The 57,671-nt window shown below is 36.4% G+C and carries 62 protein-coding genes (2 of these 62 only partly in view); 52 read left to right on the top strand and 10 right to left on the bottom strand.

Annotation, left to right across the window (positions count from 1 at the left end; genetic code table 11):
* The 10 genes from lepA to deoC form a co-directional block, all read left to right on the top strand.
* Window positions 1-278 carry the end of a translation elongation factor 4 gene (lepA, locus tag KHA97_RS06590; RefSeq protein WP_213123900.1) on the top strand. 1,558 nt of this gene lie to the left of the window's left edge, so the window shows 278 of its 1,836 coding nt (coding positions 1,559-1,836); the start codon falls outside the window, past its left edge; the stop codon is at window positions 276-278.
* 354 nt (window positions 279-632) lie between these two features.
* Window positions 633-1,760 carry a radical SAM family heme chaperone HemW gene (gene hemW, locus KHA97_RS06585; RefSeq protein WP_213123899.1) on the top strand — a complete coding sequence of 376 codons (1,128 nt, stop codon included), beginning with the start codon at window positions 633-635 and terminating at the stop codon, window positions 1,758-1,760.
* 100 nt (window positions 1,761-1,860) lie between these two features.
* The gene (gene hrcA, locus KHA97_RS06580) at window positions 1,861-2,889 is read left to right on the top strand and encodes a heat-inducible transcriptional repressor HrcA (protein WP_213124335.1); all 1,029 of its coding nucleotides are present in this window, start codon (window positions 1,861-1,863) and stop codon (window positions 2,887-2,889) included.
* A gap of 29 nt (window positions 2,890-2,918) precedes the next feature.
* Complete coding sequence (gene grpE, locus KHA97_RS06575) at window positions 2,919-3,557, top strand: nucleotide exchange factor GrpE (RefSeq protein ID WP_213123898.1); 639 nt, start codon at window positions 2,919-2,921, stop codon at window positions 3,555-3,557.
* Window positions 3,558-3,583: 26 nt separating this feature from the next.
* On the top strand, window positions 3,584-5,422 hold the full coding sequence (gene dnaK / locus KHA97_RS06570; RefSeq protein ID WP_213123897.1) for a molecular chaperone DnaK: 1,839 nt from the start codon (window positions 3,584-3,586) through the stop codon (window positions 5,420-5,422).
* A gap of 145 nt (window positions 5,423-5,567) precedes the next feature.
* Entirely contained in the window at window positions 5,568-6,689 is a 1,122-nt protein-coding gene (dnaJ, locus tag KHA97_RS06565) for a molecular chaperone DnaJ (RefSeq protein ID WP_213123896.1), read from the top strand.
* Between the two features lie 29 nt (window positions 6,690-6,718).
* Window positions 6,719-7,657, top strand: a complete 939-nt coding sequence (gene prmA, locus KHA97_RS06560) for a 50S ribosomal protein L11 methyltransferase (protein WP_213123895.1) — start codon at window positions 6,719-6,721, stop codon at window positions 7,655-7,657.
* A 12-nt stretch (window positions 7,658-7,669) separates the two neighbouring features.
* Complete coding sequence (locus tag KHA97_RS06555; protein ID WP_213123894.1) at window positions 7,670-8,422, top strand: 16S rRNA (uracil(1498)-N(3))-methyltransferase; 753 nt, start codon at window positions 7,670-7,672, stop codon at window positions 8,420-8,422.
* Between the two features lie 5 nt (window positions 8,423-8,427).
* Window positions 8,428-9,780: a tRNA (N(6)-L-threonylcarbamoyladenosine(37)-C(2))-methylthiotransferase MtaB gene (gene mtaB, locus KHA97_RS06550; RefSeq protein ID WP_213123893.1), complete on the top strand. Its 1,353-nt coding sequence runs from the start codon at window positions 8,428-8,430 to the stop codon at window positions 9,778-9,780.
* A gap of 134 nt (window positions 9,781-9,914) precedes the next feature.
* The gene (gene deoC / locus KHA97_RS06545; RefSeq protein WP_213123892.1) at window positions 9,915-10,586 is read left to right on the top strand and encodes a deoxyribose-phosphate aldolase; all 672 of its coding nucleotides are present in this window, start codon (window positions 9,915-9,917) and stop codon (window positions 10,584-10,586) included.
* A gap of 2 nt (window positions 10,587-10,588) precedes the next feature.
* Here deoC and KHA97_RS06540 read toward each other — a convergent pair whose 3' ends face one another.
* Complete coding sequence (locus KHA97_RS06540; protein ID WP_213123891.1) at window positions 10,589-11,515, bottom strand: Na/Pi symporter; 927 nt, start codon at window positions 11,513-11,515, stop codon at window positions 10,589-10,591.
* Between the two features lie 177 nt (window positions 11,516-11,692).
* On the opposite strand from KHA97_RS06540, the gene rpsU reads away from it, so the two are divergent.
* The 27 genes from rpsU (at window position 11,693) to KHA97_RS06405 (ending at window position 37,019) form a co-directional block, all read left to right on the top strand.
* A complete protein-coding gene (rpsU, locus tag KHA97_RS06535) occupies window positions 11,693-11,866 on the top strand; it encodes a 30S ribosomal protein S21 (RefSeq protein WP_057983047.1) in 174 nt (57 codons plus the stop codon).
* 13 nt (window positions 11,867-11,879) lie between these two features.
* Entirely contained in the window at window positions 11,880-12,326 is a 447-nt protein-coding gene (locus KHA97_RS06530) for a GatB/YqeY domain-containing protein (protein ID WP_213123890.1), read from the top strand.
* Window positions 12,327-12,474: 148 nt separating this feature from the next.
* Window positions 12,475-13,779 carry an NfeD family protein gene (locus KHA97_RS06525; protein ID WP_213123889.1) on the top strand — a complete coding sequence of 435 codons (1,305 nt, stop codon included), beginning with the start codon at window positions 12,475-12,477 and terminating at the stop codon, window positions 13,777-13,779.
* Between the two features lie 27 nt (window positions 13,780-13,806).
* Window positions 13,807-14,805, top strand: coding sequence for a flotillin-like protein FloA (gene floA, locus KHA97_RS06520; protein WP_213123888.1), 999 nt, complete (start codon window positions 13,807-13,809; stop codon window positions 14,803-14,805).
* A gap of 30 nt (window positions 14,806-14,835) precedes the next feature.
* Window positions 14,836-15,312, top strand: a complete 477-nt coding sequence (locus KHA97_RS06515; protein ID WP_213123887.1) for a hypothetical protein — start codon at window positions 14,836-14,838, stop codon at window positions 15,310-15,312.
* A 58-nt stretch (window positions 15,313-15,370) separates the two neighbouring features.
* Entirely contained in the window at window positions 15,371-15,655 is a 285-nt protein-coding gene (gene yqfC, locus KHA97_RS06510; protein WP_213123886.1) for a sporulation protein YqfC, read from the top strand.
* Between the two features lie 2 nt (window positions 15,656-15,657).
* Complete coding sequence (gene yqfD / locus KHA97_RS06505; protein ID WP_325167416.1) at window positions 15,658-16,854, top strand: sporulation protein YqfD; 1,197 nt, start codon at window positions 15,658-15,660, stop codon at window positions 16,852-16,854.
* 3 nt (window positions 16,855-16,857) lie between these two features.
* Window positions 16,858-17,829: a PhoH family protein gene (locus tag KHA97_RS06500; RefSeq protein WP_213123884.1), complete on the top strand. Its 972-nt coding sequence runs from the start codon at window positions 16,858-16,860 to the stop codon at window positions 17,827-17,829.
* A gap of 263 nt (window positions 17,830-18,092) precedes the next feature.
* A complete protein-coding gene (locus tag KHA97_RS06495) occupies window positions 18,093-20,282 on the top strand; it encodes an HD family phosphohydrolase (protein ID WP_213123883.1) in 2,190 nt (729 codons plus the stop codon).
* Window positions 20,266-20,736 carry an rRNA maturation RNase YbeY gene (gene ybeY / locus KHA97_RS06490; protein ID WP_213123882.1) on the top strand — a complete coding sequence of 157 codons (471 nt, stop codon included), beginning with the start codon at window positions 20,266-20,268 and terminating at the stop codon, window positions 20,734-20,736. Before KHA97_RS06495 ends, ybeY begins: the two co-directional genes overlap by 17 nt.
* On the top strand, window positions 20,726-21,109 hold the full coding sequence (locus KHA97_RS06485; RefSeq protein ID WP_233713317.1) for a diacylglycerol kinase: 384 nt from the start codon (window positions 20,726-20,728) through the stop codon (window positions 21,107-21,109). Before ybeY ends, KHA97_RS06485 begins: the two co-directional genes overlap by 11 nt.
* A 251-nt stretch (window positions 21,110-21,360) precedes the next feature.
* Window positions 21,361-21,759: a cytidine deaminase gene (locus tag KHA97_RS06480; RefSeq protein WP_213123880.1), complete on the top strand. Its 399-nt coding sequence runs from the start codon at window positions 21,361-21,363 to the stop codon at window positions 21,757-21,759.
* Window positions 21,752-22,675 (top strand): GTPase Era, encoded by a 924-nt coding sequence (gene era, locus KHA97_RS06475; protein ID WP_213123879.1) that lies wholly within the window; start codon window positions 21,752-21,754, stop codon window positions 22,673-22,675. The genes KHA97_RS06480 and era overlap by 8 nt, the downstream gene beginning before the upstream one ends.
* 100 nt (window positions 22,676-22,775) lie before the next feature.
* Window positions 22,776-22,919: a YqzL family protein gene (locus tag KHA97_RS06470; protein WP_213123878.1), complete on the top strand. Its 144-nt coding sequence runs from the start codon at window positions 22,776-22,778 to the stop codon at window positions 22,917-22,919.
* Window positions 22,920-22,962: 43 nt separating this feature from the next.
* Window positions 22,963-23,715: a DNA repair protein RecO gene (gene recO / locus KHA97_RS06465; RefSeq protein ID WP_213123877.1), complete on the top strand. Its 753-nt coding sequence runs from the start codon at window positions 22,963-22,965 to the stop codon at window positions 23,713-23,715.
* 292 nt (window positions 23,716-24,007) lie between these two features.
* Window positions 24,008-24,907, top strand: a complete 900-nt coding sequence (gene glyQ, locus KHA97_RS06460; protein ID WP_213123876.1) for a glycine--tRNA ligase subunit alpha — start codon at window positions 24,008-24,010, stop codon at window positions 24,905-24,907.
* Window positions 24,900-26,957, top strand: a complete 2,058-nt coding sequence (gene glyS / locus KHA97_RS06455; protein WP_213123875.1) for a glycine--tRNA ligase subunit beta — start codon at window positions 24,900-24,902, stop codon at window positions 26,955-26,957. The genes glyQ and glyS overlap by 8 nt, the downstream gene beginning before the upstream one ends.
* 139 nt (window positions 26,958-27,096) lie before the next feature.
* Window positions 27,097-27,741 (top strand): helix-turn-helix transcriptional regulator, encoded by a 645-nt coding sequence (locus tag KHA97_RS06450; protein ID WP_325167432.1) that lies wholly within the window; start codon window positions 27,097-27,099, stop codon window positions 27,739-27,741.
* A 21-nt stretch (window positions 27,742-27,762) separates the two neighbouring features.
* Entirely contained in the window at window positions 27,763-28,569 is an 807-nt protein-coding gene (locus tag KHA97_RS06445; RefSeq protein WP_213123873.1) for a pyruvate, water dikinase regulatory protein, read from the top strand.
* 218 nt (window positions 28,570-28,787) lie between these two features.
* Entirely contained in the window at window positions 28,788-29,264 is a 477-nt protein-coding gene (locus KHA97_RS06440; RefSeq protein ID WP_325167431.1) for a YaiI/YqxD family protein, read from the top strand.
* A 53-nt stretch (window positions 29,265-29,317) separates the two neighbouring features.
* Window positions 29,318-31,123 carry a DNA primase gene (gene dnaG, locus KHA97_RS06435; RefSeq protein ID WP_213123872.1) on the top strand — a complete coding sequence of 602 codons (1,806 nt, stop codon included), beginning with the start codon at window positions 29,318-29,320 and terminating at the stop codon, window positions 31,121-31,123.
* A 62-nt stretch (window positions 31,124-31,185) separates the two neighbouring features.
* Window positions 31,186-32,319 carry an RNA polymerase sigma factor RpoD gene (gene rpoD, locus KHA97_RS06430; RefSeq protein ID WP_213123871.1) on the top strand — a complete coding sequence of 378 codons (1,134 nt, stop codon included), beginning with the start codon at window positions 31,186-31,188 and terminating at the stop codon, window positions 32,317-32,319.
* 202 nt (window positions 32,320-32,521) lie between these two features.
* Window positions 32,522-33,058: a hypothetical protein gene (locus KHA97_RS06425; RefSeq protein ID WP_213123870.1), complete on the top strand. Its 537-nt coding sequence runs from the start codon at window positions 32,522-32,524 to the stop codon at window positions 33,056-33,058.
* A 426-nt stretch (window positions 33,059-33,484) separates the two neighbouring features.
* Window positions 33,485-34,627 (top strand): acyl-CoA dehydrogenase family protein, encoded by a 1,143-nt coding sequence (locus KHA97_RS06420; protein ID WP_213123869.1) that lies wholly within the window; start codon window positions 33,485-33,487, stop codon window positions 34,625-34,627.
* 138 nt (window positions 34,628-34,765) lie between these two features.
* Window positions 34,766-35,116 (top strand): cytochrome c550, encoded by a 351-nt coding sequence (gene cccA, locus KHA97_RS06415; protein WP_213123868.1) that lies wholly within the window; start codon window positions 34,766-34,768, stop codon window positions 35,114-35,116.
* An 83-nt stretch (window positions 35,117-35,199) separates the two neighbouring features.
* Window positions 35,200-35,904, top strand: coding sequence for a tRNA (adenine(22)-N(1))-methyltransferase (locus KHA97_RS06410; protein WP_213123867.1), 705 nt, complete (start codon window positions 35,200-35,202; stop codon window positions 35,902-35,904).
* Window positions 35,901-37,019, top strand: coding sequence for a Nif3-like dinuclear metal center hexameric protein (locus tag KHA97_RS06405; RefSeq protein WP_213123866.1), 1,119 nt, complete (start codon window positions 35,901-35,903; stop codon window positions 37,017-37,019). The genes KHA97_RS06410 and KHA97_RS06405 overlap by 4 nt, the downstream gene beginning before the upstream one ends.
* A gap of 97 nt (window positions 37,020-37,116) precedes the next feature.
* Here the strand turns inward: KHA97_RS06405 and KHA97_RS06400 are convergent, their stop codons facing one another.
* Together KHA97_RS06400 and vrrA are read right to left on the bottom strand one after the other, a co-directional pair.
* Window positions 37,117-38,073 (bottom strand): 4-hydroxy-3-methylbut-2-enyl diphosphate reductase, encoded by a 957-nt coding sequence (locus KHA97_RS06400; protein ID WP_213123865.1) that lies wholly within the window; start codon window positions 38,071-38,073, stop codon window positions 37,117-37,119.
* A gap of 103 nt (window positions 38,074-38,176) precedes the next feature.
* Window positions 38,177-38,773 (bottom strand): VrrA/YqfQ family protein, encoded by a 597-nt coding sequence (gene vrrA, locus KHA97_RS06395; RefSeq protein ID WP_213123864.1) that lies wholly within the window; start codon window positions 38,771-38,773, stop codon window positions 38,177-38,179.
* 187 nt (window positions 38,774-38,960) lie between these two features.
* Between vrrA and KHA97_RS06390 the strand changes: the two genes are divergently transcribed.
* Together KHA97_RS06390 and KHA97_RS06385 are read left to right on the top strand one after the other, a co-directional pair.
* Complete coding sequence (locus KHA97_RS06390) at window positions 38,961-40,274, top strand: DEAD/DEAH box helicase (protein WP_213123863.1); 1,314 nt, start codon at window positions 38,961-38,963, stop codon at window positions 40,272-40,274.
* Window positions 40,275-40,292: 18 nt separating this feature from the next.
* Complete coding sequence (locus tag KHA97_RS06385; RefSeq protein ID WP_213123862.1) at window positions 40,293-41,195, top strand: deoxyribonuclease IV; 903 nt, start codon at window positions 40,293-40,295, stop codon at window positions 41,193-41,195.
* Window positions 41,196-41,279: 84 nt separating this feature from the next.
* Here the strand turns inward: KHA97_RS06385 and KHA97_RS06380 are convergent, their stop codons facing one another.
* Entirely contained in the window at window positions 41,280-41,534 is a 255-nt protein-coding gene (locus KHA97_RS06380) for a DUF2624 domain-containing protein (RefSeq protein ID WP_213123861.1), read from the bottom strand.
* Window positions 41,535-41,667: 133 nt separating this feature from the next.
* On the opposite strand from KHA97_RS06380, the gene KHA97_RS06375 reads away from it, so the two are divergent.
* Genes KHA97_RS06375 through KHA97_RS06365 form a run of 3 tightly spaced genes read left to right on the top strand, consistent with a single transcriptional unit; the run spans window position 41,668 to window position 43,740 of the window.
* Window positions 41,668-42,462 (top strand): metal ABC transporter ATP-binding protein, encoded by a 795-nt coding sequence (locus KHA97_RS06375; RefSeq protein ID WP_213123860.1) that lies wholly within the window; start codon window positions 41,668-41,670, stop codon window positions 42,460-42,462.
* Window positions 42,459-43,310, top strand: coding sequence for a metal ABC transporter permease (locus tag KHA97_RS06370; protein ID WP_213123859.1), 852 nt, complete (start codon window positions 42,459-42,461; stop codon window positions 43,308-43,310). Before KHA97_RS06375 ends, KHA97_RS06370 begins: the two co-directional genes overlap by 4 nt.
* 4 nt (window positions 43,311-43,314) lie before the next feature.
* Window positions 43,315-43,740 (top strand): Fur family transcriptional regulator, encoded by a 426-nt coding sequence (locus KHA97_RS06365; RefSeq protein ID WP_213123858.1) that lies wholly within the window; start codon window positions 43,315-43,317, stop codon window positions 43,738-43,740.
* A gap of 110 nt (window positions 43,741-43,850) precedes the next feature.
* Here the strand turns inward: KHA97_RS06365 and KHA97_RS06360 are convergent, their stop codons facing one another.
* The 4 genes from KHA97_RS06360 to KHA97_RS24400 form a co-directional block, all read right to left on the bottom strand.
* Entirely contained in the window at window positions 43,851-44,441 is a 591-nt protein-coding gene (locus tag KHA97_RS06360) for a hypothetical protein (protein WP_213123857.1), read from the bottom strand.
* A 65-nt stretch (window positions 44,442-44,506) separates the two neighbouring features.
* The gene (gene ispG, locus KHA97_RS06355) at window positions 44,507-45,610 is read right to left on the bottom strand and encodes a flavodoxin-dependent (E)-4-hydroxy-3-methylbut-2-enyl-diphosphate synthase (RefSeq protein ID WP_213124333.1); all 1,104 of its coding nucleotides are present in this window, start codon (window positions 45,608-45,610) and stop codon (window positions 44,507-44,509) included.
* Window positions 45,611-45,727: 117 nt separating this feature from the next.
* Complete coding sequence (locus tag KHA97_RS06350; protein WP_213123856.1) at window positions 45,728-46,063, bottom strand: hypothetical protein; 336 nt, start codon at window positions 46,061-46,063, stop codon at window positions 45,728-45,730.
* Window positions 46,064-46,116: 53 nt separating this feature from the next.
* Window positions 46,117-46,626: a DUF1189 family protein gene (locus tag KHA97_RS24400; RefSeq protein ID WP_213123855.1), complete on the bottom strand. Its 510-nt coding sequence runs from the start codon at window positions 46,624-46,626 to the stop codon at window positions 46,117-46,119.
* 199 nt (window positions 46,627-46,825) lie between these two features.
* Between KHA97_RS24400 and sodA the strand changes: the two genes are divergently transcribed.
* The 3 genes from sodA to KHA97_RS06330 all read left to right on the top strand — a co-directional run bounded on the left by sodA (window position 46,826) and on the right by KHA97_RS06330 (window position 50,949).
* A complete protein-coding gene (gene sodA, locus KHA97_RS06340; protein WP_213123854.1) occupies window positions 46,826-47,434 on the top strand; it encodes a superoxide dismutase SodA in 609 nt (202 codons plus the stop codon).
* 110 nt (window positions 47,435-47,544) lie between these two features.
* Entirely contained in the window at window positions 47,545-48,756 is a 1,212-nt protein-coding gene (locus KHA97_RS06335) for an MFS transporter (RefSeq protein WP_213123853.1), read from the top strand.
* A gap of 54 nt (window positions 48,757-48,810) precedes the next feature.
* A complete protein-coding gene (locus KHA97_RS06330; RefSeq protein ID WP_213123852.1) occupies window positions 48,811-50,949 on the top strand; it encodes a peptidoglycan D,D-transpeptidase FtsI family protein in 2,139 nt (712 codons plus the stop codon).
* Window positions 50,950-50,983: 34 nt separating this feature from the next.
* Here KHA97_RS06330 and KHA97_RS06325 read toward each other — a convergent pair whose 3' ends face one another.
* A complete protein-coding gene (locus KHA97_RS06325) occupies window positions 50,984-51,442 on the bottom strand; it encodes an endolytic transglycosylase MltG (protein WP_213123851.1) in 459 nt (152 codons plus the stop codon).
* 3 nt (window positions 51,443-51,445) lie between these two features.
* Window positions 51,446-51,817: a hypothetical protein gene (locus KHA97_RS06320; RefSeq protein ID WP_213123850.1), complete on the bottom strand. Its 372-nt coding sequence runs from the start codon at window positions 51,815-51,817 to the stop codon at window positions 51,446-51,448.
* A gap of 169 nt (window positions 51,818-51,986) precedes the next feature.
* On the opposite strand from KHA97_RS06320, the gene rpmG reads away from it, so the two are divergent.
* The 7 genes from rpmG to KHA97_RS06285 all read left to right on the top strand — a co-directional run.
* Window positions 51,987-52,136 carry a 50S ribosomal protein L33 gene (rpmG, locus tag KHA97_RS06315; protein ID WP_082881210.1) on the top strand — a complete coding sequence of 50 codons (150 nt, stop codon included), beginning with the start codon at window positions 51,987-51,989 and terminating at the stop codon, window positions 52,134-52,136.
* Window positions 52,137-52,501: 365 nt separating this feature from the next.
* Window positions 52,502-53,068 (top strand): 5-formyltetrahydrofolate cyclo-ligase, encoded by a 567-nt coding sequence (locus KHA97_RS06310; protein WP_213123849.1) that lies wholly within the window; start codon window positions 52,502-52,504, stop codon window positions 53,066-53,068.
* A 42-nt stretch (window positions 53,069-53,110) separates the two neighbouring features.
* Entirely contained in the window at window positions 53,111-53,293 is a 183-nt protein-coding gene (locus KHA97_RS06305; protein ID WP_213124363.1) for a hypothetical protein, read from the top strand.
* Window positions 53,294-53,427: 134 nt separating this feature from the next.
* The gene (locus KHA97_RS24395; RefSeq protein WP_213123848.1) at window positions 53,428-54,600 is read left to right on the top strand and encodes a rhomboid family intramembrane serine protease; all 1,173 of its coding nucleotides are present in this window, start codon (window positions 53,428-53,430) and stop codon (window positions 54,598-54,600) included.
* 81 nt (window positions 54,601-54,681) lie between these two features.
* Complete coding sequence (locus tag KHA97_RS06295; RefSeq protein ID WP_213123847.1) at window positions 54,682-54,906, top strand: YqgQ family protein; 225 nt, start codon at window positions 54,682-54,684, stop codon at window positions 54,904-54,906.
* A complete protein-coding gene (locus tag KHA97_RS06290; RefSeq protein WP_213123846.1) occupies window positions 54,896-55,867 on the top strand; it encodes an ROK family glucokinase in 972 nt (323 codons plus the stop codon). The genes KHA97_RS06295 and KHA97_RS06290 overlap by 11 nt, the downstream gene beginning before the upstream one ends.
* 450 nt (window positions 55,868-56,317) lie before the next feature.
* Window positions 56,318-57,671, top strand: partial view of an LTA synthase family protein gene (locus tag KHA97_RS06285; RefSeq protein WP_213123845.1) — the 5' portion only. Its footprint extends 527 nt past the window's final position; 1,354 of the gene's 1,881 nt are visible here — the first part of the coding sequence; it begins with the start codon at window positions 56,318-56,320; its stop codon lies beyond the right edge, outside the window.

The following is a 57,671-nucleotide window of genomic DNA, read 5'->3' as shown; positions in this document are numbered from 1 at the left end:
TGATTGTAGAAAAGTTAAAAGAACTTATCCCAAGACAGCAATTTGAAGTTCCAGTCCAGGCAGCCATCGGGCAAAAAATAGTCGCCCGCTCCACAATTAAATCAATGGGTAAAAACGTTTTGGCTAAATGTTACGGCGGCGATATTTCCAGGAAGCGAAAATTATTAGAAAAACAAAAAGAAGGAAAGAAACGGATGAAGCAAGTTGGCTCCGTTGAAGTTCCACAAGAAGCGTTTATGGCCGTGTTAAAAAGAGATGACCAAGGAAAGTCAAAATAATAACGTTAGTTTAGGGAAGGTAAAGTATGAGATTACTCATACCACACTTCCCTTTCGTTTTCGCTTAGGAAAATAAAGATTAGAACTTTGTGGATAACTTTTAAGAAAGTAGTTCCCGTCTAGCTCCAGCGCCTAGCGACTAGCAAACTTACGGTTTCTTCCTACGATAAGTCAACATCAGCTCGCCTTTAGGCTCACTGTGTTTCCTTTATCTCGTCAGAACCCTAAGGAGGAACGTCGACTAAAATCGCCACGTCCTGTGGCAATGTCGACGGACCCGCATCATGCGGGCCTGTACGTCGCTAAACAGGCGCTTGCGCTTTTGTTCTTGACCATAGTTAAGGTGTGATAAAAATGAAGTCAGCATATATCCATATTCCATTTTGTGAGCATATTTGCCATTATTGTGATTTTAATAAAGTGTTTTTAAAGGGACAGCCAGTAGATGAATACGTACAGTCACTTATAAAAGAATTCGAAATCGTCCTTAATGAAACTCCCACTCAAAACTTAGATACTATTTTTGTAGGCGGCGGAACTCCTACTTCTCTTAACGAACAACAACTAGAAACTCTTTGTAAAGGTATTAGGAAATATTTGCCGTTTACTGAAGGGGAGTTTACATTTGAAGCCAATCCAGGGGATTTATCTATAGATAAATTAAAAATATTAGCTGAATATGGAGTTAATAGAATTAGCTTTGGCGTCCAATCCTTCAATAATGAACTTCTTGCTAAAATTGGTCGAACTCATAGGGTGGAGGATGTATATTCCTCATTGGAGAAAGCCATGCAATGTGGTTTTACCAATTTAAGCATCGATTTGATTTACGCATTGCCAGGACAAACGATCGATGATTTTGAAGCCACATTAAAAGAAGCGCTCGATCTCCAATTACCACATTATTCAAGTTATTCATTAATTGTTGAGCCGAAAACGGTTTTCTATAATTTAATGAGAAAAGGTAAATTAATTCTTCCGAGCGAAGATGTAGAAGCCGAAATGTATAAAATGTTAATGTCACAAATGGAGACAAGTGGGTTGAACCAATATGAAATCAGCAACTTTTCGAAGCCTGGATATGAAAGTAAACATAATTTGGTCTATTGGAATAACGAGGAGTATTTTGGGTTTGGTGCAGGAGCACACGGTTATATAAATGACATTAGGTATTCCAACGCTGGCCCCTTAAAAAAATATATGCAGCCGATCAGCGAAGGAAAGAGACCTATTTTTGATCAAAATAAAATTACAAAAAAAGAAAAAATGGAAGAGGAAATGTTCCTTGGGTTGAGGAAGATTAAAGGAGTACAATTAAGTCATTTTCACCAAAAATATAATGAAAATATGATGGATGTTTTTAAAGAACCTATTCATGAAATGATGAATCGTGGGCTATTAACAATGAATAATGATTTTTTATATTTGACTAATAGGGGTAAGTTATTGGGAAACGAGGTTTTTCAAGCATTTCTTCTCTGATTGTGTATGTGTAAAATCGTTGACATCACCAGAGCATTTTGATACTTTTATTATAGATTTAGCACTCATCAGAACAGAGTGCTAACAGAGGTGATAAATGTTGCTAACAGATCGTCAGCTTCTCATACTTCAAGTGATCATTGATGATTTTATTCGATCTGCACAACCTGTCGGCTCTCGCAGTCTTTCCAAAAAAATAAATATTCCTCTTAGTTCTGCCACCATTCGAAATGAGATGGCCGATTTGGAAGAATGGGGATTTATAGAAAAAACTCATACTTCTTCCGGAAGAGTTCCTTCTGAGAAAGGGTATCGTTATTATGTAGATCATTTGCTTGCTCCTCAGGTTCTACATGCAAATGATATTCAAAAACTCCATTCTATTTTTGCAGAACGAATATTTGAATTGGAGAATATCGCACAAAAATCTGCTAAAATCCTATCGGAATTAACAAATTATACAGCGATATTACTTGGACCTGCAGTTAAAGAAAATAAATTGAAAAAGTTGCAAATCGTTCCGTTAAATAAGGAAACGGCAGTCGCAATCATCATCACTGACACTGGGCATGTAGAAAATCGTATTTTCACGCTTCCGGAAAATATGGCTCCTGAAGAGATTGAAAAGCTTGTGAACATATTAAATGATAAATTAATGGGTGTTTCTATTGCCGATCTTAGGGAAACAATCTATAAAGAAGTGGCAGCACTCTTGCAAAGAAATATCCAACAATATGATATATTGCTTAATTCAATAATATCTACTGTTGACTTGCCTCAATCAGATCGATTATTTTTTGGCGGAAAAACCAATATGCTCAATCAGCCTGAGTTTAAAGACATTGAAAAAATCCGCTCTATTATGGATATGATTGAACAAGAACAGGGAATTTACGAATTGTTCAAACATACACCACGTGGAATTCATGTTAAGATCGGTAAGGAAAATGAGAATACGAAAATGGAAGATTGCAGCCTCATTACTGCTACCTATTCTATAGGCGAGGAAGATGTTGGAACGATCGCTATATTGGGTCCAACTAGAATGGAATATTCACGTGTCATTAGTTTATTAGATTTTTTGAGTAAGGATTTGAGTATCGCATTAACAAAACTGTACCATCAATAAAGAAATAATTTTAAGGAGGTGAAGTTGTTATGGAAAATCAAACAAAAGAAACTGAACAATTAAAAGAGCAAACAAATGGCGCGGTAGAGGAAACTGAAACGAACACTTCTTTTAAAGAAGAAACAGTAGTTGGAAATGATACTGCAGATGTTGGACAAGCGGAATCAAATGAAGATAAAGAGGATTCTTTTAAAGAAGAGAACGTTGTGGATGAATCTGCTATAAAGATTTCAGAGCTTGAGAAAAAATTGGATGAATCTGAAAATCGATACTTGCGTTTGTATGCTGATTTTGAAAATTTCCGCAGACGCTCCCAGCTTGAAAAGGAGTCGAGCGAAAAATATAGATCTCAAAGTTTAATTACAAACCTGCTTCCAGCAATCGATAATTTCGAAAGAGCTTTGCAAATTGAACCGAATGATGAACAATCGAAAGCCTTGCTTGAAGGTGTACGAATGGTTTATCGAAGCATTATCGATGTTTTAAAAGATGAAGGTGCTGAACAAATTGAAGCGGTAGGTCAGGAATTTGATCCGAATTATCATCAAGCAGTTATGCAAACAGATGATCCAGAATTTGGCTCAAATATTGTAGTAGAAGAATTTCAAAAAGGCTATAAGCTTAAAGACCGCGTCATTAGACCTTCAATGGTAAAAGTTAATCAATAGTCTACATATTTTGGGAGGTAAGAAATATGAGTAAAATCATAGGTATAGACTTAGGTACGACAAACTCATGTGTTGCGGTACTAGAAGGTGGAGAACCAAAGGTAATCCCAAATCCCGAGGGAAATCGTACAACACCATCCGTTATCGCATTTAAAAATGGTGAACGACAAGTTGGTGAAGTAGCGAAGCGTCAGGCTATCACGAATCCAAATACAGTTATGTCGATTAAACGTCATATGGGAACACAATATAAACAAGAAATCGAAGGAAAAGAATATACTCCTCAAGAGCTTTCTGCTGCTATTCTCCAATATTTAAAGTCATATGCGGAAGATTATCTTGGAGAAAAAGTGGAAAAAGCCGTTATTACAGTACCAGCTTATTTTAACGATGCTGAACGTCAAGCAACAAAAGACGCTGGGACAATTGCTGGTTTGGAAGTAGAAAGAATCATTAACGAACCGACTGCTGCTGCACTTGCCTATGGTCTTGATAAAACGGACGAAGACCAAACAATCTTAGTTTATGACCTTGGTGGTGGAACATTCGATGTTTCCATTATGGAACTAGGAGACGGCGTTTTTGAAGTGTTGGCTACAGCAGGTGATAACCGTCTTGGCGGTGATGATTTTGACGAAGTTATCATTGATTATCTTGTTCAAGAATTCCGCAAAGAAAACGGAATCGATCTTTCAAAAGATAAGATGGCATTGCAACGTTTGAAAGATGCAGCTGAAAAAGCGAAAAAGGATCTTTCTGGAGTATCGTCAACTCAAATTTCACTTCCATTTATTACAGCTGGTGAAGCTGGTCCGCTCCATTTGGAAATCAATTTAACACGTGCGAAATTTGACGAATTAACTGCTAATTTAGTTGAAAGAACAATGGGCCCAACTCGACAAGCATTAAAAGATGCTGGTAAGTCTGCTGCAGATATCGATAAAGTTATTCTTGTCGGTGGATCTACAAGAATTCCTGCCGTTCAAGAAGCAATCCGTAAAGAAACGGGCAAAGACCCTCATCGTGGAGTTAACCCTGATGAAGTGGTAGCAATGGGTGCAGCTATTCAAGGTGGAGTGCTGACTGGAGATGTTAAAGATGTCGTTCTTCTAGACGTAACTCCACTTTCACTTGGAATTGAAACAATGGGTGGAGTATTTACGAAATTGATTGATAGAAATACTACTATTCCAACATCTAAAGCACAAGTGTTCTCAACAGCTGCTGACAATCAAACAGCAGTAGATATTCACGTGCTTCAAGGAGAACGCCCGATGGCTGCAGATAATAAAACGCTAGGTCGTTTCCAATTATCTGATATTCCACCTGCTCCACGTGGAATTCCACAAATCGAGGTTAAATTCGATATCGATAAAAACGGAATTGTGAATGTTAGTGCAAAAGATTTAGGAACAGGAAAAGAGCAAAATATTACAATTAAATCTTCTTCCGGTCTTTCTGAGGATGAAGTAGATCGTATGGTTCGCGAAGCAGAAGAAAATGCTGAAGCTGATAAACAGCGTAAAGAAGAAGTAGAACTTCGAAATGACGCTGACCAACTGATTTTTACAACTGAAAAGACTTTGAAAGATCTCGAAGGTAAAGTAGATGCTGGTGAAGTGAAAAAAGCAGAAGAAGCAAAAGATGCTTTAAAAGCTGCTGTTGATAAAAACGACTTAGACGAAATCCGTCAAAAGAAAGACGCTCTACAAGAAATCGTTCAAAATCTTTCAATGAAACTATATGAAGAAGCGGCAAAACAAGCTCAGGCACAACAAGGAGCCGATGGTGACCCAAATGCTAGCGGTGACGACAATATTGTTGATGCTGAATTTGAAGAAGTAAAAGATGACGATAATAAATAATCGTGGTAGGAAAAGCCAAAGCCAATCTAAACGGCTTTGGCTTTTCCTTTCCGTATAAGCTGTCATTATTATTCTTCACTTTTAATCACTATACGATTTGTGATAAAATATACTTTATGTGAAAAGGACGCGGGAGTGTGTTTTTATGAGTAAAAGAGATTATTATGAGGTGCTCGGAGTATCGAAAAGCGCCACAAAAGACGAAATCAAAAAAGCGTATAGACGATTATCGAAACAATATCATCCGGATATTAATAAAGAAGCGGGAGCGGATGAGAAGTTTAAAGAAATAACAGAAGCGTATGAAGTATTAAATGATGACCAAAAACGTGCACAATATGATCAATTTGGCCACGAAGGTCCACAAGGCTTTGGCGGTGGTGGATTCGGTGGTGCCGATTTTGGGGGATTTGGCGGATTTGAAGACATTTTCAATACTTTCTTTGGCGGCGGCGGACGTAGGGATCCTAATGCGCCAAGACAAGGTTCAGATCTTCAATATACGATGACGTTAACCTTTGAAGAGGCTGTGTTTGGGAAAGAGACAATTATCGAAATACCAAGAGAAGAAACATGTGATACATGTAATGGAAGTGGAGCAAAACCAGGTACGACACCAGAATCATGTCCTCATTGTCATGGAAGTGGTCAGCTTAATGTAGAACAAAATACTCCATTCGGTCGAATCGTTAATCGTAGAGTATGTAATCATTGTAATGGAACGGGTAAATTGATTAAAGAGAAATGCCGTACTTGCGGAGGTGACGGCAAGGTCAAAAAACGTAGGAAAATTAACGTTAAAATCCCTCAAGGCATTGATGACGGTCAGCAAATGCGGGTTTCGGGTGAAGGAGAACCTGGAATTAATGGAGGACCTCCTGGGGATTTATATGTAGTATTCCATGTTATGCCTCATGAATTTTTTGAGCGTGAAGGCGATGATATTTATTGTGAAATGCCAATTACGTTTGCACAAGCAGCACTTGGTGATGAAATAGAGGTTCCGACTTTATATGGAAAAGTAAAACTGAAGATTCCAGCTGGAACACAAACAGGTACAAGATTCCGACTTCGTGGAAAAGGTGTCCATAATGTGAGAGGATATGGAACAGGGGACCAGCATATCCAAGTAAAAGTTATAACTCCTACGAAGCTTACTGAGCAGCAAAAGCAATTGCTTCGTGATTTTGCAGATACGAGTGGAGATACTCTTGACGAGCAGCATGAGAGTTTCTTTGATAAGGTAAAACGCGCTTTTAAAAGTTGATGAATTGAATTGGATTGGAGCGGTTTTTAATGAAGTGGAGCGAAATTAGTATCCATACGACCAATGAAGCAATCGAGCCTATTTCCAACATCCTCCATGAAGCTGGAGCTAGCGGTGTCGTGATTGAAGATCCAGCTGAATTAACGAAGGAGAGAGAAGATTGGTTTGGAGAAATTTATGATTTAAATCCTGAAGACTACCCAGAGGAAGGAGTCATCATCAAAGCTTATTTACCAGTTAATAGCTTTATTAGTGAAACCGTCGATTCAATCAAACAAGAAATCAATGATCTTATAAAATTTGATATTGATATTGGCATGAATCAAGTGACGACAACAGAAGTAAAGGAAGAGGACTGGGCATCCGCCTGGAAAAAATATTACCATCCAGTGAAAATATCTGAAACATTTACTATTGTACCAACATGGGAAGAATATAATCGAGTAAAAAGTGATGAGCTAATTATTGAGCTTGATCCTGGAATGGCTTTTGGCACGGGAACCCACCCTACTACTGTCATGTGTATTCAAGCATTGGAGAAGACTGTCCAAAATGGTCAAAATGTCATTGATGTAGGAACAGGATCGGGAGTTCTCAGTATTGCTGCGGCATTATTAGGAGCAAAGCATGTTTTAGCTTTGGACTTAGATGAAGTAGCAGTAGAATCCGCAAGGCAAAATATAGAAATAAATCATGTTTCCGATCGTATTGAAGTTCGAAAAGGAAACTTGCTTGAAGGCATAGAGAGTAAAACTGACATTGTTGTAGCAAATATATTAGCTGATATCATTATTCGTCTTACAAACGATGCTGCATCCATTGTTAAACAGGGTGGCTATTTCATTACATCTGGTATCATTCATCCAAAAAAACAAGAAGTAAAAGAGGCGATCCTTTCCGCTGGTTTTGATATTGAGGAAACATTAGTAATGGAAGATTGGGTTGCTTTCATCGCAAAGCGTCTATGATGAGGTGTCAAGGTGCAACGCTATTTTTTAAATGAAACTTATAACGATCAAAAATCAATAAGCATATCCGGTGATGATTTTCATCATATCTCCAGAGTAATGAGGATGAAAGAAGATGATATGTTTTGGGTTGTTTTCAAAGATGGAAAAGCTGCAACAGTAAAAATCAGCCAAATATTGGATTCGTTTTTAGAGGCGGATATCATCGATTTTGAAAACGTAGATAAGGAACTCCCTATTTTTATAGCAATAGCGAGCGGTCTGCCAAAAGGGGATAAATTAGAATGGATCATCCAAAAGGGGACAGAATTAGGAGCATCAGAATTTATCCCTTTTATTGCAACTCGCTCAGTAGTAAAATGGGAGAGTAAAAAAGAGTCAAAAAAGCTGGAAAGATGGAATAAGATTGCAAAGGAAGCGGCCGAACAAGCGCATCGTCAGCTATTGCCTGTTGTCCATAGACCACATACATTAAACGAGATGATCCAATACAGTCATCAGTTTGATTGGAAAATCGTGGCATATGAGGAGGCGGCAAAAGAAGGCGAGAATAGCAATTTAGTAAGAATCCTTCAGTCTGTTAAGCCTAAAGATAAAATATTAATTGTCTTTGGTCCAGAAGGTGGTATTACAGTTCCAGAAAAAGATCAACTTACATCACATGGTTTTGAAATATGCGGTCTTGGACCTAGAATCTTACGAACAGAAACCGCGCCACTTTATGCATTAACCGCTATTTCCTATCAATTTGAATTAATGAGGTGATAATTATGTCTCTTGTTGCATTTCATACACTGGGCTGTAAAGTAAACCATTATGAAACCGAAGCAATATGGCAATTATTTAAGAAACAAGGTTATGAACGCGTTGATTTTGAGAGCAATGCCGACGTTTATGTTATCAATACTTGTACGGTAACAAATACAGGTGATAAAAAAAGCCGTCAAGTAATTCGCCGTGCTATTAGGCAAAACCCTGATGCTGTTATATGTGTAACTGGCTGTTATGCTCAAACTTCTCCAGCAGAAATTATGGCGATACCTGGAGTTGACGTCGTAGTAGGAACTCAAGACCGTGTTAAAATGCTTGATTATATAGAACAGTACAAAGAAGAACGTCAGCCGATTAACGGCGTCGGTAATATTATGAAAAATCGTGTTTATGAAGAACTGGATGTTCCAGCTTTTACTGATCGCACACGTGCTTCATTAAAAATACAAGAAGGCTGCAATAATTTTTGTACTTTCTGTATTATTCCTTGGGCTCGCGGTTTAATGCGCTCGCGTGATCCGAAAGAGGTCATTCGCCAAGCTCAGCAGCTCGTTGACGCGGGATATAAAGAGATTGTTTTAACTGGAATCCATACGGGTGGTTATGGGGAAGATATGAAAGATTATAATCTTGCTGCATTACTACGCGATTTGGAGTCTCAAGTTAGAGGGTTAAAACGAATTCGAATTTCTTCAATTGAAGCAAGTCAATTAACAGATGAAGTAATTGATGTAATTGATAAATCAAAATTAGTCGTTAGACATTTGCATATCCCGCTTCAGTCTGGTTCAAATACCGTTTTGAAAAGAATGCGCAGGAAATACACAATGGAATTTTTTGCAGAGAGGTTGGAATTGTTGAAAAAAGCACTTCCAGGACTCGCGATCACATCAGATGTTATCGTAGGGTTCCCAGGAGAAACAGAAGAAGAATTTATGGAAACATATAATTTCATCAAAGAACATAAATTCTCGGAATTACATGTTTTCCCTTATTCAAAACGTACAGGTACTCCTGCAGCTAGAATGCCAGATCAAATTGATGAAAACATTAAAAACGATCGAGTACATCGATTAATTACATTGTCTGACCAGCTAGCAAAAGAATACGCCTCACAATTTGAAAATGAAGTATTAGAAGTCATTCCTGAAGAACCGTATAAAGAAAACCCAGAGAGTGGGCTGTACGAAGGATATACAGACAACTATTTGAAAGTAGTTTTCCCAGCTTCAGAAGATATGGTTGGAAAGCTCGTAAAAGTTAAAATTACAAAAGCTGGCTACCCTTATAATGAGGGTCAGTTCGTACGTGTAATGGACGATATATCCGAAGAAAATTCAATGGCGATTTAGTAGGAAAATAGACTATACATTAAGCGTAAATTAACTTTTTTATTGAAGGTTATCCCGTATCATTTTGGGATAGCCTTTATTAATGTTAATATAAATAAAAATATCAACTTCCAAGTAAAGGAGCCTGTTAAAACATGTTAGATAATATTGCAAGATATATTGATCATACGTTATTAAAGGCCGATGCAACAAAAGAAAGTATTACTACATTATGTGAAGAAGCAAAAAATTACCATTTTGCCTCTGTTTGTGTAAATCCGACATGGGTGCAATACGTTTCAAGCTTACTAAAAGCAACGGATGTTAAAGTATGTACGGTAATTGGATTCCCTTTAGGTGCCACTACTCCTGAGACAAAAGCATTTGAAACGAAAAATGCAATCGAAAATGGAGCAACTGAGATCGATATGGTTATTAATATAGGTGCTCTAAAAGATGAAAATTATGAGCTAGTAGAAAGGGATATTGCAGCAGTTTGTGCAGCCGCGAAAGGAAAAGCATTAGTTAAAGTAATAATTGAAACCTCCCTATTAACAGATCAGGAAAAGGAAAAAGCATGTAAAATTGCTAAAGAGGCAGGAGCTGATTTTGTTAAAACTTCTACCGGCTTTTCAACAGGAGGTGCCTCGATAAAAGATATAGAACTTATGAGAAAGGCTGTAGGCCCCGACCTTGGCGTAAAAGCATCGGGCGGTGTCCGTTCAATCGAGGATGTTAAAGGCATGATTCAGGCTGGTGCCACTAGAATTGGAGCAAGCTCAGGAGTTGCCATTGTAAAAGGGTTATCTGGAGATGCAAGTTATTAATTCTACTTTTTTCCACCATGAAGTTTAATAATAAAAAGTCCAAATTCCTTAGCAAAAGGCAGTACAATAAGTGAGCAGACAACATTATAAATAACGCTAGCATGTGCAAGTTGAGTATTAGGATCGATAGCAAGAAGACGGCTCAAATCCGCTAATAATGAAATGAAGGGGAAAAATAGAATGGCGCCTCCAACATTTAGCCATATATGGGCAAACGCTGTCTGTCTTGCTTCTCGACCTGCTCCGATAGATGCAAATAAGGCAGTTGCACAAGTACCGATATTTGCCCCTATCATTATAGCAATGCCCGTTTCGAGCGGAAATGTTCCAACCGATAAGAAGCTCATGGCTATCCCAGTTATGACGGTACTCGATTGTATAATTGCAGTAAGTAATGTTCCTGTAAGAAAAGAAATAACAGAATGATCCTTCATAACATATATTAAGTTATCTATGTATTCGATGTCTGCAAGTGGGCCAGATAGCCATTCAAATCCATTCATTGATGTAAAAATAATGCCAATTCCAAGTAAAATAAAGCTGCTGCTTTTTATTTTTACATTTTTAAAAAATTGTAAAACAGATCCGATCAATAGGAGAGGCACAATGACTTTGGATAAATCAAAAGTGAAAAATTCCAAAGTTACCGTAGTGCCAATATTAGTACCTAATATAATTCCGATTGTTTGTGGAAAAGTGAGGATACGAGCAGATACAAGTCCAACAGCGATGACCGTGACTGCCGAGCTGCTTTGAAGGACTGCTGTCATTCCAATACCTGCAAGAAACCCCAAAAAAGGCGTTCTTGTCATTTTTTGAAGCCATTTTTCCATGGTACTTCCGGATAAATTGAAAAGACCAATCCTCAACATCGTCATTCCGAGTAAAAAGCAACCAGCTAGAATAATAAATAAAAGAATATAAAGCATGTCCTTCACCTCTCAAATAAATATATGACGCAGTTTTTTAGACATGCTTAAAGGCTTGTAACTACCTTTTAGTAATAAGATTGTTGACCTGTCAAAAGCCTTATATTATAATTGCAAAGTACATGGATTTCCGTGTATGAACATGTTATTGCTATGTTCGGAGGGAGGGAAAGAGAGATGTCAAAAACAGTAGTTCGTAAAAACGAATCGCTTGAAGATGCTCTTCGCCGCTTCAAACGTACAGTTTCTAAAACAGGGACTTTACAAGAATACAGAAAGCGCGAATTTTATGAAAAGCCAAGCGTAAGACGTAAGAAAAAATCAGAAGCTGCCAGAAAGCGCAAGTTCTAAAGAGGGTGTAAATATGGGTCTTCTTGAGCGTTTAAACGAAGATATGAAACAAGCGATGAAGAATAAAGAAAAAGAAAAACTCTCCGTCATCCGAATGCTTAAAGCAGCCTTGCAAAATGAATCCATTAAGCTTGGCAAACAACAATTATCGGAAGAAGAAGAATTGACAGTCCTTTCTCGCGAAGTAAAGCAACGCAAAGACTCCCTCCATGAATTTCAAAAAGCGGATCGTGACGATCTTGCTGATAAAGTTCAAAACGAACTTGGTTTTGTGGAAAAATATATGCCACCGCAACTATCAGAAGAGGAAGTGGAAGTACTTGTGAAAGAGGCAATTTCTGAAACAGGTGCAGCTTCGAAAGCTGATATGGGCAAAGTAATGGGTATTTTGATGCCGAAAGTAAAAGGAAAGGCAGACGGATCACTCGTTAGCAAGCTAGTTGGGCGGTATTTATCGTAATAAACAATGAAAGAAAGTCGATAAGCATAATGCTTGTCGGCTTTTTTACTTTTTTCAGGTATAATAATAAGAGGAACCCAAATATTTGTGAATCTTTATCTGATTTTATTCGTATTACTGTTATGAGCGCTTCGGAAGGGGGGATTTGATGAGGAGAGTGTTGATTGCTATCTGTATGCTGGCAGGACTAGTATTATCTGTATTACCGGCACAAGCAGATGGCAAAGGAGCGAACGTATACGTCATACCAATTAATGAAACAGTAGAGCAAGGATTATATGCGTATTTGAACAGAGCAATTAATACAGCAGAAGAAAATAATGCAGAATTGATTATTTTTGATATGGATACTCTTGGAGGAAGTGTGGACGCTGCTCTTAAAATAGGAAATTTAATTTCCAATACGAAAACTAATACTGTAGCATTTGTGAATCCTTTAGCAATTTCTGCAGGTGCATATATTGCGTTTCACTCAGATGAAATTTACATGACACCAACTGCTACTATGGGAGCATCTGCTCCTATTGACGGGTCTGGTAATACCGCGGGAGAAAAAGCGGAGAGTATGTGGCTAGCTGCAATGGCTGGTGTGGCCGAAGATCATGGACGTGATCCTGAAATTGCAAAAGCGATGGTGACTAAAAGTATAGACCTACCGAAATTAAAAGAAAATGGAAAGCTATTAACACTTACTGCTGAACAAGCTATACAAGTCCGTTACTCAGAAGGAACCGTAAAAAATTTAGATGCACTTCTCTCAGAACTAGGTTTTAAAGATGCTAATGTTCACACAGTGAAATTGACTTTTGCGGAAAAAATCGCTAGATTTATTACGCACCCTGTTGTTGTTCCCATCCTTCTATCAATAGCTAGTTTGGGACTTGTGCTTGAATTATATTCACCTGGCTTTGGATTGCCGGGGGGAATGGGTTTAAGTGCATTGCTGCTATTTTTCTTTGGACATTATGTTGCAGGACTTGCTGGTTATGAATCCATCATTTTATTTGTCCTTGGTATTATCTTGATAGCAGCTGAGTTTTTCCTGGCGGGTGGAATCGCCGGGCTGCTAGGAACAGTGGCTGTAATCGGCAGTATCATCTTGGCTGGTGGAAATCTCTTGCACATGGCCATTTCCATCGTAATTGCTTTATTTTTATCTATTTTAGCTATTATCATAATGTTAAAGGTGTTTGGTAAACGGATGAATATATTTAAGAAGCTTATCCTAACTGATTCGACAAACACGGAAAGTGGCTACGTATCAAACGTAAATCGTCTTGAATTGATTGGGCGTGAAGGAGTTACGGTTACACCTTTAAGACCTTCAGGCACAGTTAAAGTGGATGATGAACGTCTTGATGTAGTTGCTGAAGGCAGTTTTATTGAAAATAATACAAAAGTGAAAGTCGTGAAAGTAGAAGGCTCACGCATCGTAGTAAGAGAAATTCAGTAGACTTTATTTTATATAGGGGGTAATACTATGCCATTAGGTCCAGAATTAATTTTTGTAATCGTAGCAATCATTATTGGAATCATTGTCCTATCGGTATTATTTACATTTGTACCAATCGGACTGTGGATTTCCGCCCTTGCGGCAGGAGTAAAAATTGGGATTTTTACATTAATCGGGATGAGATTAAGAAGGGTTATACCTGGAAGAGTCGTAAACCCATTAATTAAAGCCCATAAAGCAGGAATTAATGTAGGTACAAACCAGCTTGAAAGCCATTATCTTGCAGGAGGAAATGTTGACAGGGTTGTCAATGCGTTAATTGCCGCACAACGTGCCAATATCGAATTGACTTTCGAACGTGCTGCAGCGATAGATCTTGCTGGTCGTAACGTGTTAGAGGCTGTACAAATGAGTGTTAATCCAAAAGTTATTGAAACGCCATTTATTGCTGGTGTAGCGATGGATGGTATTGAAGTGAAGGCAAAAGCTCGTATAACAGTACGTGCCAACATCGAACGCCTCGTTGGGGGTGCAGGTGAGGATACTGTCATCGCACGTGTAGGTGAAGGTGTCGTCTCTACAATTGGTTCCAGTGATAATCATAAAAAGGTCCTTGAAAATCCTGATATGATTTCACGCACAGTTTTATCAAAAGGGTTAGATTCTGGTACTGCCTTTGAGATTCTATCGATTGACATTGCTGACGTTGATATCGGTAAAAATATTGGAGCTCAGCTACAAACTGACCAAGCGGAAGCTGATAAGAAAATTGCACAAGCGAAAGCGGAAGAAAGAAGAGCAATGGCGGTAGCAAATGAGCAAGAGATGAAGGCTCGCGTTGAAGAAATGAGAGCGAAGGTTGTTGAGGCTGAAGCTGAAGTGCCACAAGCAATGGCTGAGGCATTAAAATCAGGGAACCTAGGAGTTATGGATTATTTTTCAATGAAAAATATCGGTGCTGATACAGATATGCGCGATTCCATTGGAAAAATGACAAAACCTGTTGATCGAAATAAACCAGAATAATGTATCGCGAATTGAAAGGGGGTAACTCCTTTGGAACAAATTTTATTATTTCTATTAATTGCAGCACTCAGTTTTATTTTTAAGCGCAAAGGCCGCGCCAACGAACAGCAACAGCGTGAACATCGAATGCCGCCTCCAATTGCAAGGCCAATACAAACCTACAATGAGGATGCTGAAGATACAGTTAAGCCAATACAAGAAGTTTTTCCTGAACTTACGAAAGCTCGAAACTTGCAAGAGGCTGCGGATATTTTTATAAACAAGGCTCAACCAAGTGTTAATAAGAAACAAGAAGAACTAATGAAAAAAATGGAAGAGTTAAAAGCAGAAGAGGAAAAACACCGTGCAAGAGTAAAAGTAATTAAACAGTCTGACCAAGAAATAAAACATGAACAGATCCCTGAATTCCAATTTCAAGCCAATGATATTCTTAAAGGGATAGTCATGTCAGAGGTGCTGGGTTCTCCACGCGCCTTAAGGCCTTACGACAGGGCAAAACGTTCATAACAGAAGAATGAAACCCCCTTTTCTCTCATACATATGAGAGGAAAGGGGGTTCTTTTTTATGGCCAAGAAATGGACTAACAGCTTACGAAAATGGATGGCATTCAAAATGGAACTTCCTCCAGACGTTGTCATGGACTTGCCAAGAGTAACGATTGTAGGTCAATTACACATTTATATTGAAAATCATAAAGGACTTCTTGTTTTTACAGATAAGGAATTGCGGCTATTGCTAAAACAAGGGCAACTGCTTATAAAAGGACATTCATTCGTCATCAAGACTATTTTGCCTGATGAACTATTGCTCGAAGGAAAAATAGAAGAGGTTCATTATCTAGATGAATAGGAGTGGCGTTGTTGAAGAATCAGTGGCTAACGTTTATTACTGGAAGAGTATTAGTTAAAGCGGAAGGGAAAGGGATTGAGCGTTTGATAAATCGACTCGCTCAATCCGGCCTTATTATGTGGAAAGTGAAAAAACAGAAATCTGGAGATGTTCTATTTTTTATCGCTCTTCCAGATTTGCCTAAATTTCGAAATGCTGCTCGCAAAGCGGACTGTTCTATATCTTTTATTCGCGGTGAAGGTTTGCCGTTTATATTGAAAAGGACGCAGAGGAATAGTGGTTTCCTTGTAGGAATTGTATTATTTTTCCTCATTGCTTTTATGTTATCTAATGTTACTTGGGGAATAGAAATTAAAGGTGCTGATCCTGAAACGGAGCATAAAATTAGAAAAGAATTGACACAGCTTGGTATTAGAGTTGGTACCTTTCATATGTTAAACGATAAGCCTGATGTTATTCAGCAAAAGTTAACCGATCGAATCGATAATATTACTTGGGTTGGTGTAGAGTTAAAAGGGACAACCTTCCATTTCAATGTTGTACAAAAAAATGAACCTAAAAAACCTGAACTAAAAAGTCCCAGCAATATAGTGGCTAAGAAAAAAGCAGTAATTGCCGATTTGTTTGTTGAAAAAGGTAAACCTTTAGTGAAAATTAATCAATATGTAGAAAAAGGACAAGTTCTCGTATCAGGTGTGATTGGAAGTGATGATAAACCAAAGCTTGTATCAGCGACTGGGGAAGTTTGGGGAATTACTTGGTATAATACGAAAGTTGAATTTCCTTTAAAATCCCATTTTCAAGTTTATAGTGGTGAAGAGATTAGAAGACACTATATAGGAGCAGGTAAGATTTCTATACCTTTTTGGGGTTTTAAACGTATAAATTTTAAACAATATGAGATAGAAACAATCGATCACGATTTGTTTTTTTTAGGATGGAAGCTTCCGATAAAATATTCCGAAAGAACAATAAGGGAAAATGAAAAAATGCCACGTTCCTTGACAAAAGATGAAGCGATGGCAGCCGCTATCGAATTAGCCAGAAGGGATGTAGAGAATAATATACCTGCTGATGCAAGAGTGGATAGGGAATATATTTTGCAACAGGAAGTTGACAATGGTAAAGTTAAATTATCGATTAATTTTCAAGTGATTGAAAATATAGCAGAGGAAAGACCAATCATTCAAGGAGACTAGCGAATGTCAGCAGAAATAACTACAGTGAAAATTGAAATAAAAAACCCAGATGAAGCTGTTGTTTTATTTGGAAATGCAGATATTAATTTAAAAATACTCGAGGATCAATTTAATGTAACAATCGTGACAAGAGGAGAAACATTAAATTTATCAGGAGAAACTGCAGCAGCTGAAATGGCAGCCGAAACAATTAAGCAGCTTCTTACTGTTATTCGAAGAGGCATTCATATTGGAGAGAGAGATGTATCCTATGCCTCAAAAATGGCTAAACAAAACAGAATAGAATATTTCTCGGAACTATTTGAAGAGGAAATAGCCCGCAATACTAAGGGAAAAGCAATACGTGTAAAAACATTGGGACAGCGCCAGTATATTGATGCTATCCGTAAGCAGGATCTCGTATTTGGTATTGGCCCTGCTGGAACAGGAAAAACGTATTTAGCTGTTGTAATGGCTGTGAATGCATTAAAAAATAATAAAGTAAACAAAATAATACTTACACGTCCTGCCATTGAAGCGGGAGAAAGCCTAGGATTTTTACCTGGTGATTTAAAAGAAAAAGTAGACCCATACTTGCGACCTCTTTATGATTCACTGCATGATGTTTTAGGTGCAGAACATACTCAAAGGTTAATTGATCGGGAAACAATTGAGATTGCACCACTTGCCTATATGAGAGGCAGAACATTAGACGATGCTTTCGTTATATTGGATGAAGCTCAAAATACAACTCAAGCACAAATGAAAATGTTTTTAACGAGACTTGGCTTTGGATCTAAAATGGTCATCACGGGGGACTCTACCCAAGTGGACTTGCCTAAAGGCTCCAAGTCTGGACTAATGGCAGCAGAAATCATCTTAAATGGAGTTCAGGGAATTTCTTTTATTCACCTTAGTCAAAGTGATGTGGTTAGACATCCACTCGTCGGACGCATTATTGAAGCTTTTGAGGGACATGATTCCTTGCCTAGTTAATACTTTTTTAAACCCCGTCGCTTAAAAACGGGGTTTTTTCCTTTTCAGATAATGTTGATATATATTTTTGAACAAAGTTTTTTACCGTCCAACTTTTAGCGCTCTTGTTCTTAGGAACTTTTTTTAATTTATTTCGTCTTATGTATAAAGGAATGATGATTTCTTATAGCATTTACAAAATTCGAGTGTTTTCGCACTATAAAACTGTTATTATTTTAATATAATGCTGAAATTAGTCAGCAATTACGGGTATGGGGGATTTTATGGACTTTCAAGCATATATTAGAAAAATCCGAACGTTCCTAAGCTATAAAGTATTTACAACTCTAATTTACTGCATCCTTGGATTATTACTTTTTACGATTCTATATCACAATGTGAAGCCGGAAACGTATGATATTGAACTTTTTTCTGTAGCGGATAAAACAATCCGATCTCCAAAGACAGTTGAGGATGAAATTAAAACGGCTGAAGCACGGGAAAACGCTGCTGAACAAGTCGATAAGGTTTATGTTTTTAAAAAAGAAATAGCACAAAATCGAGTATCTTTGATTTCTTCCATTTTTGATTTTGTGAAGGATACTAATAATGAATCTAATAAAGTAGTGGAAGAGAACTCTTCAGAAATAAAAAAAGAGGAAGCAGCTGCCATATCGTTGGAAACAAGGTTAAAGCAGCTTAAAACACGGCTTACTGAAAATGTTTCAGAAGACATTACCAATACAATATCAGATCCAATTTTTATTACATTGTTGCAAGCAGATATCGCAGAATTGCAAAGAAGCCGCGATATTGTTATTCGAAATGTTGAATCTATCATGAATGAAAAAATTCGTGAGGATGGAACTGAAGCAGCTAAGAAAGCAGTAGCTGACCACATTAAAGCATCGGCGCTCCCGGATGAAATGAAATTAGCTGCTACTGAGTTAGGCAAGTATGCGATTGTTCCAAATGATTTGTACGACCCTTTGCTAACAGAAGAAAGAAAAAAACAAGCAAAGGATGACGTTGAACCAGTAAAAATTTTGCAAGGTCAGATCATTGTCCAGGAAGGGCATTTAATTGATAGAGAGACATACAGACAGTTGGAAATGCTCGGATTGTTGAAAAGCAACCCAACAAGGAAGCCAATCATTGGGTTAGGGATTTTTGTTTTGATGACAATTGGCTCAATCTATATTTATTTTTCAAGTTTGACCACTTCCGAAGAGAAAAAACAAAATTATTTATTACTATCCAGTTTGATTTTTATTTGTTCCGTTATCATAATGAAAATAATCGGTTTAATGGAAAATGATAATTTAAATAAAATCGCCTATATTTTCCCTGCAGCTATGGCGCCAATGCTAATTAAGACCATGATTAATGAAAGATTGGCTCTTATCATGACAATCATTTTGGCTGCATGTGGCAGCATTGTTTTTCATGACGGTATATCGGATACAATAGATATTGAAGTAGCTGTATATATATTATTTAGTGGCATGGCTGGAGTTTTATTTGTATCTGCCAGAAATGAAAGAAGCCATATTTTACAAGCTGGGTTACTAGTGTCGTGTGTTAATCTTCTACTCATCTCTTTCCTATTATTAATCGGAGGTGGACAGTTCACTATTACAGAATATGTTTATTTTGGACTGTTTTCAGTTGTATCTGGTATTTTATCGTCCGTGCTTACTATTGGACTACTGCCTTTTTTTGAAGCAGGATTTGGAATATTATCGACGATGAGGCTAATCGAGTTGTCCAATCCAAATCATCCATTGTTGAAAAAGCTTTTAACGGAAACACCTGGAACTTATCATCATAGTGTAATGGTTGCTAACTTGGCGGAATCTGCTTGTGAAGCAATTGGTGCAAATGGTTTATTAGCTAGAGTGGGCTGTTATTATCACGATGTAGGGAAGACAAAACGACCGCCTTTTTTTATTGAGAATCAAATCAATATAGAGAATCCGCACGATCGTCTGCCAGCTGAAACTAGCAAAGATATTATAATTGCTCATGCGGTAGATGGTGCAAAAGAATTACGAAAGCATAAATTACCAAAAGAAATTGTTGATATTGCCGAGCAGCACCATGGAACAAGTTTGCTTAAATATTTTTATTTTAAAGCAAAAAAATTGAATGAAGATACACCTGAGAGTGACTATCGTTATCCGGGACCTAGACCACAAACGCGGGAAGCAGCTGTAATTAGTCTAGCAGATAGTGTAGAAGCCGCTGTTCGCTCAATGGCTAACCCCACTCCAGGAGAAATTCGCTCACTTGTTCATCATATAGCACAAGATAAAATCCTAGATGGTCAGTTTAATGAATGTGATCTAACTTTAAAAGAAATTGAACTAGTAAAAGAAAGATTTTGCGAAACTTTAAATGGAATATTTCACTCGCGAATAGAGTACCCTGATTTAAAACAACAGAAGGTGATTGGCAATGGCACTACAAATTGATTTAATAGACGAAACGAAACAATTGTCCGAAACTGATATTGAACTGATTGAAAAGTTATTGAACTATGCAGCAGAAGAAGAGCATATTGAGAATGGTACTGAGCTATCAGTAATGATTGTGTCAAATGACGAAATACAAAAAATAAATAAAGAATACCGTGGAAAGGATTATGCTACAGACGTCATTTCCTTTGCAATGGAAGAACTAGGGGAAGATGAACCGGAAATTAAAGGAGCCGAGATGCCTCGAATGCTTGGTGACATTATCATTTCTTTTGAAAAAGCACAAGAACAAGCAAATGATTATGGGCATTCCTTTTCACGAGAGCTTGGTTTTTTAACGATCCATGGGTTTCTACACTTACTCGGATATGATCATATCGAGGAAGAAGATGAAAAAAAGATGTTTAAGAGACAAAATGAACTTCTTGAAGGTTACGGCCTTGAAAGATAAAGAGAGATTTTCACTTGTACGGATTTTCTGTGCCTTTAAATATGCAATCCAAGGGATTATACATGCATTAAAAGTAGAAAAAAACTTCCAGATTCATATCGTCTGTGCCATTATTGTATGTCTACTTTCGATTATCTTAAATATCGATAAAACCGAATGGCTGTTTATTATCATCTCTATATTTGGAGTGTTATCACTTGAGCTCGTAAACTCAGCTCTTGAACGTGCGGTGGATATTGCTACCCAAGAAATTGAACCACTAGCGAAGCAGGCAAAGGATCTCGCTGCTGCTGCGGTGCTTGTATATGCAACCATGTCCGTAATTATTGGTGTTGTCATATTAGGGCCCAAATTAATTAATCTCTTGTTTTGAATAAAGCTGCCTTTAAAGAGGTAGCTTTTTCTTTTTTGATTATGGAAAGTTTGGCCGTTTCGTCGAAAAACAGGCGTTTTCGATTTTGTACTGTTCTGCAATTTGAACTTGTTCGAAGGGTAAGTTAAAATGATTTCACAGTCAATATTACAAAACGATTAAAAATTCTAATTTTGAAAAAACTTAGGATGAACTTCACTTTTTTAAAGGAAAATGTAGTAAAATAAATGTATGAAAGACGGGAGAACAAGATGAATCAAGAACAATTAATACAAGAGGCAAGAAAAGCACAAGAAAAAGCTTATGTCCCTTATTCTCACTTTCCTGTAGGCGCTGCATTATTGACAACAGATGGAAAAGTATATCATGGATGCAACATAGAAAACGCTGCATACAGTGTTGTGAATTGCGCCGAAAGGACCGCTATTTTTAAGGCTGTATCTGAAGCAGATCGAGATTTTGCGATGCTTGCTGTAATTGCAGATACCGATAGGCCCGTTCCACCATGCGGTGCATGTCGTCAAGTAATTGCAGAATTGTGCCCAAAAAACATGAAAGTGGTTTTAGCTAACAAAAAAGGGGATATTAAAGAAATAACCGTGGAAGAATTATTGCCCTTTGCTTTTTCACCGGAGGATTTAAATGAGTAGTCAATTGCAAAAAAATAATCAGTACAAATCAGGGTTTATTTCTATTATTGGAAGACCCAATGTGGGAAAATCCACTTTTCTAAATCACGTAATTGGGCAAAAAATTTCCATCATGAGTGATAAACCACAAACAACAAGAAATAAAGTTCAAGGTGTTTTAACGTCAAATGATTCCCAAATGATTTTTATCGATACACCAGGTATTCATAAACCAAAGCATAAACTAGGCGATTTTATGATGAAAATTGCCATCAATACATTAAAAGAAGTAGATCTGATATTATGTATGATCAACGCGGATGAAGGGTTTGGCAGAGGCGATGAATTTATTATTGAAAAATTGAAGGATGTTCGTACCCCAGTATTTCTGGTCATTAATAAAATAGATCTTGTTCAGCCTGATACACTTTTATCGATTATCGATCAGTACAATGAATTGTACGAATTTAAAGAAGTTGTTCCTATTTCAGCGCTGGAAGGAAATAATATTGATAGGCTTTTAATGCAAATTAAACATTATTTACCAGAAGGTCCTCAATATTACCCTGAAGATCAAATTACCGATCATCCAGAAAGATTTATCGTTTCAGAATTAATTAGGGAGAAAGCGCTTCATTTAACAAGGGAAGAAGTTCCTCATTCCATTGCAGTGCTTATAGATAAAATGGAACGGAAAGACAATCAAGACATCATTCATATAATGGCGACTATTATCGTCGAACGCGATTCTCAAAAAGGAATTGTCATTGGGAAGCAGGGTAAGATGTTAAAAGAAATAGGGCAGCGCGCACGCGTAGATATTGAAAATTTACTCGGCTCAAAGGTGTTTCTAGAATTGTGGGTGAAGGTACAAAAGGATTGGCGAAATAAAGCTTTTCATCTTAGAGACTATGGATTCAAAGAAGACGAATATTAAATGTTTGGTTTGTTTAACAAATTTTATTTAGTATTACCTTAAGTTTTAGTGAAAAAATATTAACTGAGTAACATTAACTACTTTGAAAGGCGGGATTAACATGTATGAATTCACGTGGAAAGTTTTTAAAGAGACAGGTAATGTTGATACGTACTTGCTTCTAAAGGAACTTGAAAAAGAAGAGCATATTAATATTCTGCCGCATATGGAAAATTCGGATGAAGTAGACTACCCAGTAACATAAGGATTTGTTTTCTTCCCCAGTTTCGGAAAGGGGACATGAATAGATGGTGGAAAAATACGAAGGAATTGTCATAAGAACTACGGATTATGGTGAATCGAATAAAATAGTAACAATCTATTCAAGAGAAGCTGGGAAAATTGCTGGAATGGCAAGGGGCGCAAAAAAAACAAATAGTCGCCTTGCCAGCCCTACCCAGCTTTTTACATATGGATATTTTATGATTCATGGAAACCGTGGGATTGGAACATTGCAGCAGGCAGAATTAATATCTTCTTTAAAGGGAATTAGGGAGGATATTTTTAAGACGGCATATGCTTCTTATATTTTGGAATTAATTGATAAAGGAACAGGAGAGAAGGAACGCAATCCATTTTTATTTGAATTATTAAGGCAAACCTTGCAATATATAAATGATGATTACGATCCAGACATTGTAACAAATATTTTTGAGATGAAAATGCTTAATGTATTAGGGTTATACCCTGAAATGAATCAATGTGCAATTTGTGGAAATACTGAGGCACAATTCGGTTTTTCTATAAAGGAAAATGGGTTAATTTGTCATCAGTGTTTTGATAAAGATCCTCATTTCTTTCCGCTATCACAAACTACCGTTAAGCTGCTTCGATTATTTTACTTTTTTGATATTAATCGGCTTGGCTCCATATCCGTAAAACCCGAAACTAAAAAAGAATTAAAGGAAATCATATCACTATACTATGATGAATTTTCTGGTTTACAATTAAAGTCTAAACGTTTTCTTGATCAGCTTGATAAGTTTAAAGGTTATATTTAACGAAATGGCATTTGACATTTTGACTAATATCGGCTATTTTTTGTATAAGATTAAATTAATAAATTGTTGCGAAGAAAGAAAGAAGTAACTAATGGTAGACCTTAATTTAGCGAATCCGGGTTGGTGGGAGCCGGGTTATGGACATTAGTGAAGGCATTCTGGAGCAAATTCTATTTAAAGATGGCCGTTTTTGCGGCAAATAGGGTGGAACCGCGGGTTAACTCTCGTCCCTATGCTTATATAAAGCATAGGGACGAGAGTTTTTTAATTTTGATAAGAAAGGAAGAAAGAGATGAATATACAGGAAATGATTTTAGCTTTACAAAAGCACTGGTCTGATTATGGCTGTATACTAATGCAGGCGTATGATGTGGAAAAAGGTGCTGGGACTATGAGTCCGTATACGTTTTTACGGGCAATTGGTCCTGAGCCGTGGAATGTAGCTTACGTAGAACCATCGAGAAGGCCTGCAGATGGCCGGTACGGTGAAAATCCAAATCGATTATATCAGCATCACCAATTTCAAGTGATTATGAAGCCATCTCCAGACAATATACAAGAACTTTATTTAGATTCTTTAAAAGCACTTGGTATCAATCCTTTAGAACATGATATCCGCTTTGTTGAGGACAACTGGGAAAATCCATCACTCGGTTGTGCAGGACTTGGCTGGGAAGTTTGGCTCGATGGTATGGAAGTAACACAATTTACTTACTTCCAACAAGTCGGCGGTCTTGAATGTAAACCAGTCTCTGTAGAATTGACTTATGGAATTGAGAGACTTGCGTCTTATATACAAGAAAAAGAAAATGTATTTGATTTAGAATGGACGAATGGGTTTACAGTAAGAGATATTTTTTATCAACCAGAATATGAACATTCAAAATATGCATTTGAAACATCCAACCAAGAAATGCTGTTTAACTTATTTTATACGTATGAAGCAGAAGCAAAGAAACAAATGGAATTGGGGCTTGTTCACCCTGCATATGATTATATTTTGAAATGTTCTCATGTATTTAATCTTTTAGATGCAAAAGGCGCGATTTCGGTTACTGAAAGAACAGCATATATTGGCAGGATGAGAAGCATGGCTAGACAAGTTGCTAAAACATTTTATGAGGAACGAGAAAAGCTTGGATTCCCAATATTAAATCATTCAACAAAGGAGGAGAACTCCGAAAATGAGTAGTCGAAATTTATTATTAGAGGTCGGCATAGAAGAAATGCCTGCAAGATTTATCAATAATGCCATTCGTGAATTAGGTCAAAACATCGAAAATTGGTTTCGGGAAAATAAGATTGTTTTTAATGAAGTAAGGTTATTTTCAACCCCTAGAAGATTAGCGGTTTTAGTGAAAGAGGTAGCAGAATTTCAGAATGATACGGAAGAAGAAATAAAAGGACCCGCAAAAAAAATTCTCTTTGATAACGAAGGGAATTGGTCCAAAGCTGCTCTTGGATTTACAAAGTCAAATGGAATATCCGTAGAAGATCTTTACTTTAAAGAAATAAAAGGTGTGGAATATGCACACGCGAATAAATTCGTAAAAGGTGAAGAAACAATCAAATTGCTGGAGCAGCTTGGCAATTTAATCACCTCGCTGCATTTTCCAAATAGCATGCGTTGGGGAAGTCAAAACGTACGCTTTATTCGCCCAATTAGATGGATAGTCGCTTTATTTGGAAGTGAAACAGTTTCAATTGAAATTGCTGGGGTAAAAGCCGGCAATATTACACATGGACATCGATTTCTTGGTGAACAAATTCCGTTAATTGCACCTGTTGATTATGAAAAAGTTTTATTAGGTCAATACGTATTAGCTAGTTACGATGAAAGAAGAGAAGCGATTGAAGAGCAGATTAAAAGACTAGAGGAAGAGCAAAACTGGGAGATTCCTGTAGATGAAGAGCTATTGGAAGAAGTAACAAATCTAGTCGAATACCCAACAGTCTTTTTTGGGACGTTCAATCAAGAGTTTTTAAAACTTCCAGAAGAAGTATTAATTACTTCTATGAAAATACATCAACGTTATTTTCCAGTTAAAAATAAAAACGGCCAATTGCTTCCTTATTTTGTCGCAGTAAGAAATGGAGATCACCGCCATATTGAAACGGTAGCTAAAGGGAATGAGAAAGTATTAAGAGCTAGACTTTCAGATGCTGTTTTCTTTTATCAAGAAGATCAAAAAGTGCCAATCAATGATCATTTACAAAAATTAGAATCTATAATATATCATGAAAAAATTGGTACATTGGCTGAAAAAGTCGGCAGAATTCGAAAGATTGCAGAAGAACTCGGCGGAATGCTGAGCTTGAGTGAACAAGAATTGAAAGTGACAGATCGTGCGGCTGAAATTTGCAAATTTGACCTCGTTAGCAACATGGTTAATGAATTTCCTGAATTACAAGGTGTTATGGGAGAAAAATATGCCCTTCAACAAGGAGAGCTTCCTGGGGTAGCGAAGGCAATTTATGAACATTATAAGCCAAGACATGCTGAGGATAGTATTCCAACAACAACGATTGGGTCCATTGTTAGTATTGCGGATAAATTAGATTCTATCGTTTCATCTTTTGCAATTGGATTAATTCCGACAGGTTCTCAGGACCCTTATGCATTAAGAAGGCAAGCAGCAGGTGTAATTCAAATTTTATTTGAAAAAGAATGGAATATACCACTAAATAATTTATTGAAAAAAGTAATCGTCATTGAAACTGGTGATCAAAATGACGAGCTTTATCAGCAACTGGAAACCTTCTTTAAACTACGGATTCAACATTTACTTGAAGAAAAAGAGATCCGTTATGATCTAATCGAGGCGGTACTAGGTGGAGACTTTAATAGCGTCAAAGATGTAGTCTCTCGCGCCGAAACATTGCAGACAAGAAAAGATCAAGCATCCTTTAAAGGGACGATCGAGTCACTTTCTCGTGTCTTAAATATAGCTCAAAAAGCTGAACCAGGCCTTCAAGTTAATCCGGAATTATTTGAAAATGAATATGAAGAAAAATTATTTGATCAATGGAATAACTTAAAAGATATTTTTGCTTCAAATGTAGTAAGCAGCGAACTCTTTGATGCTATATCTTCATTAGAAACAGCCATCTCTAATTATTTTGATCATACAATGGTAATGGCAGACAATGAAGAGATTCAACGGAATCGCCTTGCACAAATGAGCGAATTGGCAAAGCTCATAGGTGCATATGCAACCATGAATGTAATAGTAGTAAAGTAAGAACAATAGCGCTTGCCTTTTACTATATGAGGTTCATGTGTGAAAGACAGGATTTTACGACGTACAGTAAGACATATAGGCTGTTTGCGCAATATGATATAGTAAAGGACTTGTGCCTCTTAAGCGCAAGTCCGGTTCCATATTGGTGGTGAGTACAATCGAATTAAGTAATAGACAGGAAAAAATTATGCAAATCGTTAAAGATTTTGGACCTATTACGGGGGAAAGCATCGCAGAAAAGCTTTGTTTGACCCGGGCTACACTGAGACCTGATTTAGCTATATTAACGATGACAGGCTTTCTCGACGCTCGGCCAAGAGTAGGATATTTTCATACTGGAAAAAATAGCAATCATTTACTAGCTGAAAAGCTTAAAAAAATGGTAGTGGAAGGTTATGAATCGACTCCAGTTCTTATTAATGAAAATGTATCAGTATATGATGCCATTGTAACGGTATTTTCAGAAGACGTTGGAACACTCTTTGTTACTGATTCCAATTCTCATCTTGTTGGAGTTTTATCAAGGAAAGATTTACTTAGAGCAAGTATTGGTCAACAAAAGCTATCCACACTTCCTATAAATATTATCATGACAAGAATGCCTAATATAACGACTTGTCAAAAAAATGATCTTCTTATTGATGTAGCTAAAAAATTGATAAATGCACAAATAGACGCCATACCCGTCATTGAAGAAGCAGCAAATGGGATTAAAGTAGTTGGGAGAATTACCAAAACAAATATAACTAGGGTTTTCGTTGAATTAACTGAGAATGATGGATAAAGGTTAAGAAAGGATATAATGATGGCAGAACCTATTATTTATGTTGTATCTGATTCTGTTGGGGAAACGGCTGAGCTTGTAACGAAGGCTGCCATAAGCCAATTCAATGGTTCTAATGCATTAATAAAACGTATTCCATACGTGGAAGAACGTAGTCATATTGACGATATTATTTGTTCAGCTAAGAAGGATCATGGCATGATTGTTTATACATTAGTAAAGCCTGAAATTAGAGGATATATGAAAACAATGACAGAAATACATAAAATTAATGGAATTGACATTATGGGCCCTCTAATGGATACGTTTGAAAAAACATTTGAATATGCACCTTTAAATCAACCTGGATTAGTAAGGATGTTAGATGAAGATTATTTTAAACGGGTTGAAGCAATTGAATTTGCTGTGAAATATGATGACGGACGTGATCCGAGAGGATTATTAAGCGCAGACATTATTTTAGTTGGTGTTTCTAGAACATCGAAAACGCCTTTATCACAATACCTTGCTTTAAAAAGCTATAAAGTTGCAAACGTACCAGTAGTACCGGAAATTGATCCACCGGAAGAATTATTTAAAGTAGATCCTAAAAGATGTATTGGTTTGAAGATTAGTCCAGAAAAATTGAATCATATTCGCAGGGAAAGATTAATTTCTCTTGGATTGGATGATTCAGCAAGCTATGCCAATATTGAAAGAATAAAACGTGAAATTGATTATTTTGATGCAATTGCCAATCGAATAAATTGTAGAGTTATTGATGTAACGAATAAAGCAGTCGAGGAGACTGCCAATATTATAATAAATTTAATGCAAAGGGAGAAATAAAGCACAACTTTTGTTGTGTTTTTCCTATTTAATAATGGCAAAAATCAAAAAGATAAGATATAATAAAAAATTGTGTTTGAAAATATAAAAAAAGGTTTAGACTTGGTATTTCAGGAATAAACTAATTATTGTGTTTAACATATTTTTTATCCAAGAAAAAACGACACGATTCCTTAAAGACTTTCCTAACTAAGAAGGAATCACAGGAGTGATGTAGAATTATTAATAATAACCGCATTACTTCCACGATTTATGTAGATGCGGATGCATGCCCTGTTAAATCAGATATTTCTCTTATAGCGCAAGAGTTTATGGTTCACGTGCGTTTCATCGCTTCTTATGACCACCACATCTCGAATAGGGAGGAGGAAAGCGGTGAGTGGATTTTTGTGGATCCCGGAAAGGATTCTGCAGATTTATATATCCTTAATCAAATTAAACGCAATGATGTACTCATAACACAAGATATCGGTCTTGCTAGTCTTGCCTTAGCAAAAGGTGTTTATGCACTTTCACCTAGGGGAACGGAATATAGGGAAGAATCCATTCAGACAGCACTTAATTTTCGGTATCTAGCTGCTAGAGAAAGAGAAAGAGGAAATTATGGTAAAGGGCCAAAACCCTTTAATTCACACGATAGACAAAACTTTCAAAAATGTTTTCGTAGATTATTGTCGAAAATTGAAGGAGTTTAAGAATTAGTGTCGAATATGACATAAGTTAGATTATAAAAATGGGGATGTTTTTTTTGGCAATAAGAATTCCTGAAGAGAAAATCAATGAAATCAAGCAATCAGTTGATATCGTTGAAGTTATAAGTGACTACGTCCAGTTAAAAAAGCAAGGACGGAATTACTTTGGTTTATGCCCTTTTCACGGAGAAAACACACCATCGTTTTCAGTATCCGCCGAAAAACAAATTTTCCACTGTTTTGGATGTGGGGCAGGAGGTAATGTCTTTACCTTTATAACGGAAATTGAAGGAGTTTCTTTTCAGGAAGCTGCTGAAACAATTGCAAAAAAAGGTAATGTTGCACTAGATCTAGAAATAACAAAAGATCCTATTGAAAACCAACTTCCAAAAGAACACTCCTTAATGATAGAAGCCCATGAATTACTGGCTAAATTTTATCATCACTTACTTTTAAATACGAATGAAGGCGCAGAAGCTCTTGATTATTTATTAAAAAGAGGTTTTACAAAAGAAAACATTCAAAATTTTAGAGTTGGATATTCTTTGCCTGGGTGGGACTTTGCCGTGAAATATTTAGAAAATCGTGGCTTTTCCCATGAAATAATGGAAAAAGCTGGACTAATAAGTGTTCGTGAAAAAGATGGTTCCTATTTTGACCGTTTTCGAGATCGGCTTATGTTCCCTCTTCATGATTCAAAAGGTAGGATTGTAGCATTTTCTGCTCGAGCCTTAACGGAAGAAAATCAACCTAAATATTTAAATACTCCCGAAACAGTACTCTTTAATAAAAGTTCACTGCTTTATAACTACTACAATGCAAGAAGTCATATTCGAAAACAAGGTAATGTTGTGTTATTTGAAGGTTTTGCTGATGTGATTTCGGCTGACTCCGCTGGTGTGAAAAACGGCGTTGCAGTGATGGGAACAGCGTTAACGGAGAAACATGTCCAGTTATTGAATAGATTGACCAACTCAGTCACACTTTGCTTCGATTCGGATTCAGCAGGTGAGGAAGCAGCATACCGTTCCGGTTTATTGCTTGCTAATTATGCAATTGATATAAACGTGGCGATCATGCCAGACAAGCTTGATCCTGATGACTACATTCGCAAATACGGGCCAGAGAAATTCCGTGAAAATGTAATAGGGAATGCGCAAACTTGGATGGCATACAAACTTCATTATTTTCGTAAAGGGAAAAATCTTCAAAATGAAGGAGAAAAGCTTAGTTATATCGAAAGAGCATTGGTAGAAATAAATGAGTTGGAAAATCCAGTAGAACGGGAATTATATTTACGTCAATTATCTGAAGAATTTTCTTTATCACTTGAAACACTCATTGAACAGCAATCACTTTTAAGTGGATCCAAGTTTAAAAAACAACAAAAAAAAATCGAACAAAGAAACACATTACAACCAAAGAAAAAAAATCAGCGATTAACAGCCCATTTAGTAGCCGAGCGCCAATTATTAGCCAGAATGCTCCGCGATGAAGATCTGGCATACCGAATAATGGAAATGTTAGGTGATACAACCTTTCATATAGATGAGCATCAAGCAATATTAACATATTTATTTGGGTATTATGAAGAAGGAAACCGTCCTGATCCAAGTCTGTTTTTAAATTATTTGCCGGATAAAAAACTCAGGACAATCGTGTCTGAAATCGAAATGTTGGCAATCAATGATGAATATAGTGAAAAAGAATTAGAAGATTACGTAAGTTATGTGTTGAAACAGCCTAAGTTGTTAATGATAAAGGAAAAGCAAGCAGAACAAAAGGCGGCTGAAAGAAAAAACGATTTTGCAAAAGCACTTGAAATTGCTAAAGAAATAATTGAACTTAAAAAATCTCTGTAATGAAATTATTATAGCTTTATTTGATTAATGTAAATGTGCAATCGTCGGAAGGAGGAGGACGCATGGCTGAAAAATCAGCACGTTCCAATGATACAGATTTAGAACTAACTGTAGAACAATCAAAAGATCAATTAATTGAGCAAGGAAAAAAACGCGGTACTTTAACATATGAGAAAATTGCAGAAAAATTATCTCATTTTGACTTAGATTCTCATCAAATGGATGAGTTTTATGAACTATTAACTGATCAGGGCATCGAACTACTAGAAGAAGCGGATGAAGAGGGTGATGATCCTAATCCAGATGCAACTCAAAAAGAGAGTGAAGAAGAATTCGATTTAAATGATTTAAGCGTACCTCCAGGAGTAAAAATAAATGACCCTGTCCGAATGTATTTAAAAGAAATTGGACGAGTGGATCTTCTATCAGCAGAAGAAGAAATTGAATTGGCTAAGCGGATTGAAAAAGGTGACGAGGAAGCTAAAAAAAGGCTTGCAGAGGCGAATTTAAGGTTAGTAGTAAGTATTGCAAAGCGCTATGTTGGCCGTGGGATGTTATTTTTGGATTTGATCCAAGAAGGAAATATGGGGCTTATTAAAGCCGTTGAGAAATTTGACTATGATAAAGGTTTTAAATTCAGTACTTACGCAACATGGTGGATTCGTCAGGCTATTACACGAGCTATAGCTGACCAAGCCCGGACTATTCGCATTCCTGTTCATATGGTAGAGACGATTAATAAATTAATCAGGGTTCAGCGTCAATTACTACAAGATTTGGGCCGTGAACCATCACCTGAAGAAATTGCCGAGGAAATGGATTTAACTCCCGAAAAAGTTCGAGAAATATTAAAAATAGCACAAGAACCAGTATCATTAGAAACGCCAATTGGAGAAGAAGATGATTCCCATTTAGGTGATTTCATTGAAGATCAGGAAGCAACTTCTCCATCCGAGCATGCCGCATACGAGTTACTAAAAGAACAGCTTGAAGATGTTCTCGATACGTTAACAGATAGAGAAGAAAACGTACTACGTCTCCGTTTTGGACTAGATGATGGACGTACTCGTACTCTCGAAGAAGTTGGAAAAGTATTCGGCGTTACAAGAGAAAGAATTAGGCAGATAGAAGCAAAAGCGTTGAGAAAACTTCGCCATCCAAGTAGGAGTAAGCGACTTAAAGACTTTTTGGAATAAAAATTATATCGGTTTACTTCTGGCAACAGAAGTAAACTTTTTTCTTTATGTAAGAGATCATAGATCTTTGTAAGTAAAAAATTTTTAGATTAGGCAAGTCTCACTTAGCCCCTCGAGGTTAAATAACCTTAGTCAAAATAAAAGCCAAAATAGGGAGGCGCTTGCTCTTTTCTAATATCTTACATACAAAGGGGGAGTCCCAATGGATGATAAAAGAAAAAATATTATTTTAAAAGAAATTTCTTTTTGGAAACAAAATAACATGCTTCCTGAACACTATTGTAATTATTTAATGGCTCTTTACACAGAAGGTCAAGAGGAATTACAGGCTAAGGTAGAAAAAAGAAAAATTCACTTTAATATGGAAATCTTTTTTAGTTTGCTGTATCTAGCTTTAATTGGAACAATGATTGTAATTACATATATTACAGATGTTTCGTTCACAATGCAAACGCTTTTTTTGTCAATTTCTTTATGCATATTAATTATTTCTTTTTTTATTTTTAGAAAAAAGAATAAAAGTCGTTTGCTCATTTTTATTACTGGTGCTTTTTTATTCCTTTTGTATACTATTCAAATAAATGATTCCTTTTTTTCAGCTAGTGAGAAAAGTTTATATATTATGTTGTTGCTCAATTGTGCTATTTGGATAATAGGCGGAATTTGGCGCAAGAAGCTTTTTTTTATTATCGCAGGAACAATTGCGGTAATAGCTTTGATTATTTTTATGTTTTTATAGTGAATCGTTCTTATTTTTATTTGCTAAGAATATGTTTAGGTAAGGCAGGCGCTTGCGCTTTTTGTAGCTCCCGTCTAGCTCCAGCGCCTAGCGACTAGCAAACTTTCGGTTTCTTCCTACGATAAGTCAACATCGACTCGCCTTTTATGTCTAGCTACAGGCGCCAGCCCCTCGAGGTCATAAACCCGCGTCAATAAAGTCAAAGAGCGACTTTTTTGCCTCAGAACATTTGCTTGTCGGAGGCCCGCAGGATGCGGGTCAGGAAGGCGTTGCAACAGGACGTTGCGTACTTAGCCTTTCTTCTTTTATTCAGGCGCCTTCCGCTTTTCGTGGCTCATCGTGTTTCCTTTATCTCGTCAGAACCCTAAAAAGTTTGTACGTCACTGAACAGGCGCTTACGCTTTTGAGCTGAAGGAGGCTTGGCAAATGAATTTTGATTTATCGCCAGAGCAGTTGATGATCAAAAGGATGATTCAAGAATTTGCACAAGATGAAGTTGCAATTGGTGCAGTTAAACGAGATAGAGAAAAGCTGTTTCCAAAAAAAATTATTGAGCAACTAGCAGAATTAGGATTGATGGGCTTGCCATTTCCAGAAAAATACGGTGGAGCAGGTGCAGATACAATAAGCTTTGCCATTGTTACAGAAGAACTAAGCAGAGCTTGTGGTTCGACAGGAATTACATATTCTGCTCATATTTCCCTTGGCGGAGCTCCTATCTATTTATTTGGAACAGAAGAACAGAGGGAAAAATATTTAGTACCACTTTGTATGGGAAATTCACTTGGTGCTTTTGGTCTTACAGAGCCAAATGCAGGATCAGATGCCGGGGGCACAAACACGACTGCTTTTAAGAAGGATAATGAGTATATTATAAATGGGAATAAATGTTTTATTACAAATGCCAGTTATGCAAAATTCCTTGCATTAACCGCAGTAACAGGAATGAAAAATGGAAGAAAAGACATCAGTGCTATCATTGTACCGACAGATACTAATGGATTTACCATTGTTGATCAATATGAAAAGATGGGTTTAAATGCGTCAAATACGACCGAATTAGTTTTGGAGGATGTAATGGTTCCGACTGAAAATCTACTAGGAAAAGAAGGGGAAGGCTTTAAACAGTTCCTGCAAACATTGGATGGCGGGCGTATTGGTATTGGTGCAATGGCTGTAGGAATTGCTCAGGCAGCCTTTGAAAAGGCATTAGCTTATTCAAAAGAAAGAAAGCAATTTGGTAAATCCTTGTCTCAATTTCAAATTACTCAATTTAAAATGGCAGATATGGCTCTAAAAATTGAACTGGCGAGAAATATGGTATATAAAGCTGCATGGTTAAAAGATCAAAGGAGACCGTTTTCCAAAGAGGCGTCAATGTGCAAATTATACGCTTCGGAAATATGCATGGAAATTACTAATCAAGCAGTACAAATCCTAGGTGGATATGGATATATGAGGGAATTTGAAGTCGAACGTATGATGAGAGATGCAAAACTATTAGAAATTGGCGAAGGAACATCTGAGATACAGCGAATGGTTATTGCTCGAGAAGTTGGTTGTATGTAAGTTAATGTTTGTCTAAAATTCGAAAAAAGAATGAAAATTAAGGGCTAAGGCTTTCCCTTCTGACTTATTTCGAGTAAAATATAGATGTTTGTTGCATAATTGATATTATACGTAGTTCATACATAAGGAGGGTAAGTCATGAAACGTAATCCAATTGTTCCATATATTTTAATTATGGTTATGGGACTTGTTCTCGTATTTTTCCTTAGCATTAAAGGAATTGGCGATGCAAAAGAAATTGCGAAGGAAGCTGAAGGCGGGGAAGAAGTAGCCGCGGAGTTTAATGCTGAAGAAACTAGTAAAACGTGTATTTCATGTCATGGTGAAAACCTTGAAGGTACAGCCGGGGCTCCAAAACTGCGTGGTGCTGGTTTAAAGAAGGAGCATATCGCAGATGTATTAACAAATGGTCAAGGTACAATGCCAGCAGGATTAGTTCCAGCAGAACATATTGATGAAATGGCAGAATGGGTAGCGAATTTAAAATAATAATAATAAATTCACATTCCTTTAAAGAGTTCTTTGCATTTTGCAAAGAACTCTTTTATCGTATTATAAGAGGTGGAATTCATATGAATATAGAAAAGCTATCAAAAAGATTGGAAACTGTAACTTCTTTTATTCATAACGGTATGAAGATTGCCGATATTGGCTCTGATCATGCATATTTGCCATGTTATGCTGTAAGAAAAGGAATAGCTAAATCAGCTATAGCAGGGGAAGTTGTAGACGGACCATTTCAATCTGCATTACATCAAGTTGCAAAGACAGGTTTAACAGAACATATTTCAGTTAGAAAAGGAGATGGCCTTGAGGTTATCAACCCTTATGAAGTAGACTGCATCATAATTGCTGGGATGGGCGGAACGTTGATAGCAGATATTTTAGAAAGAGGAAAGAGTAAGCTTGAAGGGGTAACAAGATTAATTCTCCAACCAAATGTCGGTGCGGAAAATGTTCGAAAGTGGCTGTACCATCATAACTGGCAGCTGATAGATGAAAAAATAGTTGAAGAAGATGGAAAGTTTTATGAAGTGTTGGTTGCAGATTTTGGTAACCCAGCATTCCCATATAAAAACCTAGAAAAAGAATTCCTGTTAGGACCATTTTTATTACAAAATAAAAATGAAGCATTTATCAAAAAGTGGGAGTTAGAGCTGCTTCAATGGAAGAACATTTTAAGTAAATTGGAAAAAGCGGTTGACAGGGCAAAAACAAATGAAAAAAGAAAAGAGATTACTAAAAAAATCAATATCGTCCGGGAGGAACTGGAATGAAAAAAATAAATGGTTTTGAATTAATCCAATTATTCGAGGAATTCGCTCCTAAGGATTATGCACTAGAAGGGGATCCGATTGGGCTGCAAATTGGTACTCTTAACAAGCCTATTCAAAATGTTATGATTGCGCTAGATGTATTGGATGAAGTTGTACAAGAAGCCATAGAAAAAAAAGTAGATTTAATCATTGCCCATCATCCGCTTATTTATCGTCCTTTGAAAAACATACATACAGATAAGGCAAGTGGAAAAATAATCGAAATGCTTATTAAGCATGATATTACTGTATATGCCGCTCATACAAATCTAGATGTTGCCTCAGGAGGCGTTAATGATATGCTTGCCGAAGCACTAGGGCTGAAAAATACATCTGTATTAGTGCCAACATATGAAGAAACGTTGAAGAAACTCGCCGTCTATGTGCCTAAAGAAAATGAAGCGGAAATTCTTTCTGCTTTAGGTGATGCCGGCGCAGGAGCAATTGGAGCTTATAGTCATTGTTCATATTCATCAGAAGGAATGGGAAGATTTTTGCCAGGAGAAAATACTAACCCACACATTGGCGAAAAAGGAAAATTAGAAACAGTCCATGAGGTGAAAATAGAAACGGTATTTCCTGCAAAAAAGGAAAAAAGAATAATATCTGCGATGTTACATGCTCATCCCTATGAAGAACCTGCCTACGATATATATGAATTAACTCAGAAAGGGAAAGTGTTGGGATTGGGGAAAATTGGGGAGTTACAAAACGAGATGAACCTCAACCAGTTTGCATCCTTCGTAAAAGAAGCACTAGACTCTCCAGGAGTGCGTGTAGTTGGTAATCTAAACGATAAAATAAAAAAAGTCGCGGTGCTTGGTGGAGATGGAAACAAATATTATTCTACTGCAAAATTTAGTGGGGCAGATGTTTATGTAACTGGCGATATATACTATCATACTGCACATGATGCTATGAATATAGGACTTAACATGATTGATCCAGGGCATAACGTAGAAAAAATCATGAAAAAAGGGACAGTAGAAGTGCTTAAGAAGATGAGTGAAAATAGGAATTACGACGTAACTATTTTTCCTTCTGAATTGGATACGAATCCATTTGCTTTTATTTGATGTGGCAATGATAGGTTGCACGGAGCGGATATCAAGTTTTAATCACATTAAAAAACAACAAGGAGCTGAATTTTATCGGCTCCTTTTATTGTTAATATTATTTAATTGATAATTTTGGATTTCTTACTTTAGGTAAAATTTTGCTAAGAGGCACATTGTTTTCTTTTACCCAAGTTGATTGATCGAATGGATTAAACTGTTCTATAAATGTAATGACTTCTCTTACAATTGGAGTAGGGGTTGAAGCACCAGCAGTAACAGCTACAGTACTAGCATTCTTTATCCAATCTATTTCAATTTCCGTGACATCACCAACACGGTAAGCTCTCGTCCCTGCAATTTCTTTTGAAACTTGAGCAAGACGATTCGAATTATTGCTCATAGGATCACCAACGACAATAAGTACATCAGCTTCACCTGCTTGTTCTGCAACAGCTTCTTGGCGAACTTGAGTAGCAAGGCAAATTTCTTTATGTTTTTCAGCATGAGGATATTTTTCTTTTACTCTTTCCATAATTGCCTGAACATCCCATTGGCTCATCGTCGTTTGGTTTGTAACAATAATCTTGTCATTATCCACTTGTAATTCCTCAACATCATCCATCGTTTCAACAAGATGGACAGCATGTGGAGCAACTCCAACTGCACCTTCAGGCTCAGGATGCCCTTTTTTTCCAATGTATATGACATCGTAGCCTTCAGTCTCTTTTTCTCTTATAAGATCATGCGTACGTGTCACATCAGGACATGTCGCATCAATCGTAACAAGCCCTTTCTTCTTGGCAAGCTCCCTCACTTCAGGTGAGACCCCATGGGCAGTAAAAATAACAGTTCCACTATCTACCTTTTCCAATATCTCTTTACGATTTGGACCATCTAATGTAATGATGCCATCTTCCTCGAAAGCATCCGTAACATGTTTATTATGAACAATCATGCCGAGTATATATATGGGACGCGGCAATGTTTTATCTAAAGCGGCATTGCGCGCAATTACCATAGCATCTACTACTCCGTAACAATAACCTCTTGGTGATATTTTAATAAGTTTCATGTAAATCCTCCTGACTAGAGGCAAATGCCTTAATCTATTGAACTCATATTTTATTATATAGGACATCTGTAAAAAAGCCAATGTATGGAGGATTTTAGAAATTTCAAGGAATATATAACTTCGGAACGGATTCTCCTTTTTTACTTTTTGTCGTTGATTGATTTACACTTTTCTTTTGTCCTTCAACTGTTTTGGATGCTTGCACGGTTGTTTTTTTTGTTGTTTCCTTTTTTTCTTTTGGAGAGGCTTCTTTTTTGGTTTTCTCTGATTTTAAATTTGTATCCTTAGAATCCGCTGAATCATCAGACGGTAAATCTTTAAATCCTTTATATAGTCTCCACATTGCCGGGAGATTCCTTACGATAGGTCCGTATTGTTGAACGAGTGGACCAATTTGCCTCGCAGTATTTAGAACATTTTGTGTATTGGTTAAGAAGCCATTAATTGAAGCAGGATTTAATCCTTGCAAAAATGAAGTTTGACCGGCTCCACGTGAAAACATGTTAGCCGCCTGAGGAACTCCGGAGGCCATTGATCCACCCTGTCTTTGAAATAGTCTTGCCAACAAATTTCCTCCACCGGCATTTTGACCCATTGGAGGCGGCCCGCCAAATCCTCTGCCGAAAGGATTTGCTCCCATAGAAGGCCCACGGAACATCGGCATTCCTCTAGGGGGCATAGGCATACGATTACCAAACATAATAAATTTCACTCCCTTCCTCTGGTTATAATATGCAGGAATGAAGTAAAAGTTTGGTTATTCGCCGTGATTCGTTTGGAATGAGCAGGCGCGTGTCTAAAAATGCTTTAGTTAGTTCAATTGTACATGTCAACTTAATAGTTTATAATGGGTCGGAGGGATTTCCCTCTATGAAGGAGTGAAAGAAATGAATAATAATAATTTTACTCAATATAATTTCAAACCATTTATCAATAATGCGATTGATGAACTAGGGTTTCGCAGCCCAACTGAAATTCAGAGAAAAATAATACCTGTCATACTAAAAGGCGAAAGTGCCATCGGACAATCACAAACTGGAACAGGGAAGACACACTCATATCTATTTCCATTGCTTGAATCAATCAATCCAAGTATTCAGCAAGTGCAGGCTGTTATTACGGCCCCTACAAGAGAGCTTTCCAATCAAATTTATCATGAAATTTTAAAAATTGTAAAACATGATGAAGAAAACAAAATTACAGCAAGATGTTATATTGGCGGAACGGACAAAAAAAGGGATATAGAGAAATTAAGGCAACAACCGCAAGTCGTTGTAGGTACCCCCGGGAGGATTAATGACCTTATTAATGAGCAAGCTTTGTTTGTTCATACTTCTTCCTTGTTAGTAGTGGATGAAGCAGATTTAATGCTGGATATGGGATTTCTTCACGATGTTGATCAAATAGCTGGCAAAATGCCAAAGGATTTACAAATGTTAGTGTTTTCTGCGACTATTCCTGAAAAATTAAAACCTTTTCTAAAAAAGTATATGGAAAACCCTATTTTTGAACAAGTCGAACCACAACAATTATCAGCTAAAAATATTGAGCATATTTTAGTCCCTATAAAAAGCAGGAAAAAAATAGAATTATTAGAGGATATATTACGTTCGTATAATCCGTATTTGGCGATCGTTTTTGTTAACACGAAGGAACTGGCGGACACGATTGCTGATCAACTTATAGAACGGGGATTAAAAGTAGGCAGGCTACATGGGGATATTAGTCCACGTGAACGTAAAAGAGTCATGAAACAGATTAGAAATTTAGAGTTTCAATATATTGTTGCTACTGATCTTGCGGCAAGAGGAATCGATATAGAAGGCGTCAGTCATATTATTAATTATGAACTTCCTAGAGACCTCGATTTTTATATTCATCGTACAGGACGTACGGCAAGGGCAGGAAATAAGGGGTTAGCAGTTACAATTTATGAACCTTCTGATGAAGATGCACTTGTTCGATTAGATAAAATGGGGATTGAATTTTCTTATTTGGATCTTCAAAATGGCAACTGGGTTCAAATAACAGAACGTAATCGCAGGAAAAATCGAACGAAAATCGTTTCAGAAGAGGAAATAAAAGCAAGACAACTCGTTAGAAAACCGCAAAAAGTAAAGCCTGGATATAAAAAGAAAATGCAAGAGCAAAGAGAGCAAATCAAAAGACGTGAAAGAAAAATTAAAAATAGAAAAAAATAATAGAATGGAGAGGAAAACATGTTAAAAATCGGTTCGCACGTTTCGATGAGTGGAAAGAAAATGCTTGTAGCAGCGAGCGAGGAAGCCATTTCATATGGTGCAAATACTTTCATGATTTATACTGGAGCTCCTCAAAATACACGTAGAAAGAAAATTGAAGACCTAAATATTGAAGCTGGACAGCTTCATATGAAAGAAAATGGGATTGACGAAATTATTGTTCATGCCCCATATATTATTAATATTGGAAATACAGTTAACCCTGCTACTTTTGCATTAGGAGTCGATTTTCTACGCTCCGAAATTGATAGAACTGCTGCCATTGGCTCTAAACAAATTGTTCTTCACCCTGGAGCACATGTAGGGGAAGGTGCCGAAAAAGGAATTAAGAAAATCATTGAAGGATTAAATGAAGTTTTAACAGGAGAAGAAGAAGTACAAATTGCCCTTGAGACAATGGCTGGCAAAGGGTCTGAATGTGGAAGATCTTTTGAGGAGCTAGCGGCCATTATTGACGGAGTTCATCATAATGATAAGCTGTCAATTTGTTTTGATACTTGCCATACACATGATGCAGGATATGATATCGTAAATGATTTTGATGGAGTTCTTCAAGAATTTGATAAAGTGATTGGAATTGATCGCATAAAAGTTCTTCATATTAATGATAGTAAAAATGAACGTGGTGCGAAAAAAGATAGGCATGAAAATATTGGTTTTGGTCATATAGGATTTACGGCTTTAAGCTATATTATTAACCACCCACAATTAAAACACGTACCAAAAATATTAGAAACACCTTATGTAGGAGAGGACAAAAACAATAAAAAAGCTCCTTACAAGCATGAAATAGAGATGATAAGAAGTGGTTTGTTCAACGAGCAGCTACGTGAGGAAATTATGGAAACATTAGTTAAATAATAAAAATCGCGTGGGCTGTCTATTTTATTGTCTTATATGTAAGAAGAGACAAATAGACAGCCTTCATTTTTCTGCTATCCAGTACTATCTCGTAAATTGAATAAATAGTTTATTAATTTCTTTCGCTGTATTTGGTCCCGATATTTTTGCTACTTCTCTGATGATTTGGGATCGAGTTCGGTCATTAAAAATATCAAAATTTTTACCTCTTAAAAATGCCGCTATTTTTTCTGCTTGTGCTTTAGACACATTAATATTATACTGCTTTGCATATTTTAATAACTCCTCTGAAGTAATCACATTAATTTTCATATTAATCATATTTTGAATTAATTTCATGATGAATCACCCCTATTCAAAAATGTATGTAGGAAGGTTGTCATTAGTGCGGCTTCATTTACAAATAAAAAATAATTGTGTATAATTTCATGGAACCAAATCGTAATGATTCTTATTTTAAAGGAAGTTTTTTATGACTAACGAAACTATTATTCAAATAAAAGATGTGAATTTTCGCTACGAAAGAGAAAATGTCCTAGAACATATTGACCTTAATGTGCCAAAAGGTGCTTTTTTAGGCCTGGTTGGTCCAAATGGCTCCGGCAAGTCAACGCTTCTAAAAATTATTCTAGGGCTAATTAAACCTCAGCATGGAGAAGTGTTATTATTTGGACAGCCTCAAGCAAGATTTAAAGATTGGAATAGGATTGGCTATGTTTCGCAAAAAGCAAATTCATTTAATAGTGGATTTCCTGCATCAGTCTTTGAAGTTGTCGCGAGTGGCTTAACAGGTAAATTAGGACTTTTTCATTTCATTGGAAAAGAACAACAAAGAGAAATTAAGGAAGCCATCGCCTCTGTAGGTATGAGCCATTTTTCCAAAAAAAATATTGGAGAGCTATCCGGTGGACAGCAACAGAGAGTGTTTATTGCCCGTGCCATTGTGTCCAAACCTGATGTTCTCATACTTGATGAACCGACAGTTGGTGTAGATGAAGAAAATGTCAAATCGTTTTATCATATGCTAGAAAATTTAAATAAAGAACGTGGGATTACGTTAATCCTCGTTACCCATGATATTGGAACAATAACAAATAAGGTTACTCATATAGCATGCTTGAATAAAAAATTGCATTTCCATGGTGATGTAGAGGATTTTGAACAATTAAATACGGATGATTTATCATCTATTTATCAACATGATGTCCACCTGATTTCCCATGACCATGAGCATGTGTATATTGAAGAAGGTGGTACAACTAGATGATTTCAGCAATATTCCAATATGAATTTTTACAAAATACTTTTTTAACAGGTTTGTTAATCGGATTTATCGCTCCTTTATTAGGTACATTTATCGTTGTAAGAAGATTATCTTTAATTGCAGACGCTTTAAGTCATGTAACTTTGGCAGGTATTGCTGCAAGTTTATTTTTGAGCAAAAAAACAATGATGTTTGCTGGTATGAATCCACTCTATTTTGGGATGGGATTTTCAGTTCTTGGTTCAGTACTGATAGAAAGACTAAGAATGGTTTATAAGCATTATCAAGAATTGGCCATTCCAATCATCTTATCAGGTGGGATTGGCATAGGGGTTATTTTTATTTCACTTGCAGATGGATTCAATACCGACTTATTAAACTATTTATTCGGAAGTGTAAGTGCAGTTAGCAGAGTAGATTTATATGTAATTGTCGGGATTAGCATCTTTGTCGGATTAGTCATATTATTTTTATATAAAGAACTTTTCCTGTTATCCTTTGACGAGGAGCATGCTAAAGTTTCCGGAATTCCAGCCAGGAGTATTCATTTATTATTTATGGTTTTAATAGCGTTGGTGATCGCTGCTTCAATGCGCATAGTAGGAATATTACTTGTTTCAGCACTTATGACGTTGCCAGTTGCCGCTAGTATGCGAATAGCCAGAGGGTTTAAACAAACAATCTTTTTATCGATATTATTCGGTGAAATATCAGTAGTCGGAGGATTAATTAGTGCGTATTATTTAGATTTAGCACCTGGTGGTACGATTGTCATCATTTCGATTCTGATTCTTTTAGGAATTATTTTATATAAACGTAATCAAGGTCACAGACCCGTAAAGGTAAGGTGAGAAAATGAACGTTAATGAAGCTGTTCAAATCGTTAAAAATAAAGGTTTTAAAGTAACTGGAAAACGTGAGCGAATTCTTGAAATCTTTGCAAGGAGCGATAAATACTTAACAGCAAAGGAATTGTTAGAAATGATGAGTGATGAATATCCGGGCCTTAGCTTTGATACCATTTATCGTAATCTCTCACTATTTAATCAGCTTGGTATTCTTGAATCGACTGAATTATCAGGTGAGAAAAATTTTCGTTACACTTGTTCGCTTCACGATCACCATCATCATTTTATATGCATGGATTGCGGTAGTACAAAGGCTATTGAGGCATGCCCGATGAATTTTGTTACCGAAGATTTAAAAGACTATGATGTCGCAGACCATAAATTTGAAATTTACGGAAAGTGCCCTGAATGCAGGAAAAGCTTGGGTGCATGAACATAGAGACATGCTCAACGTCCTTCTGACCTCAGCAAAGAATTTTTCTTTTTGAACTGAGGGTTAGACGAATGAGCATGATAAAGAAAGAAGCCTTGATTAGTTAAAATCTAGGCTTCTTTTCTTATTTTATCTTCAAGTTTAATCCAGTTTTCTACCCAATTTTTTGCTTCCGCCCAACTATACACACGGATGACATTTTCCGGGGATGGCCTGCGATTGTATGGAGTATCAAATAATATCACAGGAATATTAAGCTCCTCAGAAATGTCTACAGCGTTATCATGCTTGTCCTCAAAAAAGATGTCAATATTATGTTTTTTCGCAGTCCCGACTTTATCATGGGAACCAATTAATTCAATATGATGGTACTCAATTTCATTGGTATGAAACCAAGTAGTCGTTACATCAAAAAGCGTTTGGCTTCTCGCACTAATAAAAAACAATTCATGCTCATGTACCCATTTTGATAAAACAGGTTTTGCTCCATCTGCTAATGGAGATTCTGCATACATAAGGGGTTCATTTTTAACAAACCATTGATAAAATTTTTCTTTATCAACTTGTAGGCATTCAGTCAACTCGTATTCAGTGAGATCATCTAAAGTAATATTTAATTTGAACTCTTTATTGATATGAGGAATGAGGGAAGTAGGGCAGGTTACAGTTCCATCGATATCAATTCCAAACCTCTTCTGCATATAAAAATTCATTCTCCTTTATGTATGTTAAAGAAGGAGCCGTCCCTGGACAGCCCCTCATAACATTAGTTAGGTATATTTTGCTTTTCTTCTTCTTGTTTTTTAAAGTATTCTGCAGCCATTATGTCGATTTCCTTTTTTAACTCTTCGACCATTGTAGCTTCAGGAACCTTTCTGACAGTTTTCCCTTTTTTAAATAGAAGTCCTTCTCCGCGTGCTCCTGCAATGCCGATATCTGCTTCACGGGCTTCGCCAGGTCCGTTAACCGCACATCCTAATACAGATACCTTAATAGGTGCTTTAATATTTTGGATATATTCTTCTACTTCATTTGCTATTTTAATTAAATCAATTTCGATTCTCCCGCAAGTTGGACAAGAAACAAGAGTAGCCGCATTTGAAATAAGTCCGAAAGACTTCAATAGTTCTCGTGCTACCTTAACTTCCTCAACTGGATCGGCACTAAGAGATATTCTTAACGTATTGCCAATTCCCATGCTTAGAATGGCACCGAGGCCTGCTGCACTTTTGACCGTACCAGCAAATAATGTTCCACTTTCTGTAATACCTAGATGAAGTGGATAATCAAACGCTCGTGATGCTTTTTCATATGCTTCAATCGCAAGGCGAACGTCAGATGCCTTCATGGATACGATAATATCATGAAAATCTAAATCCTCGAGAATTTGGATATGGTGTAGGGCACTCTCAACCATTCCGTCTGCAGTCGGATAACCGTATTTCTGCAGGATATGTCTTTCAAGGCTTCCCGCATTGACACCAATCCGTATAGGAATTCCTTTTGCTTTTGCAGCCTTTACAACTTCTTCAACCTTTTCGCGCTTACCGATATTGCCCGGGTTGATTCTGATTTTATCTGCTCCGCCTTCAATTGCTTTTAAGGCAAGACGATAATCGAAATGTATATCAACTACCAGTGGAATATTGATTCTTTTTTTAATTTCCGAAATCGCATTTGCAGCTCTTTCATCAGGACAGGCAACCCTTACGATTTGACAGCCCGCTTCTTCTAACCGCTCTATTTCACGTACAGTCGCATCAACATCATGAGTCTTAGTTGTCGTCATACTTTGGATAATAACTTGATCGCTTCCCCCGATTGTTAAGTTACCGACTTTCACCGGGCGCGTTTTAGAACGATGTGTAATTTCACCCAACGGTAATTCTCTCCTTTAAAAAGATAGAGATTTACTATCTCTATTGATTATAAAATACATATATATTGTATCAATCTTTATGTGAAATTGACAACACATTGGCTATATTTAACGATTTTGTTCTTGATAAAGCGGAAATTGATAGGTTTTCCCGATTTGAATTTGCTCTGGTTTCGTTCCTTCGTTTAACTCCTCGAAATCTGAAACAATTTGACTTATCGGAACAGGCAAAGGACCTTGCTGCAGCTCTTCCATAATAGAAATAACTGTATCGCCAGGTTTAATTTCAATTTTGGTAAATGGTTCATGCTCGACTGGGATCGAATTAATATCAATGAGTTTAGCTGTTTCGGCAGAACTTCTTGGAATTACACCTATTGTCAAATCATAATACACACTATATATAAGAATAGATATTGCGATAAATGCTGCGAATTTTTTCATATTTATCCCGCCTCTTCATAAGATGTATGAAGTATATGAAGGGGATGGGAAAATTATGAAAGTTTTTTTTGACGAGGTATTTTTTTAATACTAATAAATATATAAATGATACTAATCAAGATGTCGAAAAATGTACCGAATGGGATGGGTTTACTTAATATTGGTTCTAAACCGAATAGTAAAGTAGGCAAAGTAATACTAAAAGCAGTCAATCTCCAGCTTTGCCGATAGGGCAATTTCCTTTTTAATAGTTTTGCGAGTAATATAGCAACACTTGCTAATATTGATATTTTTAAAAAGAGGATCCCTATATTTAAAATAAACATGAAGATAATAAAAATAGGGAGCATAATGGCAATACTACCTGCATCAAAATCAGGTAATAGGCTTGAAGAATCCCCTTTTAATATTAATGTGTTATATAGACTTGGTAAGAAATATAGTAAAACAAGAAAAAAAGTATACTTAATGGTTTTCCCAATGCCAATAAATCTAAGTTTGGCAATGTCTTTAAATGAATACAAGCTTTTAAAAAATAACGTAAATATTGATTTTTTTTGCACTTTGTCACGCCCTTTATGTTCTATCTAACAGTTTAGATGTGAATGGGCAATATTTTCAAGTGACAAGTTCATCAGAAAGCGACTTATATATTTTTTTCAGAGCAAATAATTTGTATGCGATTACTAATTTTGGTAATCTATTAGTGTGATCATGAATCGTTAGACGATTCGAAATAATTACATAGGAGGAATATAAAAAATGGCATATGAATTACCACAATTACCTTATGGATATGATGCACTAGAACCACATATCGATAAGGAAACAATGAACATTCACCACACAAAGCATCACAACACATATGTGACAAATTTAAATAATGCTCTTGAAGGACATGAAGATTTGGCAAGCAAGTCTGTTGAAGAGTTAATTGCTGATCTAAATTCTGTTCCGGAATCCATTCGTACAGCGGTTAGAAATAATGGTGGAGGACATGCCAACCATTCATTATTCTGGAAGCTTCTTTCTCCAAATGGCGGCGGCGAACCAACAGGATCAGTTGGAGAAGCAATCAACAGCAAGTTTGGAAGCCTCGACAAGTTTAAAGAACAATTCCAAGCAGCTGGTGCAGGACGCTTTGGTTCGGGCTGGGCTTGGCTTGTGTTGAACAATGGTGAACTTGAAATTATGAGCACACCAAATCAAGATAGCCCAATTATGGAAGGCAAAACGCCTTTACTTGGCCTAGATGTTTGGGAGCATGCTTACTATTTGAAATATCAAAATCGTCGTCCTGAATATATGAGTGCATTCTGGAATGTAGTTAATTGGGACGAAGTTCAAAAACTATACGACTCTGCAAAATAAATCATTTTACTAAGAAACGAATTGCAAATATGCAATTCGTTTTCTTTTTTTAGTATTAAAACTCCCTTGTTCACTAAGAATAGAAAAGAAGAAAAAGGGGAGTTATTATTATGTTGAAGTTAAAAAGAATATTTAATGATATTGATGTAACTAAAGATTTATTGCTGTTGTTGTTAATAGGTGGGCTATATTCCTTAAGTATTTCGTTATCGAATACATTTGTAAATGTTTATTTATGGAAACAATCGAAAAGTTTTATTGATCTTGCTATATATAATTTAACGATTGTCGTCATCCAGCCTATATTCTTTATCATTGCCGGCAGATGGGCAAAAAAAGTCGATCGCGTCATAGTGCTTCGCCTAGGAGTCATTTTTCTCGCTCTTTTTTTTATCGTCGTACTGTTATTTGGAGAGAAATCCTCGCAACATCTTGTTCTTCTCGGTGCATTGCTTGGGGTCGGATATGGTTTTTACTGGCTAGCTTTCAATGTATTAACATTTGAAATAACTGAACCAGATACTAGGGATTTTTTCAATGGGTTTATGGGGGCACTTTCCTCAACAGGAGGAGTAATCGGACCGATTTCTGCGGGCTTTATCATTACGCGTTTTGTTTCTAATATTGGCTATACGATTATTTTTGCTATTTCATTAGCATTATTCTCCGCAGCTGTTATTACGAGTTTCTTTATAAATCGGAGGCCTTCATCAGGTCAATATTTATTTACGAGAATTTATAAGGAAAGAAAGAATAATAAAAATTGGCGGTTAATTACAAATGCACATTTTCTTCAAGGATTTCGGGAAGGAACGTTTGTTTTTGTCATTTCCGTCTTTGTTTTTATTGCAACAAACAATGAGCTCGCACTAGGTACGTTCGGATTAATCCATGCAGGAGTTTCTTTTATAATTTACTCGCTCGCGACAAAGCTCATAAAAAAAGATATGAGAAAGAAAATTATGGTTTTTGGTGGCTTACTTCTATATGCTTCCATTTTCATTATCGTCTTTAATCCTACATATACAAGACTGCTAATTTACGCTGCCTTTATTGGTATTGCATACCCACTCATGCTCGTCCCTTATTCCTCCATGACATACGATGCCATCGGGAAAAGTTGGAAGGCAGCGGAAATGCGAATCGAATATATAGTCGTTAGAGAACTATTTTTAAATATGGGCAGGGTTCTTTCTATTTTGGCATTCATTGCAGCTATTTCCTATTTCCTTCCTAACAAAAGTATTCCAATTTTGCTTATTATCCTTGGAGTAGGGCATACGTTGGCAGCTTTTCTTTTATTAAAGCTAAGAACAGAATAAGTTCAACTGGCTGTCAATATTTTAAGGTGGAATTGTCCTCCCTTTTCTTTTACAATGAGAATAAGTTGTAAAAGAAGGGGACGGGGTAAGTTGGGAAAAAATAAGAAGAAAAAGACTCATGTTCCTTTAAGGATGAACATGTTATTTTTTGTTGTATTTATTATGTTTTCGATGCTTATTCTTCGTTTAGGATTTGTTCAGATTGTAAATGGAGAGGATGCAAAAAGAGAAATTGATCGAACAGAGGATGTAACGGTTAAAACATCTGTCCCGCGCGGATTAATATATGACCGGAATTACAATCCTGTAGTCAAAAATGAGCCGCAGAAAGCCATTACTTATACAGCTCCAAAGCAATTTGATGCTGAAAAGACATTGGAAACTGCTCGAACTCTCGCAAAAATTATCCATAAAGATACAGATAAAATTACACATAGGGATAAAGTAGACTTTTGGCTATTACTCAATCCTGAAAAAGCACAAGCCAAAGTGACGGAAAAAGAGCTAGAAACATATAAAGGAAAACAAGCTGAGCTATATAAACTTCAAAGGGACCGTGTTACGGACGAAGAGCTGGCCACTTTGACTAAAGAAGACTTGGAAGTTCTTGCAATCTATAGGGAGTTCACTGGAGGCTATGCTCTTGATCCTCAATTTGTAAAAAATAAAGATGTCACTTTGGAAGAATATGCCATAGTTAATGAACATCTAGGTATGTTACCTGGTGTAGATACGACAACGGATTGGGAACGTGTATATGTGTACGATGATACATTAAGATCCATTTTAGGGAATGTTTCTCAAGGCTTGCCTGTAGAAAAATTGGATTACTATGAAGCAAGGGGCTATAGCAGAAACGATCGCGTAGGAAAAAGTTATATAGAACTGCAATATGAAGATGTACTTCGTGGACAAAAAGAAAAAGTAAAAAATATAACAAAATCTGGTGAGGTTCTTGAAACTGTCCCGGTTTCAGAAGGAGAACGGGGAAAAGATCTTATCCTTACTATAGATATGGATTTGCAGAAAGCGATCGATAAAATACTTGAAGAAGAAATCCTTAAAACAAAAGCAAAGGGTAGCACACAGCTTTTGGACCGCGCTTTTGTCACGATGATGGATCCTTATACAGGGGAAATATTAGCTTTATCTGGGAAGCAATATTCGTATGATGAAGATGAGAAAAAATATACGTTTAAGGATTTCGCTTCAGGGAATTTTACAACTGCCTATGTTCCTGGATCTGCGGTAAAAGGGGCTACGGTTTTAACGGGTTATATGACTGGTGTCAACTATCAAGGAAAGCCAATATTAGATGAAATTCTTTACTTTAAGGATACACAACCAAAAAAGTCTTGGTTTTCTAATAGGGGTTCTATGTCTTTAACGGATACGATGGCTCTTATTCGCTCATCAAACGTTTATATGTTTAAGACTGCCATTGCTATCGGGGGTGGTCAATATCGAGCGCATCAAAAGTTAAGTATTGACAAATATAAGGCAATGAATGATATGCGCTATTACTTTAACCAATTTGGGCTGGGGGTAAGAACGGGTCTTGATTTACCAGGAGAACAAATAGGATTTAAGGGGAATATTGCAAATGACAATGCGGGGGTTACATTGGACTTTGCGATAGGACAATACGACTCTTTTACACCATTACAGCTTGCTCAATACGTTTCTACGATTGCTAATGGTGGTTATCGTATGCAAACGCACATAGTCAAGGAAATCCGCGATCCAGGAGATGAAAATGGTAATCTTGGTCCGATTGTTCAGGAAATTAAGCCAAAAGTTTTAAATAAAATCGATGCAACTGACAGCCAAATCAAACACGTTCAGAATGCATTTTATGGTGTATTCCATCATCCAAGTGGTACAGGGGTTGCTTTTAACGCTCCAGATCTTCGTCCATACAATGCAGCTGGTAAAACAGGTACTGCCGAAACGACTGATCAAGGAAAAGGAGTATGGAATTTATCTCTAGTAGGTTATGCACCTTTTGATAAACCAGAAGTTGCCATGTCCGTACTTGTTCCATCAGCGTATTTAAAAGGTGGATCTGAGAATAACGTAAATATGGATATTGGAAAAAGAGTATTGAAAGCTTATTTTGATTTAAAAGAAAAGAGAGCTAAAGGGATTACTGAAGAAGAAAAAGTAAATGAGAATGAGAGTGACCAAGAATAAATAAAAAAGAAAGCAGAACTTCTGCTTTCTTTTTTTAGGATTCTTTTGCAATGATATTACTAATTTCTTCAAAAGTCATCGTATCATTTAATTCATACGTTCCAATTTGTATATATTTCTGTAAGTTTTTATTAGCCAAATAATCATTAAAATCTTCAGCGTCATCAATTAATCCTGCGTTTTCTAGTTCAGTGCAAATTTCTTTTGATGCCATTCCTTCAGAAATAACCAATCGGTAATTCTTTATGATAGGCTCTGTTACATTTGCAGTTTTTTCTTCATCTTTCTTTTGCGAAAGCTGTTTATATTTTTCCTGCCAGTCTTTCGATTCTTTTTTCAATGTTTCATAATCGCTTTTCTTTATTTCCATATAGCCTTCTTTGATGGAAACTACAGGTTCCGGTTTTTTTTGAAAAAACTGTACATATGCATAAAGAATTAAAGCTGAGATTAATAATCCCGAAGCAAAGGCTCTTGTAGTTTGTTTATTCATCCCTCAAATACCTCCAAAAGTATCCTGCCGCCTTTTAATAATGTCTTTAACTGTTTCAACCGACAAAGATGATTGTTTGGAAATTTGTTGGATATCAAGGCCTTGATTATATAAGGCTAAAACATGATTTTTTAATATTTCGTTAGGTTCTCGGGTTTTCTCGTGTTTCGGTGAATCATTGATAAAGCTTTGCCCTATAAGTAATTCTTCTTCAAGGACTTTAAGTCTTTTCTTCATAAGATAATGGTCCTGCAACATATTCATAGATAATTGCTCTACTTCTTTTTCCAAAACCTTAACCTTATCAGATTGGAAAAACGAAATGACGAATAAGAGAACTGCTAAACTTAATAAAATAATGATAATTGTATCCATAAGCCACCCCAGATGTGTTGTACTAATTCTATTTATACCATAAGAATATATCATTTCATATAAAATTAATTGACGATACAAATAGATACTAGCATTTCGGAAAAAATAGTGCTATTATAAAAAAGTCGTATGTACAGTGAAGAATGCATTGGAGTTTGGAGGGAAAGACATGCGCGTTAACATTACATTAGCTTGCACGGAATGCAGTGAGCGTAATTATATTTCAACAAAAAATAAACGTAATAATCCTGACCGTCTTGAGCTTAAAAAATATTGCCCTAGAGAAAAACGAGTTACTTTGCACCGCGAAACAAAGTAACATTAAAAGCGTTTATTCAAAAAGCCAGAAACACTACATTATACAGTGTTTCTGGCTTTTTTGGAAATTAATAAAGATATGCTTTTTAAGAAATGTACTTTTAAGCTAATGGCAGTAGTGTCTAGCTCCAGCGCCTATCGACTAGCAAACTTCTTGTCCTTTTCCCTACGATAAGTCAACATCGATTCGTCCTACCGGACTCATCGTGTTTCCTTTATCTCAGTCGAAGGCCGAAAATGAACGTCGACTAAACACCGCCACGTCCTGTGGCGACGTCGACGGACCCACATCCTGTGGGCCTGTACGTCGATGGGCAAGGCGCTTGCGCTTTTCTAATATGATAAGTTGCAAGGAGATGGATGTATATGGATAAGAAAACAATTCGAAAAAGTTACAAAGATGAATTAAAATCTCTCGATCGAATTACATATGAACACTGGTCTTATATGATAGCCAATGAACTCTTTTTAACGGACGAATGGAAAAATGCTGAAACGATTGGTATTACGGTATCTCATTTTCCAGAAGTAGATACATGGCAAATCATTAGAAGAGGGTGGGAAGCAGGGAAAAAGATTGTCGTACCAAAGTGTTACCCTTCCGAGAATAAAATGGAATTCAGACAAATTACTGCATTTGATCAGTTAGAAACAGTATTCTTTGGTTTATTTGAACCAAAGGAAGCAAAAACGATGAAAGTTGAAAATGATGAAATACATTTATTAATAGTTCCTGGATTAGTGTTTAATCGAGAAGGATTTCGTGTAGGATTTGGTGGAGGATACTATGATCGCTTTTTAACTGGATTTAATGGCGCTACGATTTCGCTTTGTTTTTCTATGCAAATCTCAGAAAAACTACCGATTGAAAATCATGATATTCCAGTTGGAAAAATCATTACGGAGGAAGAAGTAATCATATGCAATGCATAAAAAGAAGCTGATAAGTAAACATAAGACAAGGAGGGATAATACATGATCAGGTTTATCGTAAAAATGATCTCAGCACTTGCTGTCTTAGGCACAGCTTATCGCTTTCGCTACAAACTGTTGAATGCTTTTCTTGGTAATCGTTATCTTCGAAAAGTTAGTGTGAACACAATGATGAACATACCCGGGGTCCGCTCAAAATTATTAAGCTCAGCTTTTCGAAAGTAGATGAATATGTTACACCCATATTTGCAGCTGGATCTTATATAGACCAGCTTTTCTTATATTCTTTTTGCAACGTTTATTACTTTTCGTTATATTAAAATATAAGAAGTTTGAATGCTTGGGGGTATTTTTTAATTGTGGGAAGGGAAACTTTTTTATTTTGGCGCCTTGCGTATTTTTTAATGTACGAATGCGGATATCGTTTAATGAATATGAATGATGCACAAAATGGTATGTGGCTTGAAAATAGGAAAAATAAACATGCCACATTTATTCGTATATTAAGAGCTGATTTAGTTTGGTCTAATCCTGTCATTCGAGACCAACAAAAAGCAGCTATTCAGGCTGAAAAATTAAGAAAACATTATTTTCGTAGATCATTGAACATTTTAAACATTTATGTTTCAACATACCCTCCGATTGATTCAGAGCATATGACTCCCGAAAAAACCCTTTCAGCTTCAATAGGAAAAACAAACGTTTCCACCATCATATTATCTCGTGAAAATTATCAAAGTTCCATTAAAAGAATTAGTGAAACTCTCCATACTCACATTGATTTTTTGCTTAAAGAAGAATACGAAGATGCTGAAATTTTTACACTCCGTCAAGGAGTATTAAAGAGGGCGGCTTCTATTGATGGGGAAGAAGAACAAAAGTTGTTTGATTTCACTAAACCACGATTGACCTATTTTTTTATGGTTTTTCAAGTGGTCGTATTTTTGATAATGGAGGGGAATGGGGGAACGACTAACGCTGAAACACTTATTAAATACGGAGCAAAATTTAATCCTCTTATATTAAATGGCGAATGGTGGCGTTTCTTTACACCGATTTTCATACATATTGGAATATTTCATCTTGCAATGAATACGTTTGCCTTATATTATTTAGGTACAACTGTAGAAAAAATGTTTGGTCACATAAGGTTTTTTTGGATTTATCTTTTTTCAGGATTTATGGGGACACTTGCTAGCTTTGTTTTTAGCCCTTCATTATCTGCTGGTGCAAGCGGTGCCATTTTCGGTTGTTTCGGAGCTCTGTTATATCTAGGATTTGCTTATCCTCAAGTTTTTTTTCGAACGATGGGCATGAATGTAATTGGCGTAATTGTCTTTAATTTAATTTTTGGTTTTACTGTAACTGGAATTGATAATGCCGGACATATTGGTGGTTTAGTTGGAGGATTCTTGGCTACTGGAGCCGTTCATTTTCCGAAAAAGCGAAACAAAATGACGCAAGTAATATTTCTACTATCCACAATTATCATAGCAAGTGGATTATTACACTTTGGATTTCGTAATAATTAGTCTTGCTCTACAGTTAGGAAGAAGATATTCTTATATTTAGAGAGCAAGAATGCATTTCAACTTTAAAATGGTGATGACTAAATGAATAGTGTATATGATGTTCAACAATTACTGAAAAAATTTGGAATTTTTGTATATATGGGAGAAAGATTATTGGATTTGGAACTAATGATATCCGAAATTAAAGATTTATATTATTCAAGTCTGATTAATAAGGACGAATTGCATAAAGCGCTCTCAATATTAAGAAATGAAATATTAATAGAAAACAATAGAAGGAAAAGTGGGGAAGAACATGGAAAATGAAAAATGGTTATTAGGCATCGATATTGGAGGAACATCCGTAAAATTAGCTTTTTTAACTGAAGAAGGCGATATTGTACATAAATGGGAAATTCCAACGAATATTGCTAATAACGGAAGCAGCATCATACCAGATATTGGGAAAGCTGTTCATAATAAATTAGCTGAGTTAAATGTACCACACGAAAAATTAAAAGCGGCAGGTGTTGGGGCACCGGGACCAATAGATCAGGAATTGGGTGTAATGTTTGAGGCTGTTAATCTTGGTTGGCCAGATAACTTCCCGCTAAGAGATTTAATGCAGGAGGCTGTAGGCGTTCCTGTCGCCATCGAAAATGATGCGAATGCAGCAGCACTTGGTGAAATGTGGAAAGGCGCAGGAAAAGGGGCTAAAGATTTAATTGCCATTACACTTGGTACAGGCGTTGGCGGCGGCGTTATCGTCAACGGAGATATTGTTCATGGTGCAAAAGGGGCGGCTGGTGAGATTGGCCACATAACAGCAGTACCCAAGGGCGGATATATGTGTAATTGTGGAAAACAAGGCTGCTTAGAAACAGTGGCATCTGCTACAGGAATCGTTCGTACGGCAAAAGAATTTCTTGCAGAATACGAAGGAGATTCTCCATTAAAAGAACTTCTGCAAAAAAACGGAGATATTACTGCGAAAGATATTTTTGATGCTGCTCAAACAGGCGATGAACTAGCTCTTCGCACCGTTGATTCATTGGCAGATCACTTAGGATTGGCACTTGCCAATATCGGCAGTACTTTTAATCCGGCGAAAATCGTTATTGGTGGCGGAGTATCAAAAGCCGGGGACTTTTTACTAGGCAAAATAGAGGAATTCTTTAAGAAATATGCTTTTAAACCTGTAGGAGATTCCACGGAAATTGTACTAGCACAATTAGGCAATGACGCTGGAATAGCAGGTGCAGCTTGGTTGGCTGCTAATAAAAATTAATAAGGGAAAAGGTGAGAACAAGTTTCTCACCTTTTTTGTGTCTAAAGTATGAAATTTTCATTTCTGGTCAACTAATGAAACTTTTACGTGATTAGCACGTCTATATATAAGGAATATAGAATAAGATACTTTGTGGTTACATAGGAAAATATTAATTGACACTCTATGGTTATATTTCTAGAGAATAGTTTCCGTCTAACTCCAGGCGCAATCTGCTCGTGGTCAAAAACCAGCGACAATAAAAGTCGAACTACGAACTTTTTTACACTGAACTTTTAATTCTCGCAATAAAGGCAGGCACACCTTGCTCTTTTGTTCTTGCTTACTGAATAGTCGGGCATTTGATTTTTTGAAAGAAACATATTATGATAGTCGTTAGTAATTCCGGACCTTTCCAAATAATTGGAAATATCAACGTATTGTATTGGCTTAGTAAGGAGGGTTATGAGAATGAAAAGGCTTAAGAAAGCCAATATAGTTCTTCCAGTTGTAGCTGTCTTATTGCTCTGGATTAAAACTTATATTGTGTATAAAACAAGCTTTAACATCAAAATTGAAAATTTCATGCAAGAGCTTATTTTATTTATTAACCCATTAAGCTTTTTGCTTTTTATTTTTGGATTATCGCTATTCTTTAAATCAAGAAAAAATCAAAATAGGTACATTTTAATTACAAGTTTGCTAGTAAGCTTTATTTTATATGCAAATGTTGTTTTTTACCGATTTTTCACTGACTTTTTGACACTGCCAGTATTATTCCAAACTAGTAATTTTGGGGACCTGGGAGACAGTGCCGCATCAGAAATTAAATGGCTTGATTTTGTTTATTTTATTGATGTCATTCTATTATTCTTGCTGATTAAATTTAAACAAAAAGATATAGAAATGAAACCAATCAATAAAGTAACTCGCCGTGCTTATTTCCTTGTATCTGCTGCTATTCTCTTTTTAAATATTGGTCTGGCAGAAACTGAACGTCCACAATTATTGACAAGGACATTTGACAGAGAAATGCTCGTTAAAAATATTGGAACGTATAATTATCATTTGTACGATATTTTCCTACAATCAAAATCATCCGCTCAAAGGGCTATGGCCGATGGCAGTGAACTAATCGACATTGATAACTATATTAAAGCCAATTATGTAAAACCAGATAAGGATATGTTTGGAATTGCCGAAAATAAAAACTTGATCGTTGTCTCTTTAGAGTCTTTGCAAAACTTTGTCATTCATAATGATGTATATGGACAAGAAGTTACTCCATTTCTGAATGAATTAATTAACGATAGTTATTATTTCGATCAGTTTTATCACCAAACAGGGCAAGGGAAAACATCTGATTCCGAATTTTTGCTTGAAAATTCTTTATATCCATTAGGTCGTGGAGCGGTCTTTTTTACACATTCCGGAAATGAATACGATGCAATGGCCAAAAAGCTTAGTGAAAAGGGTTATTTCACATCTACGATGCATGCTAACAATAAAAGCTTCTGGAATCGGGATATTATGTATCAATCATTAGGTTATAACTATTTTTATTCTGCTTCTGATTATGAGATAACGCCTGAAAACTCTGTTGGGTGGGGAATGAAAGACATCCCTTTCTTTGAGCAATCAGTTGATTTAATGAAAACAATGAAAAAGCCTTTTTATACAAAAATGATTACGTTGACGAATCATCATCCATTTAAATTAGATGATGAAGATAAATTTATTTCGGAATATGATTCAAAAAGTGGTACTTTAAACAGATATTTCACAACAGTGAGATACATGGATGAAGCTGTTAAAGAGTTCTTTC

The organism is Lederbergia citri (assembly GCF_018343625.1).
Taxonomy (GTDB): domain Bacteria; phylum Bacillota; class Bacilli; order Bacillales; family Bacillaceae_C; genus Lederbergia; species Lederbergia citri.
This window is presented reverse-complemented; position numbering and strand designations above follow the sequence as displayed.

What these genes read in the sequence shown, in the direction of transcription:
- hemW (WP_213123899.1), top strand. Translation starts at nt 633, where the DNA reads ATGAAGTCAGCATATATCCATATTCCATTTTGTGAGCATATTTGCCAT.
- grpE (WP_213123898.1), top strand. Translation starts at nt 2,919, where the DNA reads ATGGAAAATCAAACAAAAGAAACTGAACAATTAAAAGAGCAAACAAAT.
- dnaK (WP_213123897.1), top strand. Translation starts at nt 3,584, where the DNA reads ATGAGTAAAATCATAGGTATAGACTTAGGTACGACAAACTCATGTGTT.
- dnaJ (WP_213123896.1), top strand. Translation starts at nt 5,568, where the DNA reads ATGAGTAAAAGAGATTATTATGAGGTGCTCGGAGTATCGAAAAGCGCC.
- prmA (WP_213123895.1), top strand. Translation starts at nt 6,719, where the DNA reads ATGAAGTGGAGCGAAATTAGTATCCATACGACCAATGAAGCAATCGAG.
- mtaB (WP_213123893.1), top strand. Translation starts at nt 8,428, where the DNA reads ATGTCTCTTGTTGCATTTCATACACTGGGCTGTAAAGTAAACCATTAT.
- deoC (WP_213123892.1), top strand. Translation starts at nt 9,915, where the DNA reads ATGTTAGATAATATTGCAAGATATATTGATCATACGTTATTAAAGGCC.
- KHA97_RS06540 (WP_213123891.1), bottom strand. Translation starts at nt 11,515, where the DNA reads ATGCTTTATATTCTTTTATTTATTATTCTAGCTGGTTGCTTTTTACTC.
- rpsU (WP_057983047.1), top strand. Translation starts at nt 11,693, where the DNA reads ATGTCAAAAACAGTAGTTCGTAAAAACGAATCGCTTGAAGATGCTCTT.
- KHA97_RS06530 (WP_213123890.1), top strand. Translation starts at nt 11,880, where the DNA reads ATGGGTCTTCTTGAGCGTTTAAACGAAGATATGAAACAAGCGATGAAG.
- KHA97_RS06525 (WP_213123889.1), top strand. Translation starts at nt 12,475, where the DNA reads ATGAGGAGAGTGTTGATTGCTATCTGTATGCTGGCAGGACTAGTATTA.
- floA (WP_213123888.1), top strand. Translation starts at nt 13,807, where the DNA reads ATGCCATTAGGTCCAGAATTAATTTTTGTAATCGTAGCAATCATTATT.
- yqfC (WP_213123886.1), top strand. Translation starts at nt 15,371, where the DNA reads ATGGCCAAGAAATGGACTAACAGCTTACGAAAATGGATGGCATTCAAA.
- KHA97_RS06500 (WP_213123884.1), top strand. Translation starts at nt 16,858, where the DNA reads ATGTCAGCAGAAATAACTACAGTGAAAATTGAAATAAAAAACCCAGAT.
- KHA97_RS06495 (WP_213123883.1), top strand. Translation starts at nt 18,093, where the DNA reads ATGGACTTTCAAGCATATATTAGAAAAATCCGAACGTTCCTAAGCTAT.
- ybeY (WP_213123882.1), top strand. Translation starts at nt 20,266, where the DNA reads ATGGCACTACAAATTGATTTAATAGACGAAACGAAACAATTGTCCGAA.
- KHA97_RS06480 (WP_213123880.1), top strand. Translation starts at nt 21,361, where the DNA reads ATGAATCAAGAACAATTAATACAAGAGGCAAGAAAAGCACAAGAAAAA.
- era (WP_213123879.1), top strand. Translation starts at nt 21,752, where the DNA reads ATGAGTAGTCAATTGCAAAAAAATAATCAGTACAAATCAGGGTTTATT.
- KHA97_RS06470 (WP_213123878.1), top strand. Translation starts at nt 22,776, where the DNA reads ATGTATGAATTCACGTGGAAAGTTTTTAAAGAGACAGGTAATGTTGAT.
- recO (WP_213123877.1), top strand. Translation starts at nt 22,963, where the DNA reads ATGGTGGAAAAATACGAAGGAATTGTCATAAGAACTACGGATTATGGT.
- glyQ (WP_213123876.1), top strand. Translation starts at nt 24,008, where the DNA reads ATGAATATACAGGAAATGATTTTAGCTTTACAAAAGCACTGGTCTGAT.
- glyS (WP_213123875.1), top strand. Translation starts at nt 24,900, where the DNA reads ATGAGTAGTCGAAATTTATTATTAGAGGTCGGCATAGAAGAAATGCCT.
- KHA97_RS06445 (WP_213123873.1), top strand. Translation starts at nt 27,763, where the DNA reads ATGGCAGAACCTATTATTTATGTTGTATCTGATTCTGTTGGGGAAACG.
- rpoD (WP_213123871.1), top strand. Translation starts at nt 31,186, where the DNA reads ATGGCTGAAAAATCAGCACGTTCCAATGATACAGATTTAGAACTAACT.
- KHA97_RS06425 (WP_213123870.1), top strand. Translation starts at nt 32,522, where the DNA reads ATGGATGATAAAAGAAAAAATATTATTTTAAAAGAAATTTCTTTTTGG.
- KHA97_RS06420 (WP_213123869.1), top strand. Translation starts at nt 33,485, where the DNA reads ATGAATTTTGATTTATCGCCAGAGCAGTTGATGATCAAAAGGATGATT.
- cccA (WP_213123868.1), top strand. Translation starts at nt 34,766, where the DNA reads ATGAAACGTAATCCAATTGTTCCATATATTTTAATTATGGTTATGGGA.
- KHA97_RS06410 (WP_213123867.1), top strand. Translation starts at nt 35,200, where the DNA reads ATGAATATAGAAAAGCTATCAAAAAGATTGGAAACTGTAACTTCTTTT.
- KHA97_RS06405 (WP_213123866.1), top strand. Translation starts at nt 35,901, where the DNA reads ATGAAAAAAATAAATGGTTTTGAATTAATCCAATTATTCGAGGAATTC.
- KHA97_RS06400 (WP_213123865.1), bottom strand. Translation starts at nt 38,073, where the DNA reads ATGAAACTTATTAAAATATCACCAAGAGGTTATTGTTACGGAGTAGTA.
- vrrA (WP_213123864.1), bottom strand. Translation starts at nt 38,773, where the DNA reads ATGTTTGGTAATCGTATGCCTATGCCCCCTAGAGGAATGCCGATGTTC.
- KHA97_RS06390 (WP_213123863.1), top strand. Translation starts at nt 38,961, where the DNA reads ATGAATAATAATAATTTTACTCAATATAATTTCAAACCATTTATCAAT.
- KHA97_RS06385 (WP_213123862.1), top strand. Translation starts at nt 40,293, where the DNA reads ATGTTAAAAATCGGTTCGCACGTTTCGATGAGTGGAAAGAAAATGCTT.
- KHA97_RS06380 (WP_213123861.1), bottom strand. Translation starts at nt 41,534, where the DNA reads ATGAAATTAATTCAAAATATGATTAATATGAAAATTAATGTGATTACT.
- KHA97_RS06375 (WP_213123860.1), top strand. Translation starts at nt 41,668, where the DNA reads ATGACTAACGAAACTATTATTCAAATAAAAGATGTGAATTTTCGCTAC.
- KHA97_RS06370 (WP_213123859.1), top strand. Translation starts at nt 42,459, where the DNA reads ATGATTTCAGCAATATTCCAATATGAATTTTTACAAAATACTTTTTTA.
- KHA97_RS06365 (WP_213123858.1), top strand. Translation starts at nt 43,315, where the DNA reads ATGAACGTTAATGAAGCTGTTCAAATCGTTAAAAATAAAGGTTTTAAA.
- KHA97_RS06360 (WP_213123857.1), bottom strand. Translation starts at nt 44,441, where the DNA reads ATGCAGAAGAGGTTTGGAATTGATATCGATGGAACTGTAACCTGCCCT.
- KHA97_RS06350 (WP_213123856.1), bottom strand. Translation starts at nt 46,063, where the DNA reads ATGAAAAAATTCGCAGCATTTATCGCAATATCTATTCTTATATATAGT.
- sodA (WP_213123854.1), top strand. Translation starts at nt 46,826, where the DNA reads ATGGCATATGAATTACCACAATTACCTTATGGATATGATGCACTAGAA.
- KHA97_RS06335 (WP_213123853.1), top strand. Translation starts at nt 47,545, where the DNA reads ATGTTGAAGTTAAAAAGAATATTTAATGATATTGATGTAACTAAAGAT.
- KHA97_RS06330 (WP_213123852.1), top strand. Translation starts at nt 48,811, where the DNA reads ATGAGAATAAGTTGTAAAAGAAGGGGACGGGGTAAGTTGGGAAAAAAT.
- KHA97_RS06325 (WP_213123851.1), bottom strand. Translation starts at nt 51,442, where the DNA reads ATGAATAAACAAACTACAAGAGCCTTTGCTTCGGGATTATTAATCTCA.
- KHA97_RS06320 (WP_213123850.1), bottom strand. Translation starts at nt 51,817, where the DNA reads ATGGATACAATTATCATTATTTTATTAAGTTTAGCAGTTCTCTTATTC.
- rpmG (WP_082881210.1), top strand. Translation starts at nt 51,987, where the DNA reads ATGCGCGTTAACATTACATTAGCTTGCACGGAATGCAGTGAGCGTAAT.
- KHA97_RS06310 (WP_213123849.1), top strand. Translation starts at nt 52,502, where the DNA reads ATGGATAAGAAAACAATTCGAAAAAGTTACAAAGATGAATTAAAATCT.
- KHA97_RS06305 (WP_213124363.1), top strand. Translation starts at nt 53,111, where the DNA reads ATGATCAGGTTTATCGTAAAAATGATCTCAGCACTTGCTGTCTTAGGC.
- KHA97_RS06295 (WP_213123847.1), top strand. Translation starts at nt 54,682, where the DNA reads ATGAATAGTGTATATGATGTTCAACAATTACTGAAAAAATTTGGAATT.
- KHA97_RS06290 (WP_213123846.1), top strand. Translation starts at nt 54,896, where the DNA reads ATGGAAAATGAAAAATGGTTATTAGGCATCGATATTGGAGGAACATCC.